The sequence below is a fragment of the Pedobacter panaciterrae genome (assembly GCF_013204795.1).
In the GTDB taxonomy this organism is placed as follows: Bacteria; Bacteroidota; Bacteroidia; order Sphingobacteriales; family Sphingobacteriaceae; genus Pedobacter; species Pedobacter panaciterrae.
Genome location: NZ_JABMKW010000020.1, coordinates 1 through 57,671 on the forward strand (window position 1 = coordinate 1; position 57,671 = coordinate 57,671).

48 protein-coding genes (1 of these 48 running past the window's edge) are annotated in these 57,671 nt (G+C 37.2%); 36 read left to right on the forward strand and 12 right to left on the reverse strand.

Annotation, left to right across the window (positions count from 1 at the left end):
- Positions 1–110: 110 nt before the first annotated feature.
- The 4 genes from HQN86_RS18795 to HQN86_RS18810 all read left to right on the forward strand — a co-directional run bounded on the left by HQN86_RS18795 (position 111) and on the right by HQN86_RS18810 (position 4,549).
- Positions 111–752, forward strand: coding sequence for a porin family protein (locus HQN86_RS18795; protein WP_172662437.1), 642 nt, complete (start codon positions 111–113; stop codon positions 750–752).
- A gap of 162 nt (positions 753–914) precedes the next feature.
- Entirely contained in the window at positions 915–2,264 is a 1,350-nt protein-coding gene (locus tag HQN86_RS18800; protein WP_172662438.1) for a PhoH family protein, read from the forward strand.
- A 22-nt stretch (positions 2,265–2,286) separates the two neighbouring features.
- Positions 2,287–4,176, forward strand: a complete 1,890-nt coding sequence (locus HQN86_RS18805; RefSeq protein WP_216854451.1) for a M1 family metallopeptidase — start codon at positions 2,287–2,289, stop codon at positions 4,174–4,176.
- 127 nt (positions 4,177–4,303) lie between these two features.
- Positions 4,304–4,549, forward strand: coding sequence for a hypothetical protein (locus HQN86_RS18810; protein WP_048906350.1), 246 nt, complete (start codon positions 4,304–4,306; stop codon positions 4,547–4,549).
- Here the strand turns inward: HQN86_RS18810 and HQN86_RS18815 are convergent.
- Complete coding sequence (locus HQN86_RS18815) at positions 4,546–5,403, reverse strand: EamA family transporter (protein ID WP_172662439.1); 858 nt, start codon at positions 5,401–5,403, stop codon at positions 4,546–4,548. The genes HQN86_RS18810 and HQN86_RS18815 overlap by 4 nt on opposite strands.
- Positions 5,404–5,620: 217 nt before the next feature.
- On the opposite strand from HQN86_RS18815, the gene HQN86_RS18820 reads away from it, so the two are divergent.
- The gene (locus HQN86_RS18820; RefSeq protein ID WP_172662440.1) at positions 5,621–6,823 is read left to right on the forward strand and encodes a DUF763 domain-containing protein; all 1,203 of its coding nucleotides are present in this window, start codon (positions 5,621–5,623) and stop codon (positions 6,821–6,823) included.
- A 42-nt stretch (positions 6,824–6,865) separates the two neighbouring features.
- Here the strand turns inward: HQN86_RS18820 and HQN86_RS18825 are convergent, their stop codons facing one another.
- Entirely contained in the window at positions 6,866–7,504 is a 639-nt protein-coding gene (locus HQN86_RS18825) for an NAD(P)-dependent oxidoreductase (RefSeq protein ID WP_172662441.1), read from the reverse strand.
- A 259-nt stretch (positions 7,505–7,763) separates the two neighbouring features.
- On the opposite strand from HQN86_RS18825, the gene HQN86_RS18830 reads away from it, so the two are divergent.
- The 11 genes from HQN86_RS18830 to HQN86_RS18880 all read left to right on the forward strand — a co-directional run bounded on the left by HQN86_RS18830 (position 7,764) and on the right by HQN86_RS18880 (position 20,618).
- Positions 7,764–8,069 (forward strand): hypothetical protein, encoded by a 306-nt coding sequence (locus HQN86_RS18830; protein ID WP_172662442.1) that lies wholly within the window; start codon positions 7,764–7,766, stop codon positions 8,067–8,069.
- A gap of 43 nt (positions 8,070–8,112) precedes the next feature.
- Positions 8,113–8,790, forward strand: coding sequence for a pseudouridine synthase (locus HQN86_RS18835; protein WP_172662443.1), 678 nt, complete (start codon positions 8,113–8,115; stop codon positions 8,788–8,790).
- A 9-nt stretch (positions 8,791–8,799) separates the two neighbouring features.
- Complete coding sequence (locus HQN86_RS18840) at positions 8,800–9,195, forward strand: (deoxy)nucleoside triphosphate pyrophosphohydrolase (protein WP_172662444.1); 396 nt, start codon at positions 8,800–8,802, stop codon at positions 9,193–9,195.
- Positions 9,196–9,338: 143 nt separating this feature from the next.
- On the forward strand, positions 9,339–10,586 hold the full coding sequence (locus HQN86_RS18845; protein ID WP_172662445.1) for an efflux RND transporter periplasmic adaptor subunit: 1,248 nt from the start codon (positions 9,339–9,341) through the stop codon (positions 10,584–10,586).
- Positions 10,587–10,596: 10 nt separating this feature from the next.
- On the forward strand, positions 10,597–12,069 hold the full coding sequence (locus HQN86_RS18850; protein WP_216854452.1) for a TolC family protein: 1,473 nt from the start codon (positions 10,597–10,599) through the stop codon (positions 12,067–12,069).
- Between the two features lie 23 nt (positions 12,070–12,092).
- A complete protein-coding gene (locus tag HQN86_RS18855; RefSeq protein ID WP_172662446.1) occupies positions 12,093–12,758 on the forward strand; it encodes an ABC transporter ATP-binding protein in 666 nt (221 codons plus the stop codon).
- 11 nt (positions 12,759–12,769) lie between these two features.
- On the forward strand, positions 12,770–14,008 hold the full coding sequence (locus tag HQN86_RS18860) for an ABC transporter permease (protein ID WP_172662447.1): 1,239 nt from the start codon (positions 12,770–12,772) through the stop codon (positions 14,006–14,008).
- Positions 14,009–14,030: 22 nt separating this feature from the next.
- Complete coding sequence (locus HQN86_RS18865; RefSeq protein ID WP_172662448.1) at positions 14,031–15,209, forward strand: ABC transporter permease; 1,179 nt, start codon at positions 14,031–14,033, stop codon at positions 15,207–15,209.
- Positions 15,210–15,229: 20 nt separating this feature from the next.
- Positions 15,230–16,603, forward strand: coding sequence for a sigma-54-dependent transcriptional regulator (locus tag HQN86_RS18870; protein ID WP_172662449.1), 1,374 nt, complete (start codon positions 15,230–15,232; stop codon positions 16,601–16,603).
- A 5-nt stretch (positions 16,604–16,608) separates the two neighbouring features.
- Positions 16,609–17,874 carry a sensor histidine kinase gene (locus tag HQN86_RS18875; protein ID WP_172662450.1) on the forward strand — a complete coding sequence of 422 codons (1,266 nt, stop codon included), beginning with the start codon at positions 16,609–16,611 and terminating at the stop codon, positions 17,872–17,874.
- Between the two features lie 185 nt (positions 17,875–18,059).
- Entirely contained in the window at positions 18,060–20,618 is a 2,559-nt protein-coding gene (locus HQN86_RS18880) for a DUF5686 and carboxypeptidase-like regulatory domain-containing protein (RefSeq protein WP_216854453.1), read from the forward strand.
- A gap of 31 nt (positions 20,619–20,649) precedes the next feature.
- On the opposite strand, the gene HQN86_RS18885 is transcribed toward HQN86_RS18880, so the two are convergent.
- Positions 20,650–21,306 carry an ATP-binding cassette domain-containing protein gene (locus HQN86_RS18885; RefSeq protein WP_172662452.1) on the reverse strand — a complete coding sequence of 219 codons (657 nt, stop codon included), beginning with the start codon at positions 21,304–21,306 and terminating at the stop codon, positions 20,650–20,652.
- Positions 21,303–21,605, reverse strand: a complete 303-nt coding sequence (locus HQN86_RS26755; RefSeq protein WP_216854454.1) for a hypothetical protein — start codon at positions 21,603–21,605, stop codon at positions 21,303–21,305. Before HQN86_RS26755 ends, HQN86_RS18885 begins: the two co-directional genes overlap by 4 nt.
- A gap of 177 nt (positions 21,606–21,782) precedes the next feature.
- On the opposite strand from HQN86_RS26755, the gene HQN86_RS18890 reads away from it, so the two are divergent.
- From HQN86_RS18890 to HQN86_RS18910, 5 genes are all read left to right on the forward strand, one after another.
- Positions 21,783–23,291, forward strand: coding sequence for a bifunctional GNAT family N-acetyltransferase/carbon-nitrogen hydrolase family protein (locus HQN86_RS18890; RefSeq protein WP_172662453.1), 1,509 nt, complete (start codon positions 21,783–21,785; stop codon positions 23,289–23,291).
- 28 nt (positions 23,292–23,319) lie between these two features.
- Positions 23,320–24,465 carry a glycoside hydrolase family 18 protein gene (locus HQN86_RS18895; RefSeq protein WP_172662454.1) on the forward strand — a complete coding sequence of 382 codons (1,146 nt, stop codon included), beginning with the start codon at positions 23,320–23,322 and terminating at the stop codon, positions 24,463–24,465.
- Between the two features lie 24 nt (positions 24,466–24,489).
- A complete protein-coding gene (locus tag HQN86_RS18900; RefSeq protein WP_172662455.1) occupies positions 24,490–25,062 on the forward strand; it encodes an NADPH-dependent FMN reductase in 573 nt (190 codons plus the stop codon).
- Between the two features lie 92 nt (positions 25,063–25,154).
- Complete coding sequence (locus tag HQN86_RS18905; RefSeq protein WP_172662456.1) at positions 25,155–26,063, forward strand: helix-turn-helix domain-containing protein; 909 nt, start codon at positions 25,155–25,157, stop codon at positions 26,061–26,063.
- Between the two features lie 80 nt (positions 26,064–26,143).
- Positions 26,144–27,145 carry an aldo/keto reductase gene (locus HQN86_RS18910; RefSeq protein ID WP_172662457.1) on the forward strand — a complete coding sequence of 334 codons (1,002 nt, stop codon included), beginning with the start codon at positions 26,144–26,146 and terminating at the stop codon, positions 27,143–27,145.
- Between the two features lie 16 nt (positions 27,146–27,161).
- Here the strand turns inward: HQN86_RS18910 and HQN86_RS18915 are convergent, their stop codons facing one another.
- Positions 27,162–28,247 (reverse strand): Gfo/Idh/MocA family protein, encoded by a 1,086-nt coding sequence (locus HQN86_RS18915; RefSeq protein ID WP_172662458.1) that lies wholly within the window; start codon positions 28,245–28,247, stop codon positions 27,162–27,164.
- Positions 28,248–28,386: 139 nt separating this feature from the next.
- Between HQN86_RS18915 and HQN86_RS18920 the strand changes: the two genes are divergently transcribed.
- Positions 28,387–30,222: an outer membrane protein assembly factor BamB family protein gene (locus tag HQN86_RS18920; protein ID WP_172662459.1), complete on the forward strand. Its 1,836-nt coding sequence runs from the start codon at positions 28,387–28,389 to the stop codon at positions 30,220–30,222.
- 8 nt (positions 30,223–30,230) lie between these two features.
- On the opposite strand, the gene HQN86_RS18925 is transcribed toward HQN86_RS18920, so the two are convergent.
- Complete coding sequence (locus tag HQN86_RS18925; protein WP_172662460.1) at positions 30,231–30,941, reverse strand: membrane or secreted protein; 711 nt, start codon at positions 30,939–30,941, stop codon at positions 30,231–30,233.
- 126 nt (positions 30,942–31,067) lie between these two features.
- Here HQN86_RS18925 and HQN86_RS18930 point away from each other — a divergent pair, with 126 nt between their 5' ends.
- The gene (locus tag HQN86_RS18930; RefSeq protein WP_246269692.1) at positions 31,068–31,853 is read left to right on the forward strand and encodes a phosphatase PAP2 family protein; all 786 of its coding nucleotides are present in this window, start codon (positions 31,068–31,070) and stop codon (positions 31,851–31,853) included.
- A gap of 79 nt (positions 31,854–31,932) precedes the next feature.
- Positions 31,933–33,516, forward strand: a complete 1,584-nt coding sequence (locus HQN86_RS18935; protein ID WP_172662461.1) for a Na+/H+ antiporter — start codon at positions 31,933–31,935, stop codon at positions 33,514–33,516.
- Here HQN86_RS18935 and HQN86_RS18940 read toward each other — a convergent pair whose 3' ends face one another.
- Entirely contained in the window at positions 33,517–34,503 is a 987-nt protein-coding gene (locus tag HQN86_RS18940) for an AraC family transcriptional regulator (protein WP_172662462.1), read from the reverse strand.
- 142 nt (positions 34,504–34,645) lie between these two features.
- On the opposite strand from HQN86_RS18940, the gene HQN86_RS18945 reads away from it, so the two are divergent.
- On the forward strand, positions 34,646–35,044 hold the full coding sequence (locus HQN86_RS18945; protein WP_172662463.1) for a nuclear transport factor 2 family protein: 399 nt from the start codon (positions 34,646–34,648) through the stop codon (positions 35,042–35,044).
- A gap of 36 nt (positions 35,045–35,080) precedes the next feature.
- Here HQN86_RS18945 and HQN86_RS18950 read toward each other — a convergent pair whose 3' ends face one another.
- Entirely contained in the window at positions 35,081–35,989 is a 909-nt protein-coding gene (locus HQN86_RS18950) for an SMP-30/gluconolactonase/LRE family protein (RefSeq protein ID WP_172662464.1), read from the reverse strand.
- Between the two features lie 107 nt (positions 35,990–36,096).
- Here HQN86_RS18950 and HQN86_RS18955 point away from each other — a divergent pair, with 107 nt between their 5' ends.
- Positions 36,097–36,714: an FMN-binding negative transcriptional regulator gene (locus tag HQN86_RS18955; protein WP_172662465.1), complete on the forward strand. Its 618-nt coding sequence runs from the start codon at positions 36,097–36,099 to the stop codon at positions 36,712–36,714.
- A gap of 46 nt (positions 36,715–36,760) precedes the next feature.
- On the forward strand, positions 36,761–38,719 hold the full coding sequence (locus HQN86_RS18960; protein WP_172662466.1) for a sensor histidine kinase: 1,959 nt from the start codon (positions 36,761–36,763) through the stop codon (positions 38,717–38,719).
- A 62-nt stretch (positions 38,720–38,781) separates the two neighbouring features.
- Here the strand turns inward: HQN86_RS18960 and HQN86_RS18965 are convergent, their stop codons facing one another.
- Positions 38,782–39,192 carry a hypothetical protein gene (locus HQN86_RS18965; protein ID WP_172662467.1) on the reverse strand — a complete coding sequence of 137 codons (411 nt, stop codon included), beginning with the start codon at positions 39,190–39,192 and terminating at the stop codon, positions 38,782–38,784.
- A gap of 148 nt (positions 39,193–39,340) precedes the next feature.
- On the opposite strand from HQN86_RS18965, the gene HQN86_RS18970 reads away from it, so the two are divergent.
- Complete coding sequence (locus tag HQN86_RS18970; RefSeq protein ID WP_172662468.1) at positions 39,341–39,985, forward strand: response regulator transcription factor; 645 nt, start codon at positions 39,341–39,343, stop codon at positions 39,983–39,985.
- Here HQN86_RS18970 and HQN86_RS18975 read toward each other — a convergent pair.
- Positions 39,975–41,885, reverse strand: coding sequence for a glycoside hydrolase family 172 protein (locus HQN86_RS18975; protein WP_172662469.1), 1,911 nt, complete (start codon positions 41,883–41,885; stop codon positions 39,975–39,977). The genes HQN86_RS18970 and HQN86_RS18975 overlap by 11 nt on opposite strands.
- A 122-nt stretch (positions 41,886–42,007) precedes the next feature.
- Between HQN86_RS18975 and HQN86_RS18980 the strand changes: the two genes are divergently transcribed.
- On the forward strand, positions 42,008–42,319 hold the full coding sequence (locus tag HQN86_RS18980) for a hypothetical protein (RefSeq protein ID WP_172662470.1): 312 nt from the start codon (positions 42,008–42,010) through the stop codon (positions 42,317–42,319).
- Positions 42,320–42,325: 6 nt separating this feature from the next.
- On the opposite strand, the gene HQN86_RS18985 is transcribed toward HQN86_RS18980, so the two are convergent.
- Entirely contained in the window at positions 42,326–43,195 is an 870-nt protein-coding gene (locus HQN86_RS18985) for an AraC family transcriptional regulator (protein WP_172662471.1), read from the reverse strand.
- A 142-nt stretch (positions 43,196–43,337) separates the two neighbouring features.
- Between HQN86_RS18985 and HQN86_RS18990 the strand changes: the two genes are divergently transcribed.
- Positions 43,338–44,381: an aldo/keto reductase gene (locus HQN86_RS18990; RefSeq protein ID WP_172662472.1), complete on the forward strand. Its 1,044-nt coding sequence runs from the start codon at positions 43,338–43,340 to the stop codon at positions 44,379–44,381.
- Positions 44,378–45,391, forward strand: coding sequence for a zinc-binding alcohol dehydrogenase family protein (locus HQN86_RS18995; RefSeq protein ID WP_172662473.1), 1,014 nt, complete (start codon positions 44,378–44,380; stop codon positions 45,389–45,391). Before HQN86_RS18990 ends, HQN86_RS18995 begins: the two co-directional genes overlap by 4 nt.
- Positions 45,392–45,424: 33 nt before the next feature.
- Here HQN86_RS18995 and HQN86_RS19000 read toward each other — a convergent pair whose 3' ends face one another.
- Positions 45,425–46,474: an alpha-L-fucosidase gene (locus tag HQN86_RS19000; RefSeq protein WP_172662474.1), complete on the reverse strand. Its 1,050-nt coding sequence runs from the start codon at positions 46,472–46,474 to the stop codon at positions 45,425–45,427.
- Positions 46,475–47,083: 609 nt separating this feature from the next.
- On the opposite strand from HQN86_RS19000, the gene HQN86_RS19005 reads away from it, so the two are divergent.
- The 5 genes from HQN86_RS19005 to HQN86_RS19025 all read left to right on the forward strand — a co-directional run.
- Positions 47,084–50,404 carry a VCBS repeat-containing protein gene (locus HQN86_RS19005; protein ID WP_172662475.1) on the forward strand — a complete coding sequence of 1,107 codons (3,321 nt, stop codon included), beginning with the start codon at positions 47,084–47,086 and terminating at the stop codon, positions 50,402–50,404.
- A gap of 16 nt (positions 50,405–50,420) precedes the next feature.
- Positions 50,421–51,740 (forward strand): vanadium-dependent haloperoxidase, encoded by a 1,320-nt coding sequence (locus tag HQN86_RS19010; protein ID WP_172662476.1) that lies wholly within the window; start codon positions 50,421–50,423, stop codon positions 51,738–51,740.
- A 42-nt stretch (positions 51,741–51,782) separates the two neighbouring features.
- Positions 51,783–52,877 carry a hypothetical protein gene (locus HQN86_RS19015; protein ID WP_172662477.1) on the forward strand — a complete coding sequence of 365 codons (1,095 nt, stop codon included), beginning with the start codon at positions 51,783–51,785 and terminating at the stop codon, positions 52,875–52,877.
- A gap of 115 nt (positions 52,878–52,992) precedes the next feature.
- Positions 52,993–56,538, forward strand: coding sequence for a PVC-type heme-binding CxxCH protein (locus tag HQN86_RS19020; protein ID WP_172662478.1), 3,546 nt, complete (start codon positions 52,993–52,995; stop codon positions 56,536–56,538).
- Between the two features lie 23 nt (positions 56,539–56,561).
- Positions 56,562–57,671 carry the 5' portion of an FG-GAP-like repeat-containing protein gene (locus HQN86_RS19025; RefSeq protein WP_172662479.1) on the forward strand. The gene runs 81 nt beyond the window's last position, so only the first 1,110 of its 1,191 coding nucleotides appear in the window; the start codon lies at positions 56,562–56,564; its stop codon lies beyond the right edge, outside the window.

A 57,671-nucleotide genomic window follows, 5' to 3' on the forward strand; every position in this document is an offset into this window, starting at 1 on the left:
TTCCATTAGATATAATTGACATTCATCTTAATGATGTTACAAATTATGAAAATAAATATTTCATAATGACAATGTATATCGCTAAGTTTAGTTCTTAAACACACACACAAATGAAAAAGAAACTATTAACTGCAGTGGCAGTATTGGCTTCCCTATGCGGGTATGCCCAAACAAAAGGTACCAATGCTTTAGGTTTTGGTATTAATTCACAAACAAGTAAATCTGAGGTCAGAAGTGAAACTGGAGCTACCGAGATTGAAAAAACAAAGGCAAATAATTTCACTTTGAGCTACGGATTATTTATAAAAGACAACACGAAATTAGGTCTTGATGTTAGTTATGGAAATCAAGATTATCGATATGTACAAGGATTGTCTGGTTCAAAATCAAAAAGTTATGGAGCAGGTTTGAATTATCAGCAGTACTATCCATTGGTTAAAAAGCTATACGCCTTTGCTGGCGGTTCACTGGGATATGGTTATACGAAAACTGATAATGCCGATCCTAATTATGAAGACAGGAAAACGGATCAATATTCGGTTGGTGTAAATGGTGGTTTGACATGGTTTTTTTCTAAAAGATTTGCCATTGAATCCAGTTTATTATCAGCTAACGCATTCTACACTGTTGATAAACAAAATGGAAATAATTCCGGTGGTCAAAGTAGTTATGAAAATAGCTATACCAATTTTAATTTGAGCACTAGTGGAGCTTTCAATAACCTTGGTTTTAAAATCTATTTGCTATTCTAAAGCTTAAATTTTACATCAAATTAATACCAACAATAAAGCATCTCAATTTGAGGTGCTTTATTGTTATGGTGTGTTTTTCACATCTATATTTAGAATTTTAAATAGTTTTTGGTTATTTATTCAATTTCGTATCAAGCGTAAAAATCGCTAAATTTAAGTGTCATGAGTAAAACTGCTAAAAATCCTTCGTTACAGAAGAAAATCTTTGTTCTCGATACTTCTGTTATTTTATACGATCATAACGCTTTCAATAATTTCCAGGAGCATGATGTTGCCATACCAATTCAAGTTCTAGAAGAGCTTGATAATATGAAAAATGGCAATGAAACACGTAATGCAGAGGCAAGGAGTTTTATTCGTCTTATGGATAATGCTTCAGGTAATAAAATAATGAACCAATGGATTCCTTTAAATGGCACTAAAAGTGGGCGATTTAAAGTGGTTATGGATAATAAGCCAGATCATGCTGATGCTGAGGCAATTTTTGGAGCCGGAAAGTTTGATCATCGTATTCTTAATGCTGCTTTAAGCTTAAAGCAAGAATTTCCAGAGAAAAAAGTGGTACTGGTATCAAAGGATATATGTCTGCGCTTAAAGGCAAAATCTCTTGAACTGTATGCTGAAGATTATGAAACTGGAAAGATTAAAAATGTAGATGAACTTTATACCGGTAAAACGGTTCTTTCTAAAGTTCCGGAACAACTTTTTGCAGAACTCAAAACTGAAGGCAGCATTAGCACTGAGTTACTGGATATTGTACCCCAATCTCCAAATCATTTCTGCATATTAAAAAATAGCCGGAAAACTGCAACTGCATGGTTCGACTCTACTACGCAACGCTTGTATCCGGTAGCGTCAAAGAAAATATTTAATATTTCGCCAAGAAACCATGAGCAATCTTTTGCTGTACACGCTTTGCTTAATCCTGAAATTAAACTGGTAACTATTCAGGGTAAGGCCGGTACCGGAAAAACACTTCTTGCAATTGCCAGTGCATTGGAGCAACGTAAAGATTACAGGCAAATTTATGTAACCAGGCCAATTATTCCATTAAGTAATAAGGATATAGGTTTTTTACCGGGAGATGCTAAATCGAAGATAGATCCTTATATGGCACCAATATGGGATAATCTGAGGTTCATTAAAGAGCAGTATAATCATGATTTAAAGATGCAGGGAAGGATAGATGAATTTGTAACTACAGGCAAAATCGTAATTACTCCCCTCGCTTATATTAGAGGAAGAACGCTTTCTAAAATCTTTTTTATTGTTGATGAGGCCCAAAACTTAACTCCACATGAAATAAAAACAATAATTTCGCGGGCAGGAGAAGATACCAAGATCATATTTACCGGCGACATATATCAGATAGATACACCTTATCTTGATGCCGAGAGTAATGGCCTGTCTTACCTGATTGAAAATGCAAAGAACCATCCACTATACGCGCACATTACATTAGATAAGGGCGAACGTAGTGAACTGGCAAATCTTGCAAACGACCTATTGTAATTTGAAAAATAAACTGGTTATCATGTTTAAAAAAGCTGTTCTAATAAAGAATCTAATCTTGTTGATTCCAATTCTGATGATATTATCGTGTAAACAAAAAGAACAAGCTGCAAGTCAGCTTGTTGAAGACCCGCATTCTTTCTCAAAACCATCTATAGCTGTAGTTGAACATCTGGATCTGGATATAAAGGTTGATTTTGAAAGTCAGCAGATTAGTGGGAAGGCAGTTTGGAAAATAAACAATAAGGCTAAATCAAATGAGATTATTTTTGATGATAGTCAGCTTAATATATCAAAAATCACTCTTGGTGCAGAAGAAAAGGAGACCACATTTACCTATGGCGAGGAGAAGGAGTTTTTAGGAAGGCCACTAAAAGTGGTTATTACCCCTGAAACAAAGTTGATAACCATTTATTATACAACCAATGCACAAGCAAGTGCTTTGCAGTGGTTAAACCCACATCAAACAGCAGGCAAAAAACGCCCATATTTATTTACGCAGTCAGAAAGTATTGCCGCACGTAGCTGGATACCTTGTCAGGATAGTCCAGGTATAAGGTTTACATACGATGCAACTGTTTCAGTTCCCAACGATTTGCTGGCTTTAATGAGTGCCGAGAACCCTGAAGTAAAAAACAGTACAGGTATTTATCATTTTAAACAAGTTCATCCTATTCCTTCATATTTATTGGCATTGGCTGTTGGTGATATTGAATTTAAAGCAGTAGATGAGCGCACTGGTGTATATGCTGAACCTTCGGTTTTAGCAAAAGCGGTATATGAATTTGCTGATATGGGTAAAATGGTAAATGCTGCTGAAAAGCTATATGGCCCATACAGGTGGGGAAGGTATGATTTGCTTGTGTTGCCTCCGAGTTTTCCTTTTGGAGGTATGGAAAATCCTAATCTGACATTTATTACCCCAACAATTATCGCTGGAGATCGGTCTTTAGTAAGTATAATTAGCCACGAATTGGCACATAGCTGGAGTGGTAACTTAGTTACAAATGCTACATGGAATGATTTCTGGCTTAACGAAGGCTTTACCAATTACTTTGAAAGAAGGATCGATGAGGAGATTTTTGGTAAACAGGAAGCCGAGATGCAGGAGGAATTTGCGAAAAAGGCTTTGGAAGATGCTGTAAAGGAAATGGGCGATACCAGTAAGGATACTTATCTGAAAACTGATTATACTGGAAGAAACCCCGATGAGGGTACCAATGATATTGCTTATGAAAAAGGCTATTTCTTTTTAAGGACAATTGAAGAGGCAGTAGGAAGAGAAAAATTTGATACTTTTTTAAGAGGCTATTTTGATGGTCATGCTTTTCAATCTGTTTCTACCGAACAGTTTCTAGCTTATCTGAATGAGAATCTAATTAAAGGTAATTCTGATCTTGAGAAGAAAATTAGGGTAAATGACTGGGTTTATGGCCCTGGTGTTCCATCAAATATCGCTTATTCGAAAGGTCTGTGGGCTAAAGATGGAAAGTTCGCTAAAATTGATCATATAGCATTGGCATGGAATAAAAATGAATTGAAAGATACTTCAGTGTTGACTAAAGAAATCGTTACAAGTAATGAGAAGAAATTCTTTATCAATCTCCTGTCACCTGAAATGACTGCAAAGCGAATGGCTGACTTAGATCGTCAGTTTAACTTTACCGGTTCTAATAATACTGACATTCAGTTGGCATGGTACACATTGGCCATTCGCCATCAGTACACTGCTGCCAATAAAAGAATAGAAGATTATTTAATAGAAAATGGTAGAATGTGGCACATCATTCCTTTGTATAAAGAAATGATGAAAACGCCTGAAGGCCTAAAAAAAGCCAAAGAGATTTACAAAAAAGCAAGGCCTAACTATCACCCGATGACTTATCTGGCGATAGATAAGTTTTTAAAGTAATGTAATAATTTGAAAGTGCAATTGTCTAAACTAAATTAATATAATTCGAATTAGTTGTAGCGGAATGACGATTAATCTCGTTATATATTAAATAACAGTTTATAAATCAATTCAACTTAATCATATTATGGATTCATTACACCCTTTTCACCAGAATATAGAACATATTAAGAATGATGCTTCTTCTCAATTTCTTATTGTAGATAGTGATGATATAAAACAGGTAGAATCATTAGCGATTATGTTCCCAAGGCTAACCAGTTTGATCAAAAACAATGGAAATAAGAATTTTCTAATCAATTTCCGTGATGAGCAGCAACGGTCTCTTATTGTAATGGTGGTTTCTAAGAATAGAATTCCGATGGCAAGCTAAAGATTCTTTTTGCCCTTAGTTAGTGTGGCACCAAGGCTTGCAATGATTACAAAAGTTACTGCCAACCATTGATGCAGGGTGAGGTGTTCTTTTAAAAACACTAGCCCGAATAATGCTGCAGCTGCTGGCTCAAGGCTCATCAAAATACTAAAAGTACGCGCTGGTAATTTCTTAAGGGCACCAATTTCCAAAGTAAATGGAATAGCACTTGATAACAACGCCAGCGCACCGCCGCTTAAGATCATAATGGGTGTGAAATTGGATAAGCCCCCGCTTCCAAAGCCGAAAGGGACCACTACAATAGCGGCGAATATCATGCCTACGGCTACTGCTTGTTCTCCATCCATAATTTTAGCTATTCGGCCGCCAAGAAGAATGTAGCCTGCCCAAAAACCTCCGGCCAGCAATGCAAGTGACGCACCAATTAAATCAATACCTTTTTCATTCCAGGGTGCAATAAAAGCTATTCCTATTGCAGCCAAAAATACCCAAAAGAAATCTAATATACGTTTGGATCCACTTACAGCTAATAAAAGAGGTCCAATAAATTCGAGTGTTACACCTAAACCCAGTGGGATCCTTTCTATGGCCATATAGAAAATAACATTCATTAATCCTAGCGATATACCATAAGGGATAACGGCTTTCCATTGTTTTGCTGTGAAACGCTTGAAATTTGGTCTGTAGGCACCCACTAAAATAATTGCAGATAAACCTATCCTCACAGATGCAGTACCGGTTGCCCCGAGTGCAGGAAATAATCCTTTGGCTATTGCGGCTCCGGCTTGAACGCTAATTATAGACAATAGTACGGCAGGGAGGGGTGGTATATTTATTAATTTATTGGTGCTCATTGATAGATGGTGATGGGAGGGATAACCCTGCAAATTTAAGGATTTGATTAAATAAAAAAGCACCGAAATCCATCGGTGCTTTTTTATTTATCAACTAAACCTAAACTATAAATACTAACCAAATATTTATATCACAAATATAAGGTGGATTATAATAGGCAGATGTTAAGAAATGTTAAATTGAATTATTGGTAATATTTTGCTAATTTTGTTAGTAATGAAAAGATCTGGGACGGCTGATTTACCTTTGCATTATGGATATGTTCCTAAATGGCTGGCAGAACGTATGTCGCGTTTGGGGTTGGCAATTACAGAGGCAATAATTATCGAGTATGGTACAGCTGAAGTATTGCGGAGATTAAGTGATCCCTTTTGGTTCCAAAGTTTAGGTGCTGTGATGGGTATGGATTGGCATTCTTCCGGAATCACCACTTCAGTTATGGGTGCCTTAAAGGCCTCAGTTAACCCTCATTATAAAGAATTAGGCATATATATTTGTGGAGGCAAAGGCAAAAAATCCAGACAAACTCCGGATGAACTACTTAAATTTGGAGAACGCACCGGGTTAAATGGCAATGACTTAGTACGAAGCAGTAAGCTAAGTGCAAAGGTTGATAATACCGCTTTACAAGATGGGTTTCAGTTGTATATGCATAACTTTATTGTAGACAAGCACGGGTTGTGGACCGTTGTGCAGCAGGGAATGAGAGATGGAAGTTCGACTGCACGTAGGTATCATTGGCATTCGTCATCATTAAAATCCTTTGTGGATGAGCCCCATACAGGCATTTGTGGGAAAAACCAAGGACAAATTTTAAATCTTGTGGCCAAAGAAGCATTACTTTCCCGTAATGCTATGTTATCAATGACAGCAGAGCATCCGGAACGAATGATAGGAGAAGTGCGTAAGCTCGTCTTGCCAGCGCATCATGACGTTAGGGCTAAAGATGTAGATCTTAAACGTTTGGGTGCGATGCTGTGGTTAAGTCATGAAAAGAACCCTAGTGATTTTGAAGAATTGCTGCTACTTGAGGGAATGGGACCTAGAACTCTGCAGTCACTTGCATTAGTAAGTGAGGTTATTTATGGTACATCTGCTCGATTTACTGATCCGGCCCGTTTCTCATTTGCACATGGAGGCAAGGATGGGCATCCATTCCCAGTGCCTTTAAATGTTTATGATGAAACGATTAGTGTACTAAGCAAAGCAGTTTATAAAGCAAAAATAGATCAAGCCGATAAGCTTCACGCTATACAAAAGCTAAGCGAACTGTCTTTCAAAGTTGAAAAGGACTTTATTCCTAATGATAATTTTGAAGAGCTTATAGAAAAAGAGAGAAACGACTCATGGAAATATGGCGGTAAAACAGTTTTTGGTGATGCAAAACCACCGAATGGCGGACAATTGAATCTGTTTTAAAATTATGAGGGAAAATAGCTTAACCCTCATAATTTATAAATTTTATAAGCTTGCCACAAATGGTGCTTTTCCAATAAAATCAGTTTCTAAGATCTGATCTATGAGAAAATGTGCCAGATCTGTTGTACTAATCTTTTCACCAGGGCTGTCTTCCAGACTTACAGTCAGGTTTCTTACTTCTTCCGTCTGTTCAATCCATGGTAACCGTACCATAGTCCAATCCAAGCCACTCATTTTTACTATTTCAAAAGCCTTTTCCTTGTCGGCTACAAATACTGGAAATGTCTCCTTCATCCATGTGGATGCCTGAACTGTTTTCATACTTTTCTTATCTCCCGGAACATCTATATTCAGCCCGGTTAAGAATATATATCTTTTGATCTGCTGCTTATTCATAGCTTTTATAATGTTTTGAGCTGCTACACTTGCTATTAGAGGCTCATCTTTTGCTTGTCCAAGAGCACTTATCACAACTCCACAGTTTTTAATAAGCTCATTCGCTGTTTCTAAATCTTTTATATCTCCTCTTACAATCTCCAAATTGGGATGCAGGTAATTATAAGATGATGGATTTCTGATTAGTGCTTTGACTGTATAACCTTGATTTAATAGTGTTTTTAGTAAATAGCTTCCAGCTTTACCAGTTGCGCCAATTAGGGCGACTTTTATATGATTAGTCATTTTTAAAATTCCAATGTGAAAAGAATAATTCTTTCTAAATATTATTAGGGATACGATTGTAGCATAGGAAAAAAGGCAATAAAATAGCCTTCCCGCTATAGGTTTGGATTTTTGGTAATCCTATTTAGATATGTGACTAATGTTAATATGATTCAAATATATAAATAATCTGGCTGTAAATCATTACGTCCCCCAACATTTCAGTATCTTTAATTATTGTTATTTGTAGCATAATTGAAAATTTTAACGTCTTAAGGTTATGAAAAAATTATTATTCCTATTGTTTATTGGATTTGCCATGGTAAGCTGTAACACAGCGAAACAGGCAGGAAGTAAGGGCTTAGTTAAGTTAAGCGGTAAAATTGAAAAATTAGGGATGACCACATTCCAGTATGGTACCCATATTTTAACAGTGGATGCTAAAACCTATGCATTAAGAAGCAGTAAGGTTGATTTAAATGCTTATATAGATAAGGAGGTTACCTTAAAAGGAACAAAGGTTGATGGTTATCCTATTGAAAATGGTCCGGACTTAATAGAGGTAGAAGAAGTTACTTCCAAATAGAACAAGAAAGTTTAAAAGGTTATCTTCGCCAAAAAAAGTTTAAATGCTAGAAATTGTTTACCAGGATGACCATTTAATTGCAATTAATAAACCTCATGGCCTGCTTGTACATCGGTCGTCGATTGCCAATGATGCAAAAGAATTTGCATTACAACTTTTAAGAGATCAGGTAAACAGACATGTTAGCCCTGTTCATCGTTTGGACAGGAAAACAGGTGGTTTGCTACTATTTGCTTTTGAAAAAGATGTAGAAATAGCAATGCATCAGCAGTTTCAAAATGGTTTGGTTCAAAAGAAATATCTTGCGATTGTTAGAGGGTATGCGCCTGATAGCCAGGATATAGATTATCCTCTTGCAAAAGAAAATGGAGCCATTCAGGATGCTTTTACTGCTTTTATAACTTTAAAGAGGGCAGAACTGGATGTTGCCTTCGGTAAACATACCACCTCAAGATACTCCTTAGTGGAAGCTACACCAACAACCGGAAGAATGCATCAGCTTAGAAAACACTTTGCTCATATTTTCTATCCCATAATTGGCGACCGCAAGCATGGGTGCAATAAACAAAATAAACTGTTTAAAGAGCAATGGGAAATGACTACGATGTTATTGCATGCATCAGAACTTATATTTAAGCATCCGGTAACCAATGAAGAAATTCACCTTAAAGCCCATCTTCAAGAGGAGTTTAGAAGAGTGATGGAATTAATGAAATGGTAAAAAATAATTATGATTAATGTTACTTGCGCCATAATAGTGGATGATGCCAATAAAATATTGGTTACTCAGCGCAGTGCATCAATGAAACTACCATTGAAAATTGAATTTCCAGGTGGAAAAATTGAAGAAGGAGAAACCCCTTCCGAATGCCTGATAAGAGAAATAAAAGAGGAGTTAAATCTGGATGTTGAAATTCTTTTTGAAATGCCAGCCAACATTCATCATTATGTTGAATTTTCGATTAATCTAATCCCTTTTGTTTGTAAAGTTATTGGCGGTTCTATTGAATTAAGAGAGCATGTATCATACCAATGGCTAAATTCACCTGAGCTTTTAGATCAAGACTGGGCAGAAGCAGATGTTCCTATAGTTGAGAATTATTTAAACTCCCTAAATACGATTTAACTAGTATTACTTAAAAATGCCCGATATCGAACGTTTAGTTTGGTATCGGGCATTTTTATGAATTAATATTTATGTAATTGACTGTTTATTAGATATTTAAGTTTGGTATTTGAGTTGTAATGCTTTGTCGAAACAAACAAGCAATGGACAAATCAATTGAAGAAGAAGTTACCGTAAAAAGAAAGAAGAAAACCAGAATAATAGTAATCATAATAGTGGGAATTATAATTGGAGGGATATTCACTTTACGGGCTTACATCAAACCTTCGATAGCTACTTCCGAATTTACCACAGCGGTGGCTGAAACTGGAGATATAGAAAATACAATAAATGCTACAGGAGAAGTGCTGCCTGAATTTGAAGAGGTATTAACCAGCCCTATAAATGCAGCTGTAAGAAACGTATTAATGGATGCAGGCACAAAGGTAAAAGCCGGACAATCTATTCTTACTCTTGATAAATCATCTGCCGAAACTGATTTTGATAAACTAAAGTTTCAAATTGAATCCAAAGAAAACGAAATCAGAAAACTAAAGTTTGATCTCGAGAAAACGTTTTACGACATCAATTCTAATAATAACATTAAACAATTACGCATTGCAAATTTTAAAGATGCAGTAGCAAGTGCCCAGAGGCTATACAAAGCCGGTGGAGGAACTAAGGAAGATATTGAGCAGGCTCAGTTAAATTTAAAAGTAGCAGAACTGGAAAAGCAGCAGCTTGAAAATGAAATTAAAAACAAGCAGCAAACCATGAAAATAGAGATCAGGGAGGCCGAAATTGCTTTAGCCATTCAAAAAAACGATCAACAAGCCTTAAAACGTAAGCTTGATCTTGCAAATGTGATTGCTACACGGGAAGGTGTGGTAACCTGGGTAAATAAAAATATCGGCGCAAGCATAAAGGAGGGTGAGTCATTGGCTAGAATTGCAAACCTGAGCAGTTATAAGGTTGCAGGAAGTATATCGGACAATATGTTAGATCAGCTTCACAATAATATGCCCGCTATTATCAGGATAAACGATATTCAACTTAGAGGATCTGTTGCCAGTGTTTCTCCGGCAGTAAGCAACTCAATTGTTTCATTTGAAGTCCAGCTGGACGAAAAGAATAATAAACTGCTTAGGCCAAACATGAAAGTTGATGTTTTTCTGATTACTGAAACCAGAAGTAAGGTAATTCGGGTGAATAACGGAGCGGCCTTTAAAGGTTCAAATCAGCAAGAGGTGTTTGTGCTAAATAACGGAAAAGCAGTACGAAGAAATGTGAAAACAGGACTTAGCAATTTTGATTACATAGAGATCATCAGTGGTATAAAGGCAGGTGAGACTGTGATCACATCCGATATGAGCAAGTATGCGTATTCAAAAGAAATTTCAATCACTAATTGATCATAAGCGTATGAAAATCAGTTTCACAACCCTAATGATCATGTATTGCTTTAACGTTTGGGGCAGTAGCATAGAATTAAAAAATGCGGCCGACACTTTGAAACTAACTTTAAACGAGGTAGTTGAAAAAGCTAAGTCGAATTCAATAGCCGCAAAACAAGCCATTACAGTTAAGGAAACCAAGTATTGGGAGTGGCGGACATTTAAGTCTAATTATCAGCCTCAGTTGGCATTAAGTGGTATTTTGCCCGGATACAATAAAACCTACTCTCAAGTACTTCAACCAAATGGAACAGTAGCTTTTCAGCCAATAAGAAATGATAATTCTTCACTAACGCTCGATTTTAGTCAGAGTTTGGCCGCAACAGGTGGTACTATTTATGGTACCACCCAGTTGCAACGTTTTACAGATTTTGATAGGGACAATGTGTTGTATAATGGTACTCCTTATGGTATTGGGTACATACAACCTTTGTTGCAGTTTAATAGCCTCAAATGGGATAAAAAAATAGCACCCTTAAAATACAACGAGAGTAAACAAGCTTACATAGAATCGCAGGAACAAATTTCTGTAACAGTTACCGGATATTTCTTTGATCTGTTGCTTGCTCAGGTAAATCTTCATATCGCAGAGACGAATTATACAAATACCGGCAACATTTTAACGATAGCCAATACCAAATTTGAATTGGGAAAAATCTCTAAAAATGAAATTCTGCAATTACAACTTGAGCAGGTAAATGCTAAGAAAGCTGTTGGAACGGCCAAACGAGATATGGAAATTGCAACGCTGAACTTAAGAAGCTATGCCGGGATAGAGGGGGATGACAGGATTGTGCTGACCATGCCAGAGGCAGTAAAACGTGTTGAGGTTACTTCAGAAAGGGTTCTAACTGAAGCATTTGAAAATCGCTCTGATGCGATAGCTTTTGTTAGACGTATTGCTGAGGCAAAACGGGATGTAGCTAAGGCTAAAGGAGAGAATGGGCTTATAGCAACCTTAAAAGCTAATCTGGGCTTCTCTAGCGCAGGTAGTAATATACTAGATGTTTACCGTTCACCTAAAAGTCAACAATCTGTTGAGTTACAATTGGCTATTCCGGTTCTTGATTGGGGAAGATCTAAATCCAGAACCAAAACAGCAGAGGCGAATCAGCAATTTACTATTTATGAAGTAGAGCAAGACAAGCAAACCTTTAAGCAACAGATAGTAACGCAGGTTACGCTTTTTAATATGATGAAAGAGCAATTGGCGCTAACCGCGCAAGCCGATAGGATTGCTTCTGAAAAATATCAGATTGCAAGTGAACGCTATGTTTTAGGCAATTTGAGTATAACAGATCTGAGCATAGCCTTTCAGGAAAGCGATAGAGCCAAAAGAGATTATGTGGCTTCATTAAGAGATTTTTGGGGAGCCTATTACCAGTTGAGGTATTTGTCGCTATATGATTTCGAAAAGAATGAAAAAATAACTTATAAATAAATCTTAATTACTAATTATACATTATGATACGTTTACAAAATATTGAAAAGGTGTATCGCACCGATACGGTTGAAACACTGGCTATAAATGGCATTAACCTGGATATTGCAAAAGGAGAGTTTTTATCAATAATGGGTCCTTCGGGATGTGGTAAAAGTACACTTCTTAATATTATGGGTTTGCTTGATGAACCATCAAAAGGCAGTATTAGAATAGCAGATCAGGATATTACCAGATTCTCGGATCAGCAACTGGCAAAATTCAGAAATCAGAAACTTGGATTTATATTTCAAAGCTATCACCTGATCAATGACTTACAAGTGTTGGATAATGTGGAACTGCCGCTATTGTATCGTTCTGGATCTGCTAAAGAGCGCAGAGAATTGGCTACCGAAGCCTTGGCAAAAGTAGGACTGAGCAACAGAATCAAGCATTTCCCAACCCAGCTTAGCGGGGGGCAGCGTCAGCGTGTGGCTATTGCCAGGGCTATTGTAGGCAGACCCCAGATTATTCTGGCTGATGAGCCAACAGGTAACCTTGATAGTGCTATGGGGAATGAGATTATGGATATTCTGATTAGTCTGAACAAGAATGATGGTACTACCATAGTGATGGTTACCCACGATGAAAATATGGCACATAAAACGCACCGTCTGGTACGTTTGTTTGATGGTTCTCAAGTACAATAAATCCTATAGTTATGCTTAAAAACTACTTTAAAATAGCCATAGCAGTATTGAAACGGAGAAAGTTCTTCACTTTTATCAGTTTGTTTGGCATTAGCTTTACGCTTACGATATTGATGGTAACGACTGCGTTTTTTGATAAGATGTTAAGTCCTTCATACCCTGACTACAAGAGAAACAGATCTCTTTATATCACAGGTGTGGCTCTGGTAAGCTCTAAAAATGGCTGGTATAATGGAAGCTCGGCTTCTTTTTATTTCCTGGATCATTATGTATTGAAACTAAAGACTCCGGAAAAGATTGGCATTTTCTCTTTCTCTGCCAAGGCGAATGCTTATGTAAACAACAAGAAAGTTGTTATGGAATACAAATATACAGATGCTAATTATTGGGAAATTGCCGAATATCAATTTTTGGAGGGAAAACCCTATACCAAGCAGCAGATTGATAATGGGGAGAGAGTAGGGGTGATTTCAGAAAGCAATAAAAGAAATTACTTTGGTGATGCTAAATCAGTTGTAGGAAAGTACATAGAGGCCGATAACGTTAGTTACAGGATCATTGGCGTGGTTAAGGATTTACCAAGAAGTATGCGCAATTTCTATGGTGATTTGTATTTGCCATACACTGTTTCGAAAGGAAACTATAAAGACGTTGGCTTTCAGGGAGGATTCGGCGCTGTATTACTTGCTAAATCTGAAGCAGATGTTCCCAAAATGAGGACAGAATATCAGCAAATGCTCTCAAAAATCCCAACTAACGATAAGGAATATGACAAACTTTATGCTCATGCAGATACCATGCTTGAAAGTATGTCAAGAAAATTATTTGGAAATGATGAAAACGTGGGTATTTCCAGGATGATCGCAATTGTTAGTCTTTTTATTTTGCTGTTCCTGTTGCTACCTACTATAAATCTGGTAAATATTAATATTACCAGGATAATGGAGCGCTCCTCGGAGATTGGAGTTCGAAAGGCTTTTGGCGCTTCATCTAAAACACTGGTTTATCAGTTTATTGTAGAGAATGTTATTTTAACACTGCTGGGAGGTGTTATAGGCGTTTTTCTCTCTATAGTGTGCATTTTTCTATTTAATCAATCCGATATTCTACCTAACCTTAATTTGTCGCTGAACTTTACCGTACTGGTATTTGGATTTCTGATCTGCCTATTTTTCGGGTTGCTTTCAGGAGTCTACCCGGCTTGGCGAATGTCGAGGTTAAATGTAGTTAATGCCCTAAAAGCTCAATAAGAACCATTTTAAAGAAATTATCATGTTCAAACATTTATTTAAATTGATCTGGAATAAAAGGAAGCAGAATTTCCTGTTCCTTTCGGAAATACTGGTGTCATTTTTGGTCATATTTGCCGTATTCTCCCTGTTAACTTTTTATTACTTGAATTATATGCTGCCCAAGGGATTCGAATCGGAACGGGTATGGTCTGTATCTTATAGCAGAAATGCTAAAACCAATAATATTGACTCTTTAAATATTTTTTACGAGAATGTAAGGCGTAGCTTAAAAGCGTTACCAGAAATAGAAGAGTTAAGCTTTACAAGTGCGAATTTTCCTTATTCAAATAGCCATTCCACAACTGGATTTACTTATAAAGGGAAAGAAATGTCTCCAATAAATAACTATGTTGTAGAAGATGATTACAATAAGGTATTAGGTATGCAATTACTCGAGGGTCGGTGGTTCAATAAAGAAGACATCAATCAAAGAAGTGTAGTTATTAATTCAACATTAAAGCAGGCGATGTTTGGAGACGAGCCTGCGGCTGGTAAAATTGTTGGTGCAGATAACGAAGAAGAAAAATGGAAGGTGATTGGCGTTACGGCCGATGTGAAAGCCGAAGGGGATTATTGGCCGGCAGGTAAGAGCTTTTATAAAAGACTCGATACTGGCAGTTTCAGGTGGGTAGGACACATTTTGCTTAAAGTAAGTCCAAAGGCTGATGCAGCTTTTGAAAGTAGGTTGAGTAAACTCCTTGCCAGAATAATTCAGAATTCAAATACGGAGATCCAGCATATGGAAGATACCCGGGAATCTAAAAATTCTGATACCGTTATCCCTATGATCATCTGTATTACAGTAGCAGGCTTTTTAATCATCAATGTGGCGCTGGGATTGTTCGGCGTGCTTTGGTATAATATTAGCCAGCGAAGGGGGGAGATCGGTTTGCGCCGAGCTATTGGTGCAACAGGTTCATCCGTATCATTTCAACTGGTCAGTGAGTCGTTGCTATTGGCTACATTATCTATTATTTTGGGTTCTTTTTTTGCTTTACAATTCCCCTTGCTAAATGTTTTTAATGTTGCAGCCAGCGTTTATATCATCGCTTTATTGTTGTCTATTGCTTTCATTTATCTACTGGTGATCTTTTGTTCTTTATACCCTGGAAAACAGGCTGCTGCTATACATCCTGCTGTTGCATTGCATGAAGAATAATAACTATATTAACTTTGTATATGATACTGATTGTAGATGACGATATTGCTGTAAGAACTTCTTTAACTTTATTACTTGAAAATGCAGGTAATAAGGTTAAGTCGGCAGATAGTGCCGTAGAGGCTTTAACTATTATCAAAGAGCAAACTCCAGAGTTGATTCTTCTTGATCTTAACTTTTCTATTGATACCACTGGAGTGGAAGGGATGGAATTGCTTAGCAGCATCAGAAAAATTGATGCTGCAGTACCTGTGATTTTGATTACAGGATGGGCAAGTATCCAACTGGCTGTTCAGGGCATGAAACTTGGCGCAAATGATTTTATAAATAAGCCATGGAACAACGAACACGTTTTACAATCAGTTAAAACATTACTTGAGTTAAATACTGCTAAAACAAAGAATAGCAGTAGAAAACAATTGGATAAGCAATATAATTTTAAGCAAATTATTGCCGAAGATCCTCAGATGCTTGCTATACTTGAAACTATAGGGCAGATTGCGCCAACAGATGCATCGGTGCTTATTCTTGGAGAAAGCGGTACAGGAAAAGAGCTGATCGCAGAAGCAATACATGAGAATAGCTCACGTCGGAATAAGCCTTTCGTAAAAGTGAACCTTGGGGGAATATCTTCATCATTGTTTGAAAGTGAAATGTTTGGTCATGTTCGTGGAGCATTTACTGATGCACGTTTCGACAGAACCGGTCGATTTGAAATGGCTAACAAAGGGACTATCTTTTTAGATGAAATAGGAGAGTTGGAAGCGGGTAGTCAGGTTAAGTTATTGAGGGTGCTGCAAGACAGAACATATGAAGTGTTGGGCAGCAGCCGAAGTAAAGTAGTGGATGTCAGGGTGGTGTGTGCAACTAATAAAAATTTAAATGAAATGGTCGGTGCGGGCACTTTCAGAGAAGACTTGTTGTATCGCATCAACCTGATTACCATAAACTTACCTCCTTTACGTGAACGATCAGATGATATCCCTTTATTGGTTGATTTCTTTATTAATAATCTTAAAGAAATCTACAATAGACCATTGTTATCAATATCAGTCAGTGCAATGAAGTGGCTTCAGCAATTGGAGTTACCAGGCAACATAAGGCAACTGAAAAATCTGGTAGAGCGGACTATTTTAGTGAGCAAGAATAATGAACTTGGTATAGATGATTTTAAAGCGCAATTAGATCTGTCCCCTTCAAAAAAGGCGAGTGTACAAATGCCCGGTGTAGGCAGTATCACACTTGAACAGATGGAAATTGAAATGGTCAAAAGGGCAATGAGCTTTCACCAAAACAAGATTACCAAAGCCGCTGCATCTCTTGGGATAACAAGAAATTCACTATACCGTAGACTTGAGAAGTATCAGATTCCATTTAATGAAGCAGAAGATTAAACTGAATGAAGTTAAAGACCAAGTATATCCTCTTTATTGTTGTTCTTCATCTTGTCTTTTTAGGACTTAGCTATCTTATTCTGGAGAAGAATAAGATATTTTTTATTATTTCTGAGGTATTAGTTATTGTTTCTGTTGTGATATCAATAGGGCTTTATAAACAGCTTGTAGAGCCTTTAAATTATCTTAGGGAGGGGATTAGCGCCATCAATGATCGTGATTTTAATGTTAAGTTTTTACCAACAGGGAAGAAAGAAACAGATGAACTCATAGATGTATACAATCAGATGATGGATGCATTAAGGGAAGAAAGGACAAAACAGGAAGCACAGCATTTTTTTCTGGAAAAACTGATTCATACTTCACCCACTGGTATTGTTATCCTTGATTACGACAATCATATAAAGCAGATTAATCCAAAAGCAGAGGAAATATTGGGAACCAGACCTGAATTACTTTTGGCTCAGTTTGAGCCCCTTAAGGCTGGTGAGTCTAAAACAATGAGAATTGGCAGTTTAAATACTTATAAGGTCCAAAAATCTCATTTTATAGATAGGGGCTTTCCCCGAATGTTTGTAATGATTGAAGAAGTGACTGCGGAGATCTTTGAAGCGGAAAAGAATGCCTATGGTAAAGTAATCAGGATGATGGCTCATGAAGTAAATAATACAGTAGGGCCCGTAAATTCTATCATTAATATGGCTCTTGACACCAATGAAATATGGGTCTCTGAAGATAAATCAAGTTTAAAGAATGCAATGTATGTAGCTGTTGCCAGAAATCAGAACCTGAATCTGTTCATGAGAAATTTTGCAGATTTGGTAAAACTGACACCCGTAAACAAACTTCAGGTTGATCTTACTGCTTTAATTTATTCAGTTTCAGATTTTATGCTTATCAAAGCAAAAGAAAGTGGTGTTAGCTTTGGATTCGATTTACCTAATACTCCATTTTACATCTCAGCCGACTCACAACAAATGGAGCAGGCACTGATTAATATTGTTAAGAATGCGATAGAGGCTTTTGATCAGGAGGGTATTGTGAAGTTTAGTTTAGACGCTAAATTAAAGAAGCTCACAATTACTGATAACGGCAGGGGGATATCGGAGGACTTAAGTGAGCAGCTCTTTAGTCCGTTTTTTAGCACCAAGAAAGACGGGCAGGGTATTGGTTTGACTCTGGTCAGAGAGATATTGCTTAATCATGGCTTTTTGTTTTCATTAAAAACCCTACAACCAGGTCAAACAGATTTTGTTATTCAGCTCAGTTAATCAACTATTTACAGACTTTATTTTTTTGCTTTTTCATCTTGATGTCATAACATCTGGTTGAAGACTTTATCCTGACTATTTTAGTATAATATTCAAAAGTTGAGATGTACCTTTGCCGACATCCTGAATAATTATATCCGGTAAATGCCATTGCATTGGCGGGATCAAGGTAAATGAAATACATAATGAAACATCAATATTTTAAATATATAGGAACTGTTATTTTACTGATAGCGTTTGCTTTTACTTCAAAAGCTCAGCAAACAGTTGTTAACGGTACAGTAACAGATGCTACAACCAAAGAAACCTTACCGTATGTTTCGTTTCTGATTACCGGAACTGAAAAGGGTGGTAGAACAGATGCTGACGGCCAATACAGTATTACTATCAGTGATGACCATACACAGATTAAATTTAGTTATGTAGGATACAAATCAGTTGTAAAAACAATTGTTCCAGGCAAAACGCAGACAATTGATGTACAGCTGCAGAGTGAAACTACTCAAATGGATGAAGTGGTAATTACGGCAGGCAAAAAACCAAAATATAAAAATAAGGATAATCCTGCGGTTGCGCTTATTAGAAATGTCATTGCTAATAAACCAAAGAACCGTATGGATCATTATGATTTCGTTGAATACAAGAAATACGAAAGAATGATGTTTTCTATGAGTAACCTTTCTGATAAGTTTAAAAACAAAAGGATATTCCGTAATTATAAATTTTTGTTTCAGGAACAGGACTCCACTAAAATAGGTGGTAAAACCATGCTTCCTGTATTTCAGCAAGAAAAGCTTTCGAACAATTATTTCCGCAAAAGTCCGGAAAAACTTAAGACCATTATAGTAGCTGATAAGCGTGTTAACTTTGATGAACGTTTTATCGATAACCAAGGCTTAACTACTTATTTCGATAGAATGTATCAGGATATAGATATCTATGATAACAACATCTCAGTAGTAAGTAATCAGTTGTTAAGTCCAATTGCAGATGGTGCACCTACATTCTATAAGTTTTTCATTACTGATACCATTCAAAATCATAACCCAAAGCTGGTTGAGCTTTCGTTTATGCCAAGAAACAATACTGACCTCTTGTTTGAAGGAAAGTTATACATTACGCTAGATGGGAATTATGCTGTTCAAAATGCATACCTTACTGTAAATAAGGATATTAATTTGAATTTCGTTAGGGCGTTAGAAGCTAAGCTCGACTTTGAACAGAATCCAGATAAGCGTTATCACCTTAGTAAAAGTAATCTGATTGTTGATTTTGGTTTAAGTAAAAAAGGCGGAACGGGATTTACTGGCGAAAGAACTGTGAATTTTAAAGATTACCAAATCAACAAACCCCATCCTGATACTACATATTATGGCTCAGCGGTGCCTGTTGTAGTTGCAGATGCCACTAAAAGATCAGAAGAATTTTGGGCCGATAACCGTCCGGAAGCGCTTAGTGCTACAAATTTAAAGGTGTATAGTAATTTAGATACGCTGCAAACTATCCCATCATTTAAAAGAACAATGGATGTGGTTACGCTTTTCTTTGCTGGCTATAAAGATTTTGGACCTTTTGAAATGGGGCCGGTAAATACTTTTTACAGTTTTAATAGTGTTGAAGGTTTTCGTTTGCGTTTAGGGGGAAGAACTACTCCGGCGCTTAGCAAACGTTATTACTTTGAAACATATGCTGCTTATGGCTTTAATGATACGAAGTGGAAGTATTTCTTAAGCGGAACCTATTCGTTAAACAATAAATCTATTTATGCATTTCCCCAAAACTATTTAAGGGCAAGTTTCCAGAGAGATACAAAAATACCAGGTCAGGAATTGCAGTTTGTACAAGAAGATAACTTCTTACTATCCTTCAAAAGGGGAGAGAATGATATGATGTTGTACAATGATTTTTACAGAATAGATTATGTGCATGAGTTCGAAAATCATTTCTCTTATAGCCTTGGTTTGCGCAAATGGAATCAAACACCTGCCGGATCTTTGTATTTTGCAAGTTCAAGAGACAATAATTTAATTAAAACTAACTCGATTAGTACATCAGAAATATCACTTCAGTTAAGGTACGCGCCACATGAAAAGTTTTATCAGGGTAAGGTATATCGTACCCCGCTTGTCGACAAGTATCCTATTTTTAATTTCAGATATACTGCAGGTATAAAGGGAGTTTTAGGAGGTGAATATAACTATCATAATTTCATGGGAAGCGTTGATAAACGTTTTTATCTATCTCAATTTGGGTATACCGATGTAACACTCGAAGGCGCTTATATTTTGGGTAAAGTGCCTTTCCCATTATTGTCTATTCACAGAGCAAACCAAACTTATGCTTATCAGTTGCAATCGTATAACCTAATGAACTTTCTGGAGTTTGTTAGTGATCATTACGCAAGCATCAACATAGATCAAAACTTTAATGGTTTCTTCTTTAATAAAGTACCATTATTAAAAAAGCTGAAGCTAAGAGAAGTAATGTCGTTTAAGGCGCTATATGGTGGTCTGCGGAATGAAAACAACCCTGCGGTTAATAATAGCGCAATGCAATTTGTACTGAATCAGGATGGAGTACCTATCACAAACTCACTAAGCAGAGATCCTTATATTGAGGGAAGTGTTGGTGTAGGAAATATCTTTAAATTGCTTAGGGTTGATCTGGTAAAACGCTTCACGTATCTTGATAATCCTATGGTTTCTGAATGGGGAATCCGTGCAAGAGTCAAATTTGATTTCTAAGCTTAATATGATATATCAATTACGAGTAGTGCTAAGCCTTTGCGTATCCTAAAAATTCAAGTTCCTCAACGGCTTTTGTCAGATGGGTTTTTCCTCCTGTTAAAACGTAAAGACTATCACTGATCTCGATTATGTTTCTGAACATATGATCTGTAATCAATAATCCTTTATTTTTCTTTTCCTCGTTCATTAGTTCCATGATTGCCTCAATCATTATGGGGCTCAGGTGTGAAAAAGGCTCATCCAGCATGGCGAATTTAGATTTTGCCTTTAGTACAATGTATACTTCAACTAGCCTTCGGTTGCCGCCAGATAGACTTTTTAAAGCGCTTTTATAGTTGGATTTAAAATCCGGGAAGCGGTTTTCGAATTCAAAAAAGTCCAGATCAAAGTCGGCAAATACTCTTTTTAAAGTTAAAGTTTGTGGTATAAAGTTAAACTGCGGAAGATATAGGAGTAAATCAGGCCTCTTATAGGCAGCCTGAACCGTTAAATCGTCAAAGCGAATGGATTTACTGTTAGCATTTAGATTGCCGTAGATAATGTTCATTAAGCATGTTTTACCATTTCCATTTCTACCGAGCAAACCAGTTATTTTGCCGGTTTCGCACTTTAAATAAATATCAGATAAGATCCTTCTTGAACCAAATTCAAGGAATATGCTATCGGCTTCAAGTTTATGGATCATTTAACGGCGTAAATTAAAAGGGCAACAAATAACAGGAAGTCGAAGGTTAAGGTACCTATCCATAAAGTAAGCTTAGGTATTCCCAAGTTTTGATAGTAATAAAACTCCTTATTTTTGTAGTTATTTATATAATAGATAATTATCCCGTAGGTAATTATTTTAAACCAAAATATTAAAGTGAAAGCTTCTGAACCAAGTTTGGATAGCATGTATGCCGACACCAAAGTTAATACAAAAGCTGTAGTGAAAAAGCTCATGTAAAAAGTAAACATCAGTCTTAATGTTTTAATTTTTAACATTTTATCTTTTGGTTGAATGGTTTTGGCACATTTAAGCTGGTTTAAATTCAATCTATCGCACCTTGCTAAATATAGTAAGAAGTTCTTGGAATATGGCTTTGCAGGGTGGGTAATTCTGTTTCAAAATATATTTCAGGCACTATTTATGTGCACTAGCAAGTATAACAACACGTACTCATGAATATTGAAATTAGAAAATTGACGCTCGAAGATTATAGTGACCTAAAGGAATCTATGGAGCAGGCATATGATACCCTGGGAGGACAAATCTGGAGCAAGCAAACTATCGCTAAACTATTAAAATTATTTCCTGAGGGCCAGTTGTGCATTGCTGTAGACGAGAAAGTAGTGGCCTGCTCATTATCTATTATAGTGGACTATGATGAGTATGGAGATAAACACACCTATCAAATGATAACCGGTAGGTATACATTTTCTACCCATGATCCCAATGGAGATACCTTATATGGAATAGAAATCTTTGTTTCGCCTGAATATCGCGGTCTGCGCTTAGGCCGCAGGCTTTATGAAGCCAGAAAGGAACTTTGTGAAAGCTTAAATTTAAAGAGCATCATTGCCGGCGGGCGCATCCCCGGCTATCATGAACATGCCGATACACTAAGCCCAAGACAGTATATCGATAAAGTAAAAGCTAAGGAGTTATACGATTCAACACTTACCTTTCAATTATCTAATGATTTTCACGTAAGAAAGGTATTAAAAAACTACCTTCCGGGCGATCATGAATCTAAAGAATTTGCAACGCTGATTGAATGGAATAATATTTATTATCAGGGAGTTGATGCTTCGGCAAGATCTGCAAAAACCATTCGTATAGGACTGGTTCAATGGCAAATGCGTCTTTTCCCTACCATGGATGCTTTTTATGAGCAGGTAGAATTTTTTGTAGATGCTGTGAGCGGTTACAAATCCGATTTTATTATGTTCCCGGAATTTTTTAATACTCCGCTTTTACAGCCTTACAATCACTTACCAGAAATGGAGGCGATGCGTAAACTTGCAGAACTTACCGAAGAGATTGTTATTAAAATTCAGGAATATGCGGTTTCATACAATGTAAATATCATTTCGGGCAGTATGCCAATATTAGAAGATAATAAGCTGTACAATGCCACCTATCTTTGCCACAGAAACGGAAAAACAGATGAATATAGAAAGATTCATATTACTCCAAATGAACGGAAATATTACGGTATGGTTGGGGGTGATAAAATTCAGGTATTTGATACCGACTGCGGGAAAGTAGGGATTCTGGTTTGTTATGATGTCGAATTCCCGGAGTTGAGCCGCATCTACGCCGATCAGGGAATGCAGATTCTATTTGTTCCATTTCTTACCGATACTCAAAATGGATACACCAGAGTAAGAAGATGTGCACAAGCCAGAGCCATAGAAAACGAATGCTATGTGGCTATTGCCGGCTGTGTAGGGAATTTGCCTAAAGTAAACAACATGGATATTCAGTTTGCGCAATCGGCAGTATTTACACCTTCTGACTTTGCTTTTCCTACCAATGCTGTTAAAGCTGAAGCGACACCCAATACAGAAATGATGTTGGTTGTAGATGTTGACCTGCACCTGCTTGATGAAATTCATCATTTTGGTACCGTTAGGATACTTAAGGACAGGCGTAATGATCTTTATGAGGTTAAATTACTTAAATAGGATTATATTTATATTCCTATTTAAGTTTATGAAAAAGTATCTCAAGTTCTCTGTTTGTGGCTTAACCACCATTTTACTCCTGGTAACTAATGCATTTTCTCAATCAGATCCCGTAAAAAGTAAACCAGTAATAATTGGATACGTTGCCGGATTTAGAGGGTTAATAAATACCGATAAGATTGCTGCCCAAAAACTTACGCATATAAATTATGCCTTTGTAAATGTAAAAGGCAATAGTGCATTTTTAGGAAACCTGAAGACGGATACGGTAAATTTTAGAAAATTAAATCTGTTAAAACAAAAGAATCCTGATCTTAAGATATTTATTTCAATAGGTGGATGGGCATGGAGTGAGAACTTTTCGGATGCGGTATTAACCGATTCCTCCAGAGCTGAATTTGCACAGAGTTCAGTAGATATTATAAGAAAGTATAATCTGGATGGAGTAGACATCGACTGGGAGTATCCTGCCCGGGCAGGAGAAGAAGGTAATGTGTATAGACCCGAGGATAAGCAGAATTTCACATTAATGTTTCAGGCGATCCGTAAAGAATTAGATGTACTTCAGAAGGAGACAGGTCAAAAGAAGCTTCTTAGTACTGCTGTTGGTGGTTTTACTGATTTTTTGAATACCTCAGAGATGGGGAAAGCTCAACAATATCTGGATTACGTTAATCTGATGACCTACGACTTGTATACTGGCGGTGGTACGGCCAGTCATCATGCTAATTTATACGATTCAAAAAAGATAGCGTCTAATAGCTCTGCTGATAAAACGATAAAAGCTTTTATAGCTGCGGGTGTTCCTGCCAATAAATTAGTTATGGGAATAGCATTTTATGGCCGCAATTTTAAAATTGATGAAAGTGGTAAGAAAGGGCTTGGAGATAAAGTTGTTTCTGGTCAATTTGGAAAGGGTTATACACTTTTAAAAGATAGCCTTATTAATAAAAATGGTTACAAAAGATTTGTAGATAAGGGGGCAAAAGCGCCTTATCTTTTTAATGAAAAGAACAAGACTTTTATTACCTATGAAGATGAGCAATCCGTAAAGAATAAATGCAAGTATGTAAAAGAACATGGTCTGGCGGGAGTAATGTTTTGGGAGTATTCATCGGATCCCAAAGAGTATCTGCTTGACGAAATTAATAAGAGACTTGCTAATAGACTTTAGTGTACAAAACAGAAAAAACTTATTATGTCCCGTAAAATTAAAGTAATAGCCATTTCCGGAAGCACTAGAAAGACATCTTCTAATCTTAATCTGATAAAAGGAATTGCTCGGTTAACTTCTGATATTTTTGAAATAAACATTTTTGAAGGCCTATCTGATATTCCTCAATTTAATCCTGATCTCGATCTGGAGACACCACCAATACAAGTTGCCGATTTCAGGCAGCATCTTAAAACTGCGGATGCAATATTGATCTGTACTCCAGAGTATGCTATGGGAGTGCCTGGTACTTTAAAAAATGCAATTGACTGGACGGTTTCGTCAATGGAATTTTCTAAAAAACCCGTCGCATTAATCACCGCGTCATTATCTGGAGAAAAAGCGCATGCTTCTTTATTGGGTACACTTTTAATTATAGAGTCAAAGATGACAGTAGATACACAGCTTTTAATTCCAGGTATTAAGAGTAAAATAGACGAGCAGGGTAATATAACCGATCAGTTAACCTTAGGTCTTGTAAATAAGTTAATCCAATCATTAACAGATCTTGTACTTAAGGATGCAGATACAATTGAAGCGCCATTTTTAATAAATTAAATTGCAGACGGTATTTAATGACATGAAGACGACGGAGGAAATTGTAAGAAATCGCAACTTTATATCTGTTTGAATTTTATAATTTTTGTTGAATGGAACAAATTGAATCTCTACAAGAGTTTTATAGCCGGGTACCACAGGCAAATCCGTTAGGACTCTCACTTCACAATGCTGGCGCAGGGCATTTTAATGTGTTTGAGCGTAGATCATGCCTTAACAATGCCCCTTACATAAGACGTGATTTTTATAAAGTATCACTTATAATAGGTAAGGGCAAATTACATTATGCCGATAAATGGATTGAAATTGATAGGCCTGCATTACTTTTTTCAAATCCGGTAATTCCATATTCGTGGGAAGCAGCTTCAGATGATCAGGAAGGCTGGTTCTGTTTGTTTACAGAGGCGTTTATACACTCTAATGAAAAAATAGGAACCCTACAGGATTCACCGTTGTTTAAAATAGGGGGATCACCAATATTCTTTGTAAATGACGAGCAGCAGCAAGAAATCTCGGTCATCTTTAAGAAAATGATTTCTGAAGTATCCTCAGATTATATTCATAAGTATGATCTGTTACGTAATTACCTGCATCTCATTATTCATGAGGCCATGAAATTGCAACCTGCTCTGAATTTTGAAAAAAATACCAATGCTTCCTCAAGGATAGCAGGTTTATTTCTGGAATTACTTGAAAGGCAATTTCCTATAGATACACCTGAAATGGGACTCCAGTTAAAAACTGCCAATCATTATGCTGAAAATCTTTCCGTTCATGTAAATCACCTTAATCGTGCTGTTAAAGAGGTTACAGGTAAAACAACCACCGAACACATTTCATCCAGAATAGTAAAAGAAGCCATCGCTTTGCTGCAGCATACAGATTGGAATGTTGCTCAGGTAGCTTATGGGCTTGGCTTCGAATATCCTGCTTATTTTAATAACTTCTTTAAAAAACAAACCCAGCGTACACCAAAAGAGATTAGAAATATTGCTGTTTGAATTTTATAATGATCTGTTTGAATCCTTTAAACTACCGATCTTGGTAATTAGGTAATTTTGGATCATAAAATCTAAAAGTTATGAAATACAGGAATTTGGGTAAAACAAAAGAACAGCTATCGGCGATAGGTTTGGGCTGTATGGGAATGAGCTTTGCTTATGGCCCTGTTGACGATACAGAAAGTATTGCAACACTTCATAAAGCGCTTGATCTTGGAATTAATTTCTGGGATACTGCTGATATGTATGGAAATGGAAATAATGAAGAACTAATTTCTAAAGTTTTAGTTCCCAATAGAGATAAGGTCTTTATTGCTACTAAATTTGGATTCAGATTTAAAGATAACATTGCAGGATCAAGTAATGCTTCTGGAACTTACTTTGATGGTTCACCAAAATGGATTAAGGTTGCTGTAGAAAATAGCTTAAAACGTTTAAAAATAGATACAATTGATTTGTATTATGCTCACAGGATAGATCCAGACGTTCCGGTTGAAGATACAGTCGGAGCTATGGCAGAGCTGGTAAAAGAAGGTAAAGTACGGTATCTTGGATTGAGCGAGGCATCGCCCGCTTCTATCCGTAGAGCTCATGCAGTGCATCCAATTACGGCGTTGCAAAGTGAATATTCGTTGCTTACCAGAGATGTGGAAGGTGAGATATTGAGTACCGTGCGTGAACTTGGGATTACACTTATCCCTTATTCCCCGCTGGCAAGAGGTTTGGTAACTAACGCTTTAAATGTGGAACAGCTTGATGATACCGACTTCCGTAAAACACTTCCACGTTATAGCGGGGATAACCTAAAGAACAATGAAGGGCTTGCGCATGATTTTGGAAAGCTGGCACAGGAAAAAGGATGTACAGCGGCCCAATTGGCACTTGGATGGGTACTGGCTCAAGGCGATGATGTAATTCCTATCCCGGGAACCAAGAAAAGAAAATACCTTGAAGAAAATGTAGGGGCGGTTGATCTTACATTATCTGCCAACGACTTAAAAATCATCGATGAACTACTCCTTCGTTATCCAAATACAGGTGAGCGCTACAATGAGGGTTCAATGAAGCTGGTAAATAGATAGCTTTTGGTGAATTAATTTAGTTAATAGGTACCTTACGCCCTTCTTTAGCTGAGCGTTTAGCTGCCTCCAATATTTTTACTACAATCAGATTGTTGTTTAGTGATGATAGATCATTTTCGGGTTTTACTTCATTTTTCAGCACTGCAGCAAGATAGTTAAGGTGGTTGCTATGCGCCGGCGCTAAAGGTTTGGCTTCTTCTAGCTGATAGTTGTTTTTTCCGTTTTCCTTGGTACGAAGTGTATTTGAGTTTACTGCCTGTATGTATCCTGTTTTTCCAAATACTTCCATGTCTTTTATGCTAAACGGCCAGTTCCATGAAGCTTCTATGATGCCAGTTGCCGTTGGATATTCGAGTAATATTGTTGCATCATCGTCAACGTTCGGGTAAACATCCTTTTTTATCTGATGTGTTAATGCAGTAACTGAAATGGGCGCTTTTCCATTCATTAGCCAGGTCATAAGATTTGCACCATAACAACCAAAATCTATAATCGCACCTCCACCATTCTTTTTTGGATCTGTAAGCCAATTTAAGAATTCCTTGCTTACCCCAATTTCTTTAGGTCCTTCATGGCCATCATGTGCAACTATTTTTCTAATGTCTCCAATAGCACTGCTTTGTTTAATTCGGGTGTATGCTTCCTGATTGCTTGGATACCATGTGGTTTCGTAATTGGTTAACAAATGGATTTTGTATTGTTTGGCTAGTGCGGCCATACGCTCAGCATGTCTTACAGATACAGCTAAAGGTTTTTCTACCATAACAGAAATACCAAGAGGAGCAGCTGCCTCTACTACCATTAAATGATCTTCTATCGCATTGTAAGCAAGTACTGCATCAGGTTTACGGTGTTTCAGGAGCTCTTTTAAGTCTGTGAAAAATATTGAATCAGCAAACTTAAAGCGGGCTTTAAATCTTTCTACTAAAACCTGGTTTTCTTCTGCAATACCAATGATGTTTACCTCTCCTTTTTTGTAGCTATCCATTATCAGGTTTACGTGATCATGACTAAGGCCAGCCAATACAACGTTTAATTTGGATTGTGCTTTAACCTGTAAAGAAAAAAATGCCAACAGGGCGATGGTAAGGAACTTTTGCATAAGATAATTCTTAAGGTCTTGTATGTTAACTGAAGGGCAATTTATGAATTATTGGTGTCCTAATTGAGACATTCTTGTAACAAATCAGGTCAAGTGATTAGAAAAATGTAAATTGACCTGCCCTAAAACTGGTCATGGTATGAGATATATTATTGCTTTTATAATAGTTGTTGCTTCCTTTTTAAATGTGAATGCTCAAGCATTTAAGTATGCCTTTGTTACAGATACACATGTTGGCACTGAAACTGGTGAGGAGGATTTGAGAAGAACAGTAAATGATATTAATCAACAGAATGACCTTGATTTTATTATCGTTACGGGTGATGTAACTGAAATGGGAACTAAGTTGGAAATTAAGCTTGCAAAGGAGATTTTAACCGGACTTAAAAAGCCATGGTATGTTATTCCTGGTAATCATGATACAGGTTGGTCGGAGTCGGGTGGAGTAGACTTTATTCGTGAATTTGGAAATGATAAATTTACATTTGATCATAATGGGTATCGATTTATTGCCTGTGCATCGGGTCCTTATGTGAGGATGTCGGACGGACACATTCCAAGAGATGCCGTAGTCTGGCTTGATGAAGTTTTAAAGAAAACACCAGCAGATATGCCAATTGTATTTATCAATCATTATCCTATTGATAATAGTTTGGATAATTGGTACGAAGCAACAGACAGGATTAAAAAATACAATATTCAATATGCGATTTGCGGCCATGGCCATGCAAACCAGGCAATGGATTTTGAAGGAGTACCCGCAACCATGGGACGCTCTAATTTGAGAGCTAAAGATAGTGTCGGGGGATACAATGTGGTTACAATGCGAAGTGATTCTGTCTTGTTTGCTGTTAAAAAGCCCGGATTGGCGATAGAACCTAACTGGCGTGGTATTGCTTTGGGTAAATTTATTGCCAATAGCAGTGGTAAAATAGTAAGACCATCTTATGAGATAAATGCCACTTATCCGCAGGTTAAACAGACTTGGAATTATCATGCAAGTGCAAATGTGGTACTGACTCCAGCTGCTACTAAGAAACTGGTGGTGTTTGGAAATAGCATTGGTGAGGTTGAGGCATTATCCATAAAAGATGGCAGCAAAAAATGGGGATTTAAAACCGGTGGTGCTATTTATTCTTCTCCTGTAATTGTAGGTAATGTTATTGTATTGGGTTCTGGTGATGGTTGTATTTATGGTTTGGACCTGAATAGTGGAAAGGAGATATGGAAAATTAAAACTGGAGCATCTGTTTTAGGTGCGCCGGTTACTGATGGCAGAGTTGTTTATATTGGAGGAAGTGATCATAATTTTAGAGCTATTGATGCTAAAACCGGTAAGCAAATCTGGAGTTTTGATGGGGTAGAAGGGGCCATTGTAGGCAAACCTTTAATATATCAGGGCAAGGTGCTTTTTGGCTCTTGGGGGCGCCATTTATATGCTTTAAATGAAAGCAATGGTACGTTACTTTGGAAGTGGAACAATGGAAGTGCTAATCGTATGTTTTCTCCGGCGATGTGTACTCCAGTAGCGAAGGATGGCGTAGTTTATTTTGCTGCACCAGATAGGGTACTTACCGCGTTGGATGTTAATAATGGCAATGTTCTATGGAGGAACAAAGAGGCTACAGTGAGAGAATCAATAGGTATATCTGAAGATGGTAGTCTTATTTTTGGCAAAACAATGAACAATGAAGTAGTAGCTTATAAAACACAAACTACAGATCCGGGTGTTCTTTGGCGTTTAGACATGGGATTTGGGTATGAGCATACGCCCTCTATGCTAATTGCAAAAGATAAACAAGTTTTCTTTGGAACAAGAAACGGTGTAGTATATGCTTTTGATCCTGTTAGTCAGAAAACAGTTTGGGCACACAAAGTAGATAATTCTATGGTAAACACCGTAAACGTTATCAGTAAAAAATCTGTTTTACTGGCAACAATGGATGGTGTTGTAACCTTACTTACAGTTAAGTAAAAGTAGACCTATTCATCAACCTTACTCCATACTTCATAGATTTTAGCTCCTTTACTGCTCAATCCACTATGATGCCACTTGCCATCCTGCAATTTTCCATCAAATACTAATGAAACCCCAACACGACTATTGTCTCTTGAGAAAAACTCTATTTGTTCTGTGTATTTTCCATCTTTAAAAGTATATGAACCGCCGCCGGTGCCAGAAAATTCTTTTTTCTCGGGGTCAATAGCTACCCATTGAAATTTCTTGCCTGTAAGGAGCTTGTAAGTTTGGCGGGAGCCGGTTTGATGAATATCAGCAACCTTGCCATCTTCCTGCATTCTGCCAGTTATGCGCCATACGCCCGCAAGTGGCGCTTTTCCATCATCTACACGGTTGAAATTAACACGTCCGTCTGGTACATCCATAGATAGCTTATCCGCAGAAACTTCAAATGGAACATTTAGTTCGCCTCCAACATTGGATGAATCTGAACTGTTAAAATACACCTTTGCTTTAATGGTTCCATTGTTTGCTTCATAACTACCCCCGCGAGACATTATAAACTTATCAGCCTGGTGTATGGTATGTATGAAATAGCCATCTTCAAAAAAAAGCTGATGCTGATCTGTTCCATTGCTGAATTCCCATGCGCCAGTAAGAGCACTCATTTGGGCCTGAGCTGTAGTAAAGGAAATACTGATTGCAAGTATTAACAAGATGATGTGCCTTTTCATAATGATTTAATTTATAAGTGATTGTATTAAAGATAAAAAACATTCTATGTTTATCTACAGTATTTCTCCAAAATTGTATCCCATCTTTAATTTGAAATTCCTTGGAGGGAATAAAACGATTAGAAGATGTATAGGAAATTATTAGTTATATTGGTCTTGTTCACAATACCCGGGCTTATTTTTGCCCAAACTCAGGATACATTACAGGAAAAGGGTAATTTTAGGTCAGACTCCAGTATGATGGTTTCGAGTAATTATAAACCCAAAGTTACAGCCTTTATTATTCCAGCAGTATTTATTGGTTACGGTGTGGTATCATTAACCGGTGATAATGTGATCAGGCGACTTGATTATAGCACTAAGGATGAGTTGCAGGAAGACCATCCTTTGTTTGCAGCACATGCGGATGATTATATGCAGTTTGCCCCGGCTGCGGCAGTTTATGGGCTTAATCTCTTAGGCATAAAAGGCAAGCATTCTTTGCTTGATGCTACTGGTTTATATGTATTATCATCTGCAATTATGGGCGGAAGTGTAACGGCATTAAAGAAAGCTACTCACAGACTCAGGCCTAACGGTTCGGGATATACTTCATTTCCTTCTGGTCATACAGCCAATGCATTTGCTGCCGCTGAATTTCTCAAACAGGAATATAAAGATGTTTCGCCTTGGTACGGTTACGCTGGGTATACGGTCGCAATTGCAACCGGTGTACTCAGAACGTATAACAATAAACATTGGGCTAGCGATGTGGTTGCAGGGGCGGGATTTGGTATTCTTTCTACTAAATTGTCGTACTTGTTATATCCTAAACTGAAAAAGCTGATTACAGGAAAGGGAAGTTTTAATTATACAGTAATGCCATCCTATCAGCAGCATAGTATGGGGCTTTCTTTAAGCGGAACCTTCTAATGTAATATAGATTAGCCGAATAACGGGTTGTAGCTTATTGGTTTATAATGTATTTTTAGAAGGAAATACGCCCTGACTTATGATCGAGATTGTTATTCCGTACATTGCTATAATTATTGTAATACTTTTTCTGGTAATGCTTGCCCAGAAGTTGAAAATTGCCTATCCGATAGTGCTTGTGGTTGGTGGCCTTGCAATAAGTTTATTACCCGGACTGCCCGTAATTAGCATTAACCCTGAACTTATATTTATTATTTTTCTTCCTCCATTACTATATGAGGCAGCCTGGTATACCTCCTGGAAAGATTTCTGGCGATGGAGAAGGGTAATTACGAGTTTTGCCTTTTTGATTGTATTGCTTACTTCGCTGGTGATTGCCCTGGTATCTCAAATGATCATACCAGGGTTTACATTGGCTTTGGGTTTATTACTTGGAGGAATAGTTTCTCCCCCAGATGCAGTGTCGGCAACCTCTATATTAAAGACAATAAAAGTTCCCAAGCGCATCACTGCCATATTGGAAGGTGAAAGTTTACTAAATGACGCTTCAAGTTTAATTGTATTTCGTTTTGCTATTATCGCGGTTAGTACCGGAAGCTTTGTTTTTCATGAAGCTGCATTGAGTTTTGTTATTGTAGTTTTAATGGGCGTTCTAATTGGAATAGCAGTAGGACTAGTGTATTTTGCAGTTCATAAATGGATGCCAACTGATCCGAATATCGATATCATACTTACGTTAACTGCTCCTTACGTCATGTACATTACTGCTGAGCATTTTCATTTTTCAGGCGTGCTGGCAGTAGTAAGTGGTGGGCTTTTTCTATCCTCAAAGAGTCACTTGTTCCTAAGTCACAGTAGCAGATTGCGGGGTGCTAATGTGTGGTCTGCATTTGGGTTTGTGTTAAATGGGCTTGTATTTATGCTTATTGGTCTGGAATTGCCGGTAATCGTTAATCAGCTCGGAAACGTAAGTTTAGGAGCCGCTATTGGTTACGGCGTTCTGATTACTTTAGTGCTTATTGTTACCAGGATACTGAGTACACTTGGGGCTTCTGTATTTACGGTATTTATCAGCCGCTACATAACCACAGCCGATAACAGACCGGGTTGGAAAGGACCGATTATTATAGGCTGGGCAGGTATGCGAGGTGTGGTTTCCTTAGCTGCAGCATTATCAATACCGGCATATATGGGTAACGGGGTCCCGTTTCCTCAACGAAATCTTATTTTATTCATCACGTTTACGGTGATTCTTTTAACGCTTGTGGTACAGGGAATAAGCCTTCCTTATGTGATTAAATGGGTTAATATGTCAGATCCTGATAACCACCTTCCTGAATCAGAAGAGGACTCAAGAATAAGAAAAATGCTTGCCGAACACAGTATGCAATATCTGGATGCTAATCATTCTGAAAGGGTTAAAGTCAGCCCGGGATTACAACAGATCAGGGCTAGATTAGAGAATGATTTGGCCTTCGAACATCCACAATATGATCATCAAGCGAAAGATTATCAAGATGTTTACCTTCAGTTACTAATTAAACAACGGCTATTTCTGACAGCGCTAAATAAAGAGCAGGATACGGATGAAGACGTGATTAGGAAATTGCAGGGGCTGATTGATCTTGAAGAAGAAAAACTCAGGGTACGATTTGACCTTTAATTAGTAGGATGTCGGTGGAGCGCCTGTCCATCGTTTAAAGGCCCTTGTAAAGGCACTTAATTCGTTGTAGCCAAGCAGGTATGAGATTTCTTTTATTTGATGTTCCCCTGATTTAAGATATTTTAAGGCCAGTTGTTTCCTTGCCTGATCCGCTATATACTGAAAACCTGTATCTTCTTCCTCCAATTTTCGCTGTAAGGTGCGCACGCTCATATTAAAGTTTGCCGCCACATCTTTTATTGATGAAATACCGAGGTAAGATTTTGCTAAAAGATAATTGTAAACCATCATTTCGAACTTATCCGGTTGGGTATTGGATAATTGATCAATATGCTGTAACAGCGTTTGTTGTATGCTGTAATTACCAGTAATAATTATATCATCCCAGATTTTTTTGTCGAATTGAATACAATAGCCGTCGCCTCGCTGAGGTTTACATCGTAAAACACGCTCGTATTCCTGATCGTGTGTGATCTCGTATGGAAATGTTACTTTTAGAGGTTTTATTTTTTCTAAAAGCAAACCATCCAATTCATGAATAGTAAATGCCATGAAAAAATCTACCATTTGTTTGTAAGCCAGATTTGTATGGTCTACCTTTTTATCCGGATTGAAAATGATGTCAAATACATCTGATTTCAAATTCACTTTCATACTGAACAGATCAGTTATTAAATGTGTTAATGTTGATGCCTGGGTTAAAGCATCGCCAATAGTGGTGCTTGTTTTAATGACTTCCCCAACGGCACCCAGTGCCGCTAATTGCATTGATTCTCCAAAATGGAGGCCAAATAAAGAATCTCGGCTGTTCTGAACTGCATTAAGCCAAATGTCATTCCATTGTTTTGGACCAAAATTTACCGTTTTGTTTTCCCTCAAAGATTTAAAATCGATGCCTGACAGATTGCATAATTTTTTGACATCAAGATCTCTTTGTGCATAATAAGCAAGTAGGCTCAATATAAAACGGTGCTGATGGTTTTCCATTTAGTAAAGTTATAGATTTAGTTATTCATTAAATATGTTTGTCGTGAAAAGACAACTCCTTGTCATTTATTGGTAAGGATAAACATCCTTGTGAGCACTTTCTTTGCATTAGACAATAATTAACAATTTAAAATCAAAGAACATGGAAAATCAAGCGATGAATGTAGTTACAGAATTTTTAACTGCAGTGCAAAAAGGAAATACAGCGAAATTAGGGGCATTGTTGCATCCGGAAGTAAAATGGTCGCAACCCGGAGATAATGTGGTTTCAGGATTTAAAAGCAATGCTGACGAGGTATTTCAAATGGTTGGTCAAATGTTTGAGCTATCCTCTAACACATTGGCTTTAACACAAATAAAAGTGCTTGCCGAAAATGGAAACAGTATTGCTTGTCTTGTTCATTGGAAGGCCATACGCCCAAACGGTCAGGTTTTGGATATAGACAATATTGATGTGTATACTGTAGGGAACGGTTTAATCAATAATGTTGTGGTTTACTCAGAGGATATTGATGTTGAGAATGAGTTTTGGAGAAGGTAATTCGGTATTTATGACTTTTGAGTAAGAGAGGGTGGATTATTCCACCCCTTTAACTTTCATTGGTAGCGTATATATGGTTTTGCGAGCAGTAATGAATAATATGCTCCTGTCCTTCCCTGCAAAACACACGTTACTTGGCCCGTCCTTTATCTTTAATTCGGCAATGAGCTCTCCTGCAGGATTGTATATGAAAACACCTTGTCCTAAAGTAAGATAAACATTGCCTTTTTCATCGAGTGTCATACCGTCAGATCCCTTATTAATGATCAATTGTTTTCCGGTTAGTTCACCATTTTTTTCGATAGCATATTTGTAAGTCTTTCCTGCATTAATATCCGATACATATAGATATTTGCCATCTGGTGTGCCAACAATTCCATTTGGTTTTACCAGGCCATCGGCGGCTATTTTTGGCTTTTTGCTGCCTTTTGCAAGGTAATAGACATCGTCACTTTTAAGATCTGGTGAAGTTCTTGTCCAGTAATCACGTTGATAATATGGATCTGTGAAATACATATCCCCGTTTGGATGAATCCAAATATCATTTGGTCCGTTAAATTGTTTGCCATCCAGGTCATTCATGATAACCTTTACTTTTCCTGATGGGCTTATTGACCATAATTGACCTTTTTCATCAGCACAGGTAATCAGGTTTCCTTTTTTGTCGAAGTATGTACCATTGGCTCTACCAGCTTTATCAAGAAAAATGGAAAGGTTCCCGTCAGTACTGTATTTCCATATTTTATCATTGGGTTGATCTGTGAAAAACACATTTCCATTTTTATCAACAGAGCAACCCTCCGTAAAACTAAAATCAGATGATATAAGTTTAGCATCGTCTGCCGCAAATAGATTACTTGGATGTGAGGTTAAGTTTTGTGCGAATAAATAAGGTGATGAAACGGAGAGGAGAATGGCAAGGATACTAAGACGTTTAATTTTCATGTTCATTTGGTTTGTGTGTTGATAAAATGTACAAGATAATGAAATGTGCTGAAATAATATGACCGTGGAGTAAAATGTATAAATTTGAGACCATTTACCATTACCATATGTATATATCTAAGCAAAATCTGACAACAGATGAAAATGAAATCATTGAATTTATTACCCAATATAGCTTTGCTGCTATTGTAACCTCGAACAACGATCGTCCTAATGCGAGCCATTTACCTTTTGTAATAGAGAAAAGAGGAGATAAAACTATTTTGATAGGCCATTTTGCAAAAGCTAATCCGCAATGGAAAGAGTTATTGAATAATGAGGTGCTGGTGGTGTTTTCAGAGCCACATGCGTATATCTCGCCGAAGCTTTATGATAAAGAGTTAAATGTGCCTACCTGGAATTACATAGCGGTCCACGCTTATGGCAAAGCACGTATTCTAAGTGAAACCACCCATATGCTTGAAGTTATGGAAAAATCAATAAATGCTTTTGAAGCTGATTATATGACTCAATGGAATAAGCTGCCTGAAGAGTATAAATTGAAAATGCTAAACGGAATTGTGGCTTTTGAAATTGAAGTTTCTTCGTTTGAGGCCAGTAAGAAATTAAGCCAAAATAAAACAAGTGCTGAGCAGCATAGAATTATTGAATCTTTGAGTAGAAGTGAGCATGATGTTGAAAGACAGATTGGGATATATATGAAGAAAGAAATAAAAGATTTATAAGTTTACTTATATCTTTTACCTATTGAATTTTAAAATATTTGTAGAAATGCAAAAAACAAATAAGAATTGGATTTTACTTGTTTTTGGTATAATAATGAACAATTCTTTTGAGACAAACGCTCAACAGATACTACCAATCAACGAAAAATCATATACCGACAGTTTGCAATCCATTTTGCAATCGAAACAATCTGATAGCATCAAAGCCAGAACCAGCTATTTATTATCGGATTATTGGCGATCAAAAGATACCGTTAAGAGTAAAGAATATTTAATAAAAGGGAAGGCAATGGGAAGTAAATATCCATTGGTTAAGGCGCTTTACCCATTTTATGAAGGTCAGTATTACTTTACACGTAATACTTCAAAAGCCGCTGAGGCTTTTATGAATGCCGAGAAAGAATTAGCTGCTTTTAAAGATAAAGAAGTTTACAAGTTCAGATCTGCAGCATGGTATAATTATGCCATAATGAAGAAAACTGAAAAGGGCGATGCTTTTGTAATTGATATCGCAATTAACAAAGCAATACCCTTGTCTGAAAAAGCAGGTGATGCTGAAAAAACCGCCCACTATTATTCGCAATTGGGTACGCTATTAATGTATAATGGCCAGTTTGAAAAAGCTGAAATTTATAATAATAAAGCAATTAGCTTATTGGAAAGTAAATATCCAAATTCATCAATTTTACTGCACGCTTATTTAGCTGCAACCAGCAATTACTGTTATCAGGAGAAAAAAACTGAAGCAAAAAAAGTACTTGACAAGGCAGGTGAAATGTTGAAGGGATACCCCAAATCCATTAACTATCCGAATTATTATTATAACGAAGCAATTTACCTAACCTTAACAAACCAGTTTGACAAGGCGCTGATGAGTCTTGACAAAGGTATACCGTTAGCAAAAGAATACAACCAGACTATGCTTTGGCAGATGCTTGTTTTCAGGAAATATGAGGTATTTGTTAGATTAAAAGAATTTAAGAAAGCTAAAGAGGTTTTATTAGGGCTATTGAGGGAAGGCCCGCTTGCGGCGGATGTAAACAGTAGAAAAGCTATTTACGATCAGTTGGCTAAAACCAACGCAAGCATGGGACTAATGGAAGAGGCTTATAAATGGTCTACTGCTTATAGCAAAACAAGTGACAGTCTGAATGATAGTAAACTAAAGGAAAATATTAATGCCCTGGAGGCTAAATTCAGAAATGCCGAAAATCAAAAGATGATTACTCAACTCGAAGCCGAAAATCAAAAGGCTGCGTTGTCGGCAAAAAACACCAGGCTTGCCAATTGGTTACTTGGTGGTGCGGTTATATTCCTGATCGCGATTGCAATTTTTATTTTGTACTACTATAGAAATAAAGCAAAGCTAATATCAACCAACGCGATGCTGGAAGGGGAGGAAAGAGAGCGAACAAGAGTAGCAAGGGATTTGCACGACGGCTTAGGAGGGATGCTTGCTGGTGTAAAAATTAACCTTTCCGGCTGGGCAGAGAATCAGGGCGCTAATATTAATAATGTTGAATTAGATCGAATCATTGGTCAACTTGACAACTCTGTGAAAGAACTAAGGCACATAGCCAGAAATATGATGCCCGAAACGCTCTTAAAGTTCGGTTTGGAAACAGCGTTGAAAGATTTGTGTGAGTCGGTAATGACAAACGATATTAAAATCAGCTTCCAGGCTTTAAGTGTTAAAGAGAAGATCTCTACTAAAACGCAGCTCACTATATATAGAATAGTGCAGGAGTTACTATCTAATGCAATTCGCCACGCAAAGGCAAAAAATATTATAGTTCAATGTAGTCAGAATGAGGATTCTTTTTATATAACAATAGAAGATGACGGGACTGGCTTTGATCCGACAATTGCGGGCAGAACAAAAAGCATGGGATTGCTGAATATCAGAAATAGGATAGCCTTGCTTAAAGGAAAAATGAATATAGAATCTATAATTGACGAGGGTACCGTAGTTAATGTGGAATTGAATTCAAGTAGTATAAAATAAAAAATCCATCGCATAATGTTGCGATGGATATACCGAGCGTTTTATTTAGAAATAGTTTTGGCTTAGATAAATGGAAAGGTTACACTGCCGGAAATGATTTCATTTCCAGAAAACACCTCTGATTTAACCACTTTGTCATCCACCAATACTTCAACCTTAACCGTACCTGCAGCATAGGATGTTACTCCAACGTTAGCTCCATCCCCCATATTAACAGTTCTTTTGAATTTTTTTGTAAAAGGAATGGGTGAATCCGACAATACTGTATGACCGCCGGTTTCATTAGTGTAAGAAATGTTTATTTTAGCCAATCCAGAAGTTGTTGTTACCCTGTACTCGATCGTTACTTCTTTGGGGTAACTGCTTGACTGATCAGGACCATCCTTGTCTTTTCCGCATGATGCGAACATGACTACCGCTACTAGCATAGTCACAATTTTAAGCGTCGATTTTTTTAATGATAAAATTTTCATAGGTATTAGATTTAAATTTTCTACCGCAAAAATATTTTATGTTTTCAAGGAAGACAATCCCGTTAAACATGGTTTTTCTTCTACTGGTTTTCTGGTATTTTTTTTGCTTATAAACTGAGTTCCGAAATGATATCTATTTTTAACCGAAATGAATCGAAAAATCTCCCTTGCCATTGTTGATGATCACCCTATTGTTGTCCAAGGCCTCCAAATGATACTTACCAATAATAGTGATATCAATGTAACAGGCTGTTTTACATCAGGCAGCGATTTTATTGAGTTTTTAAAGAACAACGAAGTTGATATAGTATTACTGGACATCATGCTTCCCGACAGTAATGGGATGGATGTATGTAAAGAAATAAAAAGTGTATCTCCTAATACGTGTGTTTTGGCTTTGAGTAATCACAGCGAACGAAGTATAGTAATGCAAATGCTCCAAAATGGAGCAAGCGGGTATTTACTGAAAAATGTTTCAGTGCAAGAATTGACTAATTGTATTTACGAAGCTCTTAATGGAGAAGTGGCCTTTAGCAAGGCTGTAAAAGAAATTCTAGCTCGTCCGTCTGCCAATGATCTGAAAGGAATACCCCAACTCACTAAAAGAGAAAAAGAAGTATTACAACTAATAGCCGAAGGAAAAACAACGGCATTAATGGCGAAACACCTTTTCGTGAGCCCGTTAACAATAGAGACCCACAGAAGAAATCTGCTGCAAAAATTTGAAGTCAAGAATGTGGCTTCATTAATAAAAATTGCAGCAGATCATGGGCTTCTTAAGTCTATTGGTTAGTTTTTTGATGAACTAATATTAGTCTATGTATGTTGACAATAGATTTTTTATCATCACGCTTGAAATGTAAGGTTATCGCATTTTTAAAGTCATCCAGATCAATATCACAGAGATAGGAATTTGGAAAAGATTGGCGTTTCTCCGTATAAAAAGAAATTGGCTCACTTACCAATTTTTGCCTTTGCCATATGGTAATTTCAGCTCCGTCATCAGATTTTTCCATATCAGCATACAATTTGTAATGACCTTTAGGCAGCTCACTAAGATCTATCTTTACTTGTCCGCTACCCGTAGCGTGTAAAATGTTTCCATCTATTTTTACCGCGCCCCCAATAGTATATTGCATTAGTTGAGGATAAACCATAAGCGTGTCGGGTATGTACACCTTGGTTAGTTCCTCGGTTGGTAAAACAAGGTTACTGTTAATTGATTTGTCTGCATAATAGAATGCTACAGAAGTATAATCTCCAGGTTTATTGTTTTTTTCCGGACCATGTTCAATAGTGTGTTTTATTTCTTTTTCAAAAGGCATTTTGTCCGATATAAATAGCCTGTATCCTCCGGTTCTGGCGTATGGCAAAGAATAATCAAGAGAGCCATGAAGTGGTAGGCTCATTTTTCTGTCCCAACGGTCAAGCAAAGCATACCATCCACCATTAAAATAATCTTCCGAGCCTGTTCCATGCATTCTCATCTCACCGTCTATAGTAGTTACATCATCACCCTCAAAGAATAATGTCATTCCCGGATTAAGCCCCTGAGCTTGAAGAATTGTCCCCACATAATGTCCCTTGCCTTTTCCCTCTAAGAATAAATGAGGTGTTTCTGGTTTAGTATTTTTATCCGGATTCCAAAAGGCATAGAATTTACCTTCTTTTGAAGGTTCATATTTGGTGTCTTCCACGTAAACATCTGCCTCAATATTTATCGGGGTTGATGCTGTTCCAGGAGTACCCTGAAGTTGTAAAAGTTCTATTTTTGCCTTTTTAGTAAAGGGCATCGGGAAGTAGCAGTAATTGGTATTGTCAGCCGAGCCCAGTAGCAGACTTTGCATAGACTCTTTGCCAAAGGCATAACCAAAGAAATCTGCCACAGGCATAAATATTGCCGGTTGTTCATCGTCCCAGCTCATCTTAATTAACACATTTTTATTTAGACCTCTAAAAGAATCGGCATGATGCAATTTTATACCAGTTATTCTTCCTCCTTCATTTATATCTGCAATGGTAACTGATTTGGAGGGGGTTAATATACTTTCAGTATGGATCGGTTTGCTATTTAGCTTAGCCACTTTGTTCCAATCATCACCAAGCGTAGTTAATACAAGTTTTTCCTGTTCATTAAGTTCAGAACTAAAATTTCTAATCTGGTAATTCTTGGGATAGCTTCTATATTGAATTTGATAGAATTCCATCTTTTTACCTCCCGAAACGATTTTGCAGCCATTCTTGAATGAGATTGGAAAATAACAAAAATAGCCGCCAAGTTCATTGCCTGTTAATGGCGAAATAAAAGGAAATACTTTGCCTGAGAAAAGATCTGAAAAACGAATTGAAAAGTTAGGTTTTGCTGATCCTCCGAAATAAAAATCAAGCATATCATTATTCGGTGTTGGCGTCCAGATCCTATTGATTACCCCGTTTCCTTTAGCTTCAAATATCACTAATGAGCTATCCGCATTTTTGCGTATAAAAGAATATTTGCCGCTAAACCCATCATCATTGTTTCCTGTGGTATCGTAAGAGGAGACCTGCTTTACTTTGGTATCCTTCCAATATTTAGGCAGGTCTTGTATCAAGCGTAATTTATTTAACTCAGTTGTTGTGTTTATTTGGTTGTTTTGGGCTATGGCATTAAGGGTTAAACCACTTACCAGTAAGCATAGATAGGCTCTTTTCATCCGCTTAATTTAATTATTTTCATCAATAATTTCTAAAAATTACATCAAGAGAACACTTAAATGTAGATACCAATGTTAATATTCTTATATTTGCTAATATTTGTAGTATTTCAATTATTGTTATGACCGTTACTGTACTTCCAATTATAGAACCAGAATCTATTCCTGCTGCGCCGCTTGCTAAAGTTATGAATGAAAGATTACGTCGTTTGGCTACCGAGTTAAAAGAAATACACCTTATAGAATTGGAATCTGTTGAACCTCTGTTTGAAGATCTGGTAATCTATATAGGTTATAATAATAAATATGGAATCCGTTGGAAAATAGTAAACGACGTTCCCTTGAAGATAGAAACCATTGTGGCTGATCAATGCGCATTGCTAGGCTATATTAAATGGAAAACGGCAACACTTAATAGTTTCCATGGAAGATAGTATCCGCTAAGTTAACATATGGGTTTGACGATAAAGCTTTGGAGTCTTTCCCGTGATCATTTTAAAACTTTTGTGAAAAGAAGCAAAATTGTTAAAGCCCGACTCAAAGCATATCTGCTTAATATCCATTTTGTTTTCAAGAATTAACTTGCAGGAATAGCCAATTCTTATATCTACAAGGAATTTTGAAAAAGTCTTACCGGTTCGGGTTTTAAAATAACGGCAAAAGGAATTTGGAACTAAGTCTGCAACAGAAGCTATTTCTTCCAACTGAATTTTTTTCTTGAAATTATTTAGCGCAAAATTGTAAATGTTATTCATTCGTTCATTTTCAGATGCACTATAATCGTATTTAAAACCTATAGAAGAAAGCAGCGCAATTTGAGGAAGGTTTGCTATTGCCATTAAACATTCAAGAAGCGTTATTATTTTAGTTATGCCATCGCTTTGATATATTTTCTCAATATATGCAGCTATTTCTAAGGCATTTTTTTCCTGTATGAGAATCCCTCTCTTGGCCTTTTCGAGAATGTTTTTAATGGGCTTGGTTTCAGGAAGATGTAGAAATCGTTCGCCAATAAAGGCATCGTAAAAATGAATTACCGTAGAATATGGTTCTTTTGATCCGGCATCGTCAAAATAAGGGGAGTCATATTTCCAGTAATGAGGTAAATCGCTTCCCACCAAAACAATATCTCCAGGCGCAAATCTCTTAATGTTATCACCCACAAACTGAGTGCCCGTGCCCTTATGAAAGCAGATCAATTCTATTTCAGTATGGTAATGCCATCTGTTATTGATATTTGGAATCATGTCTTTTCTTACACTAAAAGAATGATCTGCACTGTTCGGAATAGTTAGGTGTTGCGGTTTCATCTCTTACTATTATAGCCAAAATATACTTCAAAAAAATATTTTAATACTATTTATGTTAAAATAACTTAATAAATGGATAAACACATCATATTTTATGTTTTAAAACACGCTTCCTTTATATTATCAATTACAAAACTATTGGATGTTATCTGTAAAAAAAGAACAAATCAAGAAAAATGGCGGAGAACTGCCACCAATAATTTTTGGTACAAGTAGTTTAGGGAATTTGTATCAGTCCCTAAGCTATGAAACCAAGCGGAATATAATAAAGGAATGTATTGAGCATTCTTTTGGAAAAGCTTTGTTCGATACGGCCGGTAAGTATGGAGCCGGTTTGGCGTTGGAAGTTTTGGGTAAGAGTTTGGCAGATTTACATGTTCACCCAGATGATGTAGTGATATGCAATAAGCTGGGGTGGTATCAAACCGAATTGCTAACTCCAGAACCCACCTTTGAAAAAGACATTTGGTTTGACTTGAAAAATGATGCTGTTCAGCAAATTAGTTATGATGGTATTATGAAATGTTTTGATCAGGGAAATAGTTTGCTAGGTATTTATTCGGCAAAAATGGTTTCTGTTCATGATCCTGATGAGTATTTAGCTGCGGCAAAAGATGAGATAGAGGAGGAACAAAAGTATCAGGATATTCTTGAAGCATATAGGGCACTTGCCGAATTAAAAAGGCAGGAATTAGTAACTTCAATTGGTATTGGAGCTAAGAACTGGAAGGTAATTGAGCGTGTTGTTGCTGATGTAGAGTTGGATTGGGTAATGATTGCCAATAGCTTAACAGTAAAGTCACATCCAGAAGATTTAGTCAGATTTATTGCTAATTTAAAGGAGAAGAATATTGTAGTTATTAATTCGGCCGTATTTAATGGGGGATTCTTAATAGGGAGTGATTTTTACAATTATCAAAAAGTAAACAAACACACTGTAGAAGGTGAAGCACTTTACCAATGGAGAAGCAATTTTTTTGCCTTATGTAGTAAATTTAATGTTAAACCTGCCGAGGTGTGTTTTGATTTTGGATTTAACATACCGGGGGTAAGCAGCATCGCCTTAAATACAACCCGTCCAGAGAAAATAAAAGAAAATATAATGATGGTAAATAAGAAAATTCCGCAAGCTTTTTGGAAAGCTATGCAAGAGGAACAGTTGATATCGATACCTTTAAATAAATGAAAGCATTAGTTTGTAATACACCAGGAGAGTTTGAATATATAGATAAAGTATCACCAGAGCTTATAGAAGGCTATACTAAGTTGAGGATTAAAGCAATAGGTATTTGTGGTACAGATTATCATGCTTATCAAGGTGTCCAGCCTTTTTTTAATTATCCTAGAATACTGGGGCACGAAATTGCAGCCGAAATTGCTGAAACTTCAGGGAAAAGTTTATTTAACAAAGGAGATAAGGTTACAATAAGCCCATATTTTTATTGTGGTGAATGTATTGCCTGTCGCAACGGAAAGACCAATTGCTGTGAAACAATGAAGGTCTGCGGTGTGCATATAGATGGCGCAATGAGTGAATACATTCTTGTTCCTGATTATGCCTTGGTAGCAGGTGAAGGTTTGAGTGAAGATGAACTGGTATTGGTGGAGCCACTAGCCATTGGCGCTCATGGAATCAGAAGAGCAGGCGTTAAACCTGGGGAATTTGTTCTGGTTGTAGGTGCCGGGCCTATAGGTTTAGGAACTATGGATTTTGCCAGGATAGCCGGAGCAGAGGTAATTGCTTTGGATACCAACATGCAGCGTTTGGAATTTTGCAGAGATAAGCTGGGAGTAAAGCATGTTATAAATGCCGTGTCTGACGATGTTTTTGAACGATTAAAATCAATTACAAATGGTGATATGCCTACGGTTGTAATTGATTGTACAGGAAATTTGAAAGCTATAAATAATGCATTTCAGTATATGGCCCATGGCGCTCGTTTTGTTTTGATAGGCTTACAAAAACAGGAAATAAGTTTTAGTCACCCCGAATTTCATAAAAGGGAAGCAACACTATTAAGTAGCCGCAATGCACTGCCAGTTGATTTTGAGCATGTGATTTCGTGCATAAAAAATGGGCAGATAAAGCCATTAAATTATATCACGCACAAACTGAAATTTGAAGAAGTGAAAGATAGGTTTTCAGACCTTATCGCTTTTGAAAACGGCTTGGTAAAAGCCGTGATCGTATTCTGACAGCAGGATACGGAAAACCTATCTGGGAAATGCCTATTTAGAAATTAGCTTTTTTAATTCCATCAATAGTTCAATATCTTTTTGCCTTATTTTTCCTTCTCTATTGGGAGGTGTGTTTAAAATTAAGATATTATTTTGGGCAGTAGTTATTTTATAATCCTCAACCAGTTTGTCTATAGACTTGTAAGTAGTGTCTTTGGTGTTATAAAACCACTTTGAACTTATGCATATGGTGGATTCCCAGGGCATATAGTAATTCTCATTATTGTGAGAGAATATTTTTGGATCAGGCGTTGCAGGGAGGTATGGGTCACCTAGTCTAAAATCGCTTGGGAAGTATCTGATAGGATAGCCTTCTTTTTGCTGAGCAGGTAAAACCATGTGCTGATCAGGATTTCCAGGTGCACCTATAGACCAGTTAATTCCTATTTGGCATTGGGGTTCTTTAGATTTTATTGCTTTATAGATCTCAGCAGCAGGCCATCTGTTGTTTTGTTTTACCCAGCCTCCATCAAACCAAAACTCTACAACTTTAGTTTTGGACTTCTGAGTTATAGCAATTAACTCGTTAATTTGATTTACCATAAAATCATTATACGCTTTGTCCAGAGTTGTCTCCTCGGTTTTCGCATTCTCATGTCTGTCCCATAAAGAGTAATATAATCCTAAACCTATATCGTACTTTTTGCATGCTTTTGCAACGGCTTCTATTACGTTAGTCTTGTTGGCAGAACTATTTACATCATAGGTGGTATACTTACTGTCCCAAAGGCAAAACCCGTCATGATGTTTAGTAATAAGTATTACATATTTCATCCCGGCATCTTTAGCTGTTTTAACCCATTGTTCTGCATCAATTGCAGATGGATTATAAGATGTTGGCGGTAATGTTCCGTCGGTCCATTCTTCATCATGGAAAGTGTTGATGCCGAAATGAATAAACATTCCGTATTTACGATTTATTTGTTCTAATTGGTATTTGCCAGGTTTTGAAGAGGGAGTGGGCTTTGTAATACCTTCCTGGGCTAGAGATAATTTTACTATTGCAAGCAATACTAAGGAAAATAAGATGTGTTTTTTCATTTAGTGGTTTAGGTTTTGGTTCATTTTGATGATTCACCAGCGCTGATAATATTAAGCCTGATGAATCGAAAGGTAAGGAAGTAATTTCGCAAATCAGATCTTTTATCGCCACTTAAAACTGCGCAAACGTTTGTGTATAATGTGTTTAAATGCTTATTCCGCTCTTTTTTCTTCGGTTTTAGGATATTGAACCTGGTCTGGAATTATGGTATTCAACCGGATGTTAATTAAAAGTTAATATTTGTGTGTTGTGAAATTTAATTTAATCATCTTCATGCAGAAATCCAGCCTGTCTAAGCTTCCGTTTACTTTAAATTATTAATGAATAAATTATTTTAGATTGTGATTATTGTGTTACGTTATTTTAATTGTCTATTTATCAGTTGTTTAAAACAAAGTATTAATTTTATTACAAAGTAATATATAAATGTTATAACTTTATTAATGCTATATCGATTTTCCTTTATACTCACAAGAATATGTTAGTGTAAGTTAACTTTGTTAAGCAGAAAACCAAACTAACCAAATTATAACCATGTGTAATTGTATGAAATTTTATGTGCCTTTGGCATGTTCAGGCATTTTGTGGTGCACTTTGATAACGAAAGTATGAAGAGACTTTACTATCCAATTATTTTTATTTTAATGTTTTCGGCTTGTAAGCAATCCACAAAAGATGCAGCAAATGCAGTCGCCGAAAATCCTTTGTTTAAATTGTTGGATTCTGCACAAACCAATATTCTTTTTGCAAATAATATCAAAGAAACCTTCGAACGAAATGTTTTTAACTACCCGGCTTTTTATAATGGCTCTGGTGTTTCTATAGGAGATTTAAATAATGATGGACTGGAGGATATCTATTTTTCCGGTAACATGACATCGAATAAACTCTACCTGAACAGGGGTAATATGAAGTTTGAGGATGTGACAGCTATCGCTGACGTTACAGGTAGAACAGAGGGATGGAAAAACGGAGTCAATATGGCCGATGTTAATGGCGACGGGTTGTTGGACATCTATATATGTTATTCAGGTAAATATCCTGGCGAGAACAGAAAAAATCAACTGTTTATTAATAAAGGGCTAACAGAAAAGGGCATTCCTCAATTTAAAGAAGAGGCCGAAATCTACGGAGTGGCAGATTCTTCTTACAGTACACAATCCTATTTTTTTGATTACGATAAAGATGGGGATCTTGACATGTTACTGGTAAATGAGAACATTAGGGTACTTACCGAGCTTGATGATATTACTATTCAGGAACTTCAAAAAACTCCAGATAGCTTGTCTGGAACCAAATTGTTTAGAAACGAAGGAGGGCATTTTAAAGATGTTACCCTTAAGGCAGGCTTACATAGTTCAGTATTGTCATATGGATTGGCCGCGGCTACCTCGGACGTAAATGGAGATGGATGGCCAGACATATATGTTTCAAACGACTATTCTATACAAGATCGTTTATATATCAACAATAGAGATGGGACATTCACTGATCAATTGACGTCAAATCTTCGGCATATTTCTATGTATTCAATGGGCAATAATGTTGTGGACATAAATAATGATGGGTTAATGGATATATATACCCTTGATATGATTCCCGAAGATAATCATCGCCAAAAACTGCTCCAGGGATTTGATAACTATGAGTTTTTCGATCTGAATTTACGCAATGGCTTGTATTATCAATATATGCGCAATATGCTTCATATAAACAATGGTAACGGAACATTTAGCGAGGTAGGCCAACTGGCAGGTGTTTCCAATACTGACTGGAGCTGGGCACCTTTATTTGCCGACTTTGATAATGATGGCTGGAAGGATCTTTTTGTAACCAATGGGTACCTTCATGATTTTACCAATATGGACGTGGTAAAATATAATGCCAATTATTTCAACAGCATAAATGGGGATGTTGAACCCCGTCATATTTTAGATATGCTGAGCAAATTGCCGTCTTCTGATGTAAAGAACTATATCTATAAAAATAAAGGTGGTTTTGATTTTGCAAATAAGTGTTTTGATTGGGGGATAGATGTTCCATCAAATAGTAGTGGGGCAGCATATGCTGATCTTGATAATGACGGTGATCTGGATCTGATCATTAATAATATAAATAAACCCGCCTTTATTTATCAGAATCAGGGAGACTCGACCACTCATTATCTTAAAATAAAACTAGCCGGATTAAAACAGAATACCGTAGGTATAGGGGCTAAAGTTACCATCTATTCAGATGGTAAGCTTCAGTCTTTAGAGCAAATGCCTTCCAGGGGTTATTTATCCAGCGTTTCGCCAATCTTACATTTTGGATTAGGTAAGAAAAACACAATTGACTCCATATCAGTGGTTTGGCAAAGTGGTAAAAAACAAGTTTTGGCCAAAGTTAAGGCCGATCAGTTATTGCTGTTAAATGAAAAGGATGCTTTAGGGAATTACACTCCGCCGGGTATAAAACCTGCATTGTTTAAGGAAGTAATATCCCCGGTAGATTTTGTTAAAAGTAAGAATGGCATCAATGACTTCAAACGTCAGCCATTAATGACCAATCCACAATCTTTTGCTGGTCCTTGCATGGCAAAAGGCGATGTAAATAAAGATGGTCTGGAAGATGTTTATGTTGGTGGAAATAAGAATGAACCTGGTGTATTATATATCCAGCAGAAAAATGGCAAGTTTATTAAAAATCAAAAGCCTTTTGAGGGTGATAAGGATAGTGAAGATGCAGACGCAGTATTTTTTGATGCGAACGGTGACGGTTTTACCGATCTGTATGTTGTAAGCGGTGGATATCATGGTTTTAATGTTGCCGATCCATTATTGCAAGATCGCTTGTATATGAATGATGGAAAGGGGAATCTTTTAAAATCAACCGGTACGCTTCCCGAAATGCATGTAAGCAAAAGCTGTGCGCGTGTAGCAGACTTTAACGGAGATGGACATTTAGATGTTTTTGTTGGAGGTCGGGTGATCCCGGGTCTTTATCCCGAAGCCCCAAAGAGTTATCTTTTAATAAACGATGGAAAAGGTCATTTTACAGATCAGTTAAGCCTTATTTGTCCTGAATTAAATCAAGGTGGGATGATTACTGACGCTGCATGGATAGATTTAAACGGTGATAAAAAACCCGATTTGGTTACTGTAGGAGAGTGGATGCCGGTTAATGCATTCATTAATACAAGCGGAAAATTAGTAAATAAAACCAAAAGTTATTTTGATAAAGAATACAGTGGCTGGTGGAATAAACTTCAGGTTGGTGATTTTAACGAAGACGGCAAACCAGATTTAATTGTTGGAAATCTCGGTTTAAATAGTCAATGCAAAGTCAGCGATAAAGAACCTGCAGAAATGTATTATAAAGATTTTGATGGTAATGGTGCCATTGATCCTATTCTATGTTTTTATCTGAAGGGAAAAAGCTTCCCTTATATAACCAGGGATGAATTATTAGATCAAATGAGCATAATGAGGCCACGGTTCTCAAATTATACAAGCTATGCTGATGCGACATTGAAAGATGTATTTACAGCAGATGAATTAAAGGATGCTAAATATTTAAAGGCCAACTGTCTTAAAACTACCTATTTTCAGAGTGGAACCGACGGGCGTTTTCATGAAAGGGATTTACCCGTTGAAGCACAAATGGCTCCGGTTTATACCATTACTTCTATTGATTATGATGCAGATGGTCATAATGACCTGCTATTGTGTGGTAATATGAATCAGGCCCGACTTCGTTTCGGAAAATACGATGCTAATTATGGAGTACTGTTAAAAGGCAATGGTAAGGGTAGTTTTAGCTATATACCTCAGTATATATCCGGATTTAAGTTACAAGGGGATGTTAGAAGTGTAATCGAGATTAACAATACGATTGTCTTTGGTATTAATCAGCAGGGTGCAAAGGCCTATCAGTTAAAAGGAAAATAGAACTATTATTATTTATATGAGAAAACTATTGTTTTTTAGTTTGTGCGTAATATGCTTCGCCGCATGCCGCAACAATGAAAAATCACCGGAGCTTAGTAATAAGGATATTGCTAAAGTCCTGGATGAAATGACTTCACTAATGATCCATGACGTAACAAATCCTCCGCTTGCTGCCCGATTTTTTACTTATGCAAGTCTTTCTGGTTATGAGGTAGTTGTACAAAATGACTCCAATTGTATTTCGATGAAGGGGATATTGAATGACTATCCGGAAATTATTAAGCCATCTGTTCCCGGAAGCTATTCTTATCAGTTAAGCGCAATATTGGCTATGATTGCGACAGCAAAAAAAATGCAGCCATCCGGAAGTTTGTTTGAAAAATATGAGCAATCATTTTTAGACTCCTGTAAAAAAATAGGATTTTCTAACAATGTTATTGAGAATTCTAAATTATATGCACAGCAAGTAAGTAAACAGATATTAGGATATGCCAAGGCAGATAAGTATAACAAGATCAGTAACTATCCCCGCTATACACCTCTAAATATAGAAGGTAGCTGGTATCCAACTCCACCTGCTTATTTCCCACCGGTTGAGCCGTATTTTAATACCATACGTCCGTTTACACTAGATTCCTGCTCTCAATTTAAACCAGCACCTCCTGTCCCTTTTTCTAAGGATAAAAATTCGGCGTTTTATAAATTGATGTTAGGTAATTATGTAGAGGGAGGGGCAGGGCTAACACCAGAACATAGAGCGATAGCCGCATTTTGGGATTGCAATCCTTTTGCATTAAAAAGTGATGGACATTTGTTAACCGGCATGAAGAAGATCTCTCCGGGAGCACACTGGATAGGTATAGCAGGAATTGCATGTAAGCAATCGAAGTTTAGTTTCTCTAAATCTTTAGAAGTATATACCATGGTGTCTGTTGGTTTAACAGATAGCTTCATTAGTTGTTGGGACGAGAAATTCAGAAGTAATAGGATACGACCAGAAACCGCCATTAGGAGCTATATTGATCCCAAATGGAAACCATTGCTACAAACCCCGCCATTTCCGGAATATCTAAGCGGGCATTCTTGTATTTCCGCTACTTCTTCTGTTATACTGACCCACTATTTTGGTGATAATTACCATTATACTGATGATGTTGAAGAGAAATATGGCCTGCCATCCAGAAAATTCACCTCATTTAAAGCGGCTGCAAAAGAAGGAGCAATGAGTAGGTATTGGGGTGGTATCCATTTCATGGATGCTATAGAAAACGGAATGACCACTGGCTTTGGTGTTGGGGAATTGGTCATCTCGAAATTGAAAGCCAAACAATCTTAAAAATAAACCAAACAAACTAAATTTTTAACCTAAAAATCAATTATGAAAAAAATCTTTACCACGCTCGCTATTGTTTTAATCACCGCTAAAGTTTTTTCCCAGGGATGTGTAGCAATCCGAAGCACCGGAGGGATTTGTGCAATGACCGAACATCCTGATAGCTCGCTAACATCTGATGGTGGAAGTTGGGTTTTGAATATCAATACCCGATATTTTATGTCAAATAAGCATTTCAAAGGCGATGTTTATCAAAAAGAGAGGATTAAGGCTGGAAACGAAGTGATCAACCATCAGTTTGCTACTGATCTTTCCCTGATCCGAGTATTCAACAGTCGTTGGTCTGCAATGATAGATGTTCCTATTATCTCCAATGCCAGATCCTCCAAGTATGAGCATAATGCGCCGCCAAATCTTAATGACGAAAGACATAGTATGCACTCATTTGGATTGGGTGACATTAGGGTTGCAGCTTATCGCTGGTTGTTCAATCCTGCAACCAGTCCAAAAGCAAATGTTCAAGTAGGATTGGGGATTAAATTTGCGACAGGTGTTTATGATTATAAGGATTACTGGCAAAATGTTGGTCCTGGTAAAAAACCAGAATTACGTACCGTAGATCAGTCAATTCAATTGGGCGATGGAGGAACAGGTTTAACCCTTGAAATTAATTCATTTGCTAACATAAAAAACAACCTTGGTTTGTATGCTAATGCTTTTTATTTAAGTAATCCACGTCAGAATAATGGAGTAAGAACTTATCGCGAGTTAGTTAGCCCAGCATTGGCTAACGAGGCAATTAGCAGTGTTCCAGATCAGTTTATGGCAAGGTTAGGAGCCAACTATGCTTTGAATAAATTAGTCGTTTCTGCAGGTGGACGAATTGAAGGTATTCCAATTCATGACGTTATTGGTGGAAGTGGAGATTTCCGCAGACCAGGATATGTTATTTCAGTTGAACCAAGTCTTACTTATCAGCTAAGCAAAATAAATATTTATGCTTCGGTACCTGCAGCGGTATACAGAAAAAGAACTCAAAGTGTTACCGACAGGGCGCGCTCAACTGCTACAACATTTGTAAACGGGGATGCAGCCTTTGCGGATTATTCTGTCAATCTGGGAATTTCTTTCAGACTGTAATAATTTGAATAGGAAGCTGTCCATAAAGCACAATCGTGCATTATGGACAGCTTTTTTGTTTCTATGCCTTTGGTAAATGAATATATAATTGTAATTTGAAGCAAACTAAACACAAATGAGACTGAAACAGAGCATTTTAATGCTCTGCCTTCTGCTTGCTTCCTCTGGGTGCAACATGTCAAAAAAGACAAGTCAGAGGAATGTGAAGGGAATAACCGACCCTGATCAAAAGCAGTTTGCAGAGCATATCCGTACCACTGAATTTCAGACACCTGAGCAGGAGCGTGCCGGATTTAAATTACCTCCGGGATTCGAAATTACACTTTATGCATCTGAACCCGACATAGGAAAACCAATAAACATGGAGTTTGATGAAAAAGGTCGGCTATGGGTCACACAGTCATCAGAATATCCAATGGCAGCAGCTCCGGCAAAAGGGCATGATAAAATAACCATACTTGAAGACTCAGATGGAGATGGGAAGGCCGATAAATTCATACCATTTGCAGAAAATCTAAATATACCAATTGGTGTAATACCGGTTCAGAAAGGCGCTATTGCCTTTAGTATCCCAAATATTTACCAGTTTACTGATTTAAATGGAGATTGGAAATCAGATGAAAAAAAAGTAATTCTAGGTGAATTTGGTCACCAGGATACACATGGGATGGTCAATAACTTTATAAGGGGGTTCGACGGATGGATCTATGCTTGCCATGGGTTTACCAATACTTCAACAATTGCAGGTACTGATGGAGATTCCATTACCATGGTTTCAGGAAATACATTTCGTTTTCAGCCTGATGGAAGTAGGGTAGAGCAAACTTCATATGGTAGGGTGAATCCTTTTGGCTATACATTCGATGAATGGGGGTATCTGTATTCAGTTGATTGCCATTCTAAGCCAATTTATCAATTGATTAGAGGAGCGGAATATCCTCATTTTGGTAAGAAGTCGCCAGCCATGGGCTTTGCTCCCGAAATGATGAGTTATGAACTTGGATCAACAGCGTTATCTGGTCTGGTTTATTATTCCGGAGAGCAATTTCCCCAAGAATACCGAAACAGTTTTTATTCAGGAGATGTGGTTACCTGCCGGATCAATAGAAATACAATGTCTTTTACCGGTTCATCACCCGAAGCGAAGCGTCAGGAGGATTTCTTAATCAGTTCCGATCCATGGTTCAGGCCCGTTAACATTAAAACAGGGCCTGATGGTGCTTTATATATTGCCGATTTCTATAACCGTATTATCGGGCATTATGAGGTACCTCTGGACCATCCGCTCAGAGACCGTCAAAGTGGAAGGATCTGGAAAATAACTTATAAAGGCGATAAGAAACATAAAGATAATAAGCTTAAAGATTGGTCAAAAGCCAGCCTTGCTGAATTGATTAAAAACTTAAACCATCCTCAACTTAATCTAAGAATGATGATTGCCAATCAAATTGTTGAAGGGTATGGGGTAAAGGCAGTTGATCAGTTAACCGATAAACTTAAATCATCCAAAACCGATTCAAGGTCCTATGTTCAGACTTTGTGGATTTTGTTTCGTTTAAAGGCTTTACAGGACGGGGTTTTAGATAAGGCACTTAATCATAACGATGCGGTGATTAGAGTGCATGCATTTAGAATACTTGCGGAGAAAACAGCAATTCCATTAAAATATCAGGAAAAGGCATTAAATGCATTAAAGGATACAAGTACACATGTACAGCGTGTTGCGTCAGAGGTGTTGGGTAAATATCCAAAAGCGGTAGCGGTTAAGGCTTTACTGTCGGTTTACGCTGGCGCTGGTGAACAGGATAGTCATTTGAAATATACTGTTCTATTGGCTGTAAGAGATAACTTAAAGAATACTGAAGTAATGAAAAATGTTCTTGCTCAGAACTGGAATGAAGAACAGTTAAAAGTATTGATCAAAGTTATTTTGGATGTGCCGTCTAAAGAGGCTGCACTATTTGCGATGAGATATCTGCAAAACCATAATTTATCACATAAAGAATTGGTTTCTAATTTAGAATATATTGGTCGTTATATGGATGCCGAAAACCTGACGCAACCTATTGAGTTTATCCAGAAAAAGTTTTCTGATGATCTTGATGGGCAGTATGCATTGTTCAATACCATGCAGCAGGGTTTACGGCAACGGGGGGGTAAATTAACACCGTCAATGAAAAGCTGGGGAATCACCCTGGCCCAAAAGTCATTAAAAAACATCTCCGCTACATCTAACCTCTGGAGTAATAAACCACTAGAACAAACCGGCGATCCCATAAATCCTTGGTCAACAATAAATCATGCAATTATTGCAGAATTACCTGCTCTTAAAGTAATCTGGAGCGAGATTAATGGCTATCCTCCAACTGGCATACTTGTTTCACCTGATTTTGCTTTACCCTCATCTTTAGCACTTAGTGTATTTGACAACGATGTACATAACACTGAATCTAAAATAGGTATTTCAAAAAATACTGTTCGAATTCGTCTGGCTAAATCTAAAAAGGTAATTGCCTCTTATCGTGCAGTGTTTAATGCTAAAATGGAAGCTAAAGAACTTATGAAATCTGTAAAGTTCAATTTAGAGCCTTATAAAGGGCAAATGGCATTTCTTGAAGTTGTTGATAGCACTAAGACCGGATCTGTTGGGATTGGGGGATTAATACCTGCAGTTTTAAATATCCCGGATAAAGGGGTGGCGGAAACTGCAGCACGCTATACTTTGGCTGCTGAAATTGTAAGCGATTACAAGGTAAGGGAGCTGGAACCAGAAATGGAAATGTTAGCAAAAGCGCGCTGGGCCGATTACAAGACACGGGCTGCGGCTGCAATGGCTTTGATGAACTTAAACCCTGCCAAGCATAAAGCACTAATCTCAGAGATATTTTTAAGTCTTGATGAGGGGCAGTTGTTGAAAGAAAAAATTGCTCAGGTAATTGGTCAGGATAATTCTGAGAACCGATACGTCTTATTACAAAAAGGTTTTGAGGGAAGTCAACGCAGCTTACAGCTTGCAATTGCAACTATATTGGTCAACTCTGAAAAAGGTATTGATTACCTTTTAACATCTGTTAAACAAGGTGATGTAAAATTCGATCTTTTATCTGAATTGCCAGTAAAAGAGGGGCTTGCTGCAAATATTAGCTCAAAACAACAGAAACAAATAGATCAAATGAGCTTAGGTCAGGCCTCAGAGAGCGAAGCACGGAAACAGCTGATAGCATCCCGATTGTTAGACTTTGATCCTACAACTGTAACTCTAGAATCCGGTAAAGCAATGTTTATGCAGAATTGCAGCATGTGTCACCAGATAAAAGGAAATGGCGGCATGATAGGCCCACAGCTCGATGGTATTGGAAACTGGGGCCAAAAGGCCTTAACAGAAAAGGTATTGGATCCAAATCGCAATATTTCACAAGCCTTTAGAACATATAATATAGTTTTAACAAACGGGAAGGTGTTAACCGGTTTGTATCGCAGAGAAGAGGGTGAAGTATTGGTGTTTGCAAACCCTGGTGGGCAGGAATTTTCCATTCCTAAAAATGAAATTAAAGAAAGAAAACCTTCCAAATATACGCTAATGCCAGATCAATTTAGTAAAACGATTGCCAAAAAGGATTTTGATGCATTGCTTAAATATTTGTTAAGTGTAAAAGAATAGAATTATCCATATAAAAAAATAAAATGAAGAATATAAACAGACCACTAATTGCATGTTTAGTAGCTGGTATTTCATTGCTTAGTAATACAGGGTCAGCACAGGTGAAAAGTAAAAATGTAAAAGAAATACATTTTAAAAAGCATACGCTAACTAATGAATTTATCTCAGAAGGTTCAGCCGTAGGTGATTTGAATAAAGATGGTAAAATGGACATCATTGCCGGAGCTTACTGGTTCGAAGCACCTGATTGGAAACAACATGAAATTGATGAACCTAAAAAGTTTGATTGGAAAAACGCTTATAGTAATTCATTTCTAAACCACACAATGGACGTAAATCAGGATGGTTGGTTAGACATTATTCGGGTCGATTTTCCGGGAGAACCCGCCGTTTGGTATGAGAATCCAAAGAATAAAGACGGACACTGGAAAATGAGAACGCTGTATTCATCTGTAGGAAATGAATCGCCTCGCTTTGTAGATGTTGACGGAGATGGAAGAACAGATCTGTTATGTGCAGATTCCAAGGGGAATAAAGTAGTTTGGTTAAAGGCGCCAGTTTTAAAGGGTGATACTACATGGACGGTACATGTTATAAGCGATGTAAAAGACAGGGGAACTCACCAGTTTACCCATGGTTTGGGCTTTGCAGATATCAATAAAGATGGCCGGGCTGATGTGTTTATTAAAGATGGATGGTGGGAGGCCCCGGTTGACCGTACTGCCTCTGACTGGACATGGCATCCAGCAAATTTTGGCGATGATTGCTCTCAAATGTATGCAATGGATTTGGATGGCGATGGCGATGTGGATGTTATTAGTGCTTCTTCTCATAATTACGGAATTTGGTGGCATGAACAGGTAAAAGATAGTCAGGGGAATACAGCTTGGACACGTCATGAGATTTTTAAATCATTTTCACAAACCCATGGCCTTGCACTGATAGATATGAATCGGGATGGTCATCCTGATCTGGTAACTGGAAAGCGCTTTTACGCACACAATGGACACGATCCGGGCGAAGAAGAGCCTGCTGTTTTATATTGGTTTGAATATAAGCCGGGAAAAATTCCCTCTTGGATTCCTCATCAGATCGACGACAATTCCGGGATAGGCCTGCAAGTTGTAACTCAA

Bases quoted from the DNA above. Each gene is read 5' to 3' on its own strand.
- HQN86_RS18795 (WP_172662437.1), top strand. From the start codon at position 111: ATGAAAAAGAAACTATTAACTGCAGTGGCAGTATTGGCTTCCCTATGC.
- HQN86_RS18800 (WP_172662438.1), top strand. From the start codon at position 915: ATGAGTAAAACTGCTAAAAATCCTTCGTTACAGAAGAAAATCTTTGTT.
- HQN86_RS18805 (WP_216854451.1), top strand. From the start codon at position 2,287: ATGTTTAAAAAAGCTGTTCTAATAAAGAATCTAATCTTGTTGATTCCA.
- HQN86_RS18810 (WP_048906350.1), top strand. From the start codon at position 4,304: ATGGATTCATTACACCCTTTTCACCAGAATATAGAACATATTAAGAAT.
- HQN86_RS18815 (WP_172662439.1), bottom strand. From the start codon at position 5,403: ATGAGCACCAATAAATTAATAAATATACCACCCCTCCCTGCCGTACTA.
- HQN86_RS18820 (WP_172662440.1), top strand. From the start codon at position 5,621: ATGAAAAGATCTGGGACGGCTGATTTACCTTTGCATTATGGATATGTT.
- HQN86_RS18825 (WP_172662441.1), bottom strand. From the start codon at position 7,504: ATGACTAATCATATAAAAGTCGCCCTAATTGGCGCAACTGGTAAAGCT.
- HQN86_RS18830 (WP_172662442.1), top strand. From the start codon at position 7,764: ATGAAAAAATTATTATTCCTATTGTTTATTGGATTTGCCATGGTAAGC.
- HQN86_RS18835 (WP_172662443.1), top strand. From the start codon at position 8,113: ATGCTAGAAATTGTTTACCAGGATGACCATTTAATTGCAATTAATAAA.
- HQN86_RS18840 (WP_172662444.1), top strand. From the start codon at position 8,800: ATGATTAATGTTACTTGCGCCATAATAGTGGATGATGCCAATAAAATA.
- HQN86_RS18845 (WP_172662445.1), top strand. From the start codon at position 9,339: ATGGACAAATCAATTGAAGAAGAAGTTACCGTAAAAAGAAAGAAGAAA.
- HQN86_RS18850 (WP_216854452.1), top strand. From the start codon at position 10,597: ATGAAAATCAGTTTCACAACCCTAATGATCATGTATTGCTTTAACGTT.
- HQN86_RS18855 (WP_172662446.1), top strand. From the start codon at position 12,093: ATGATACGTTTACAAAATATTGAAAAGGTGTATCGCACCGATACGGTT.
- HQN86_RS18860 (WP_172662447.1), top strand. From the start codon at position 12,770: ATGCTTAAAAACTACTTTAAAATAGCCATAGCAGTATTGAAACGGAGA.
- HQN86_RS18865 (WP_172662448.1), top strand. From the start codon at position 14,031: ATGTTCAAACATTTATTTAAATTGATCTGGAATAAAAGGAAGCAGAAT.
- HQN86_RS18870 (WP_172662449.1), top strand. From the start codon at position 15,230: ATGATACTGATTGTAGATGACGATATTGCTGTAAGAACTTCTTTAACT.
- HQN86_RS18875 (WP_172662450.1), top strand. From the start codon at position 16,609: ATGAAGTTAAAGACCAAGTATATCCTCTTTATTGTTGTTCTTCATCTT.
- HQN86_RS18880 (WP_216854453.1), top strand. From the start codon at position 18,060: ATGAAACATCAATATTTTAAATATATAGGAACTGTTATTTTACTGATA.
- HQN86_RS18885 (WP_172662452.1), bottom strand. From the start codon at position 21,306: ATGATCCATAAACTTGAAGCCGATAGCATATTCCTTGAATTTGGTTCA.
- HQN86_RS26755 (WP_216854454.1), bottom strand. From the start codon at position 21,605: ATGTTAAAAATTAAAACATTAAGACTGATGTTTACTTTTTACATGAGC.
- HQN86_RS18890 (WP_172662453.1), top strand. From the start codon at position 21,783: ATGAATATTGAAATTAGAAAATTGACGCTCGAAGATTATAGTGACCTA.
- HQN86_RS18895 (WP_172662454.1), top strand. From the start codon at position 23,320: ATGAAAAAGTATCTCAAGTTCTCTGTTTGTGGCTTAACCACCATTTTA.
- HQN86_RS18900 (WP_172662455.1), top strand. From the start codon at position 24,490: ATGTCCCGTAAAATTAAAGTAATAGCCATTTCCGGAAGCACTAGAAAG.
- HQN86_RS18905 (WP_172662456.1), top strand. From the start codon at position 25,155: ATGGAACAAATTGAATCTCTACAAGAGTTTTATAGCCGGGTACCACAG.
- HQN86_RS18910 (WP_172662457.1), top strand. From the start codon at position 26,144: ATGAAATACAGGAATTTGGGTAAAACAAAAGAACAGCTATCGGCGATA.
- HQN86_RS18915 (WP_172662458.1), bottom strand. From the start codon at position 28,247: ATGCAAAAGTTCCTTACCATCGCCCTGTTGGCATTTTTTTCTTTACAG.
- HQN86_RS18920 (WP_172662459.1), top strand. From the start codon at position 28,387: ATGAGATATATTATTGCTTTTATAATAGTTGTTGCTTCCTTTTTAAAT.
- HQN86_RS18925 (WP_172662460.1), bottom strand. From the start codon at position 30,941: ATGAAAAGGCACATCATCTTGTTAATACTTGCAATCAGTATTTCCTTT.
- HQN86_RS18930 (WP_246269692.1), top strand. From the start codon at position 31,068: ATGTATAGGAAATTATTAGTTATATTGGTCTTGTTCACAATACCCGGG.
- HQN86_RS18935 (WP_172662461.1), top strand. From the start codon at position 31,933: ATGATCGAGATTGTTATTCCGTACATTGCTATAATTATTGTAATACTT.
- HQN86_RS18940 (WP_172662462.1), bottom strand. From the start codon at position 34,503: ATGGAAAACCATCAGCACCGTTTTATATTGAGCCTACTTGCTTATTAT.
- HQN86_RS18945 (WP_172662463.1), top strand. From the start codon at position 34,646: ATGGAAAATCAAGCGATGAATGTAGTTACAGAATTTTTAACTGCAGTG.
- HQN86_RS18950 (WP_172662464.1), bottom strand. From the start codon at position 35,989: ATGAAAATTAAACGTCTTAGTATCCTTGCCATTCTCCTCTCCGTTTCA.
- HQN86_RS18955 (WP_172662465.1), top strand. From the start codon at position 36,097: ATGTATATATCTAAGCAAAATCTGACAACAGATGAAAATGAAATCATT.
- HQN86_RS18960 (WP_172662466.1), top strand. From the start codon at position 36,761: ATGCAAAAAACAAATAAGAATTGGATTTTACTTGTTTTTGGTATAATA.
- HQN86_RS18965 (WP_172662467.1), bottom strand. From the start codon at position 39,192: ATGAAAATTTTATCATTAAAAAAATCGACGCTTAAAATTGTGACTATG.
- HQN86_RS18970 (WP_172662468.1), top strand. From the start codon at position 39,341: ATGAATCGAAAAATCTCCCTTGCCATTGTTGATGATCACCCTATTGTT.
- HQN86_RS18975 (WP_172662469.1), bottom strand. From the start codon at position 41,885: ATGAAAAGAGCCTATCTATGCTTACTGGTAAGTGGTTTAACCCTTAAT.
- HQN86_RS18980 (WP_172662470.1), top strand. From the start codon at position 42,008: ATGACCGTTACTGTACTTCCAATTATAGAACCAGAATCTATTCCTGCT.
- HQN86_RS18985 (WP_172662471.1), bottom strand. From the start codon at position 43,195: ATGAAACCGCAACACCTAACTATTCCGAACAGTGCAGATCATTCTTTT.
- HQN86_RS18990 (WP_172662472.1), top strand. From the start codon at position 43,338: ATGTTATCTGTAAAAAAAGAACAAATCAAGAAAAATGGCGGAGAACTG.
- HQN86_RS18995 (WP_172662473.1), top strand. From the start codon at position 44,378: ATGAAAGCATTAGTTTGTAATACACCAGGAGAGTTTGAATATATAGAT.
- HQN86_RS19000 (WP_172662474.1), bottom strand. From the start codon at position 46,474: ATGAAAAAACACATCTTATTTTCCTTAGTATTGCTTGCAATAGTAAAA.
- HQN86_RS19005 (WP_172662475.1), top strand. From the start codon at position 47,084: ATGAAGAGACTTTACTATCCAATTATTTTTATTTTAATGTTTTCGGCT.
- HQN86_RS19010 (WP_172662476.1), top strand. From the start codon at position 50,421: ATGAGAAAACTATTGTTTTTTAGTTTGTGCGTAATATGCTTCGCCGCA.
- HQN86_RS19015 (WP_172662477.1), top strand. From the start codon at position 51,783: ATGAAAAAAATCTTTACCACGCTCGCTATTGTTTTAATCACCGCTAAA.
- HQN86_RS19020 (WP_172662478.1), top strand. From the start codon at position 52,993: ATGAGACTGAAACAGAGCATTTTAATGCTCTGCCTTCTGCTTGCTTCC.